The sequence below is a fragment of the Kribbella caucasensis genome (assembly GCF_004361855.1).
GTDB classification, from domain to species: Bacteria; Actinomycetota; Actinomycetes; order Propionibacteriales; family Kribbellaceae; genus Kribbella; species Kribbella caucasensis.
Window position 1 is genome coordinate 228,510 of sequence record NZ_SNWQ01000013.1, and the last position, 46,271, is coordinate 274,780.

Sequence of the window (46,271 nt, forward strand, 5' to 3'; positions counted from 1 at the left end):
GAGGTGAACCAGTTCGGCGCACCGACGCTGATCTCCCGCAGTACCAACGACGTCACCCAGATCCAGATGCTGGTGGTGACCACCTGCACCATGTTGGTCGCAGCTCCGATCACGATGGTCGGCGGCATCTTCATGGCGGTCCGCGAGGACGTCGGACTGTCCTGGCTGGTCGCCGTCGCCGTACCGTTGCTGGCGGCATCGATCGGCCTGATCGCGTCCCGGATGGTGCCCCAGTTCCGCCGGATGCAGGTGAACATCGACGGGGTGAACCGGGTGCTGCGCGAGCAGATCACCGGTATCCGGGTGGTCCGCGCGTTCGTCCGCGAGCCGCACGAGACCCAGCGGTTCGGCGAGGCGAACGCGAACCTCACCGACACCGCCGTCCGGGCCGGCCGGCTGATGGCCCTGGTCTTCCCGGTGGTGATGTTGATCCTCAACGTCTCCAGCATCGCCGTCCTGTGGTTCGGCGCGTCCCGGGTGGAGAACGGCACGATGCAGGTGGGCGCGCTCACCGCGTTCCTCAGCTACCTGATCCAGATCCTGTTCTCGGTGATGATGGCGACCTTCGTGATGATCATGGTTCCGCGGGCCTCGGTCTGCGCCGACCGGATCAGCGAGGTGCTCGGGACCGAGTCCTCGGTCCGCCCGCCAACCAACCCGGTCAGCACCTTCACCGGACGCGGCGACCTGGTCTTCGAGCACGCCGAGTTCCAGTACCCCGGCGCCGCCGAGCCTGTACTGCGGGACGTCAGCTTCGCCGCATCGCCCGGACAGACGACCGCGATCATCGGTAGCACAGGTGCCGGCAAGACGACCCTGATCTCACTGGTTCCGAGATTGTTCGACGCCACCGGCGGCCTAGTACTGGTCAATGGAGTCGACGTCCGGGAGATCGAACCGGATGCGTTGTGGGAGCGGATCGGCCTGGTCCCGCAACGGCCGTACCTCTTCTCCGGCACGGTCGCCAGCAACCTGCGCTACGGCAACCCGGACGCAGGCGACGACGAACTCTGGGAGGCACTGGAGATTGCCCAGGGCAAGGACTTCGTCGCGGCGATGCCGGACGGCCTCGACTCGCCGATCGCCCAAGGCGGCACCAACGTCTCCGGCGGTCAGCGGCAGCGGCTCGCGATCGCGCGAGCGCTGGTCCGCAAACCGGAGATCTACTTGTTCGACGACTCGTTCTCAGCACTGGACTTGGCGACTGACGCCAGGCTCCGTGCGGCTCTCGCGCCGATCACGGCCGACGCGTGTGTGGTGATCGTCGCGCAGCGCGTGTCGACCATCGTGGACGCTGACCAGATCGTCGTACTGGAGGACGGTGCGGTGGTCGGCAAGGGCACTCATGACGAATTGCTCGACACCTGTCCGACGTACGTCGAGATCGTCGAGTCCCAGCGGTCCGCGGAGGAGGCGGCATGACCGACCAGCAGATGGAAGAGCGGTCGGCCGAGGAGCAGCCGGGCACCGTGAAGGCGACCGAGCGGCCCACGACCGGACGGGCCTTCGGGCCACCCGGCGGGATCCCCGGCGACAAGTCGATGAACTTCGGCCCGTCCGCCAAGCGGTTGCTCGCGCGGTTGCGGCCGCACCGGACGCAGGTGTTCGGCGTGATCCTGCTCGCGATCGCCAGCGTCGGCCTGTCCGTACTCGGCCCGAAACTGCTCGGCCGGGCGACCGACATCATCTTCGCCGGCGCGATCGGCAAGACGCTGCCCGCCGGCGCGACCAAAGAACAGGTGATCGGGGGCCTGCGGGCGCGCGGCGACAACCGGATGGCAGATCTGCTCGGCGGGATCGACCTGATCCCCGGCGTCGGTATCGATTTCGATGCCCTGCGCAACGTACTGCTGCTGGTCCTCGGCCTGTACGTCGGCGCGTTCCTGCTGTCCTGGCTGCAGGGCTACATCCTCAACGGCGTGGTGCAGCGGACGATCCTGGACCTGCGCTCCGAGGTCGAGGACAAGCTGAACCGCCTGCCGTTGAAGTACTTCGACGGCGCGCCGCGTGGTGAGCTGCTGAGCCGGGTCACCAACGACATCGACAACATCTCCACCAGCCTGCAGCAGACGCTGAGCCAGTTGCTCACCTCGCTGCTGACGGTGATCGGCGTGGTCACGCTGATGTTCGTGGTGTCGCCGCTGCTGGCGTTGATCGCGCTGATCACCATCCCGATCTCGATGGTCCTGACCGCGGCGATCGCGAAGCGCTCGCAGACCCGGTTCGTCGCCCAGTGGCGGCACACCGGCGCGCTGAACGCCGAGATCGAGGAAGCGTTCACCGGGCACGAGCTGGTCAAGGTGTTCGGCCGGCAGAAGGAGATCGAGGCCAGTTTCGCGAAGAAGAACGAGGACCTGTACCAGGCCGCGTTCGGCGCGCAGTTCATCTCCGGCCTTATCATGCCGTCGATGATGTTCATCGGGAACCTGAACTACGTGGTGATCGCGGTGATCGGCGGTCTGCGGGTGGCGTCCGGCACGATGTCGCTGGGTGACGTGCAGGCGTTCATCCAGTACTCGCGTCAGTTCACCCAGCCGCTCACCCAGGTGGCGTCGATGGCGAACCTGCTGCAGTCCGGCGTCGCCTCGGCCGAGCGGGTGTTCGAAGTACTGGATGCCGAGGAGCAGGTGCCGGACGACGAGACGCCGGCCAAGGTGACGGAGGCCCGGGGCCGGGTCGAGTTCGAGCACGTGTCGTTCTCGTACAACCCGGACAAGCCGCTGATCACCGACCTGAGCCTGGTCGCCGAACCAGGTCAGACGGTCGCGATCGTCGGTCCGACCGGGGCCGGCAAGACCACGCTGGTCAACCTGATCATGCGGTTCTACGAGCTGAACGGCGGCCGGATCACCCTCGACGGGGTGGACATCACCGAACTCACCCGGCACGACCTGCGCTCCCGGATCGGCATGGTGCTGCAGGACACCTGGCTGTTCGGCGGGACCATCCGCGACAACATCATGTACGGCAACCTCACCGCCACCGAAGAGCAGATGCTGGCGGCGGCGAAGGCAACGTACGTCGATCGGTTCGTGCACAGCCTGCCCGACGGGTACGACACCGTCATCGACGAGGAAGGCAGCAACGTGAGCGCTGGTGAGAAGCAGCTCCTCACCATCGCCCGGGCGTTCCTCGCCGATCCGCAGCTCCTGATCCTGGACGAAGCGACCAGTTCGGTCGACACCCGTACCGAGGTACTGGTCCAGCGGGCGATGGCCGCGCTCCGCTCGGACCGGACCAGCTTCGTGATCGCCCACCGCCTGTCCACCATCCGCGACGCGGACCTGATCCTGGTAATGGAGGACGGCTCAATCGTCGAGCAAGGCAACCACCACCAACTACTCACCGCCAACGGCGCCTACGCCCGCCTTTACAACGCCCAATTCTCCGCAGCAGTCGTCGACATCGACGAGGAGGCAGCAGCAATCACGGCTCCGGTCGGCGCTCCGGCAGCCCGCCCCTAGCCCGTACGGCGAGAGGGAGCGCCACCCGCGATGGGCGGCGCCCCCTTTCGTACCTGCACCACTCAGCAAGCCCCGAGAACGCCCGCTTCGGCATGACGTTCAGGCGGGCGCGGAGGTGATGCCGCGCGTTTACTGAGTGGTGGGCGTCCGCCTACAAGCCTGGTCCCGCGGCTGGCCAAGTCACATTTGGTCGGCCGAGCTCCTCTCAGGGTGCGCAAGAGCGGCACTGACGAAGAGGAGAAGCAACATCGTGATCAGAATCGACGATTCGGCGCGGACGGCGAGCGGCCGCCGCGGATTCCTTGCCGGCGCTGCGGCTGTCGCCGGCGGCCTTGCCCTGGCCCCGAACCTCGACACTGCCAGCGCGAGCACCGAAGGGCCGAAGATCGTTCGTACGCCGGCCGAGCGGTTCGCCGGGCTGCCTGACTATCCGTTCAAGCCCAAGTACGCGCGAATCAGGCTGCGCAGCGGCGAGGAGCTGCGGATGCACTACATCGACGTACGTCCGAGCGATCCGGCCAAGGCATCCGGCGAGACCGTCGTCCTCCTGCACGGCAATCCGTCGTGGAGCTACCTGTACCGGCACGTGATTCCGCCGCTCGTCGCGGCCGGGCACCGCTGCATCGCCGTCGACTTGATCGGGTTCGGCAAGTCCGACAAGGTGATCGACCGGTTCGCCTACACCTACCCGAACCACATCGACTGGCTCGAGCAGGCCCTGTTCCGGCGGCTTGGGCTTCGTGAAATTACGCTCGTCTGCCACGACTGGGGTGGCACCCTGGGCCTGCTCCTGGTGGCGCGGAATCCCACCCGGTTCCGTCGGGTGGTTGCCTCGAACACCGGGCTCCGGGCCGGCGGCCCAGATCTCGGTCCTGGTTGGCAGTACGTCGCCAAGTGGCTGCAGTTCACCCAGCGCACCCAGGACCTCCGGCCCAGCGAGATCGTCGACGGCTTCGCGCTCAAGGCGCTGACCCCGAGGGTCCGGGCCGCGTACGACGCGCCGTACCCGGGCGACGAGTTCCTCCATGGGGTCCGCCGGTTCGCCGTCCTCATCCCGATCACGGCCGAGGATGAGGCGAACCCGATGATCGCGGCCGCCTGGACAATGCTGGAGAAACTCCACACGCCGTTCCTGTGCGTGTTCAGCGCCGAGGACCACGTAAGTCACGGCGACCACTCGGCATTGAGCGACCGGATCCCTGGAGCGCAAGGTCAACCGCACGTCTCCATCCCGAACGCCGCGCACTTCGTCCAGGAGGACCGACCGGCCGAGTTCGGCGCGGCGGTCAACGCCTTCATCCGCTCCACCCGCTGACCTAGAGTCCCGTCTCGGAACACTAGCGCCAGGGCGGATCAGCCGCCAGCCAAGCGGAGGTAGGGATGGGTGTCGGCCGGAGCGAAGGGGAGTCCACCAGCGACTGGTTGGCTCTCGTGGGGCTGGGCGAGAGTTATGATCCCGACGACACCGTTGCTCTGGTGGTTGCGGCGCGGAATGTCCTGGCTCGACTCCAGCCTGAGCCGACCGAGCGCAACTCGACGCTGAGTTGGTGAGGGGTGCCATCCACTGGGATGGCACCCCTCACCAAGTCAGTTCTTCGGGATGACGAGCTCGGGGCGCGCTGCGAGCAGTACGCCGAGGGTCGCGTAGCCGATCAGGAGGTGACCTCCGCCGACCCATCGGGACGCGGCGTCGCCGAAGATGATCATCGACGGGATCGTCACGAACACCCAGCTCTCCGCCACCAGCGGCCACCACCGCAGCAGACCCCGCCAGCGGCCGGTGAACGCGATCTTGATCCCGATCACCATCATCCCGATCATCGACAGCGGCCAGCAGATGTCGAGCACCATCAGCCAGGTGGCGTCCTGCAGACTCGCCGGGAACACCCCGTGCAGGAGCGACCAGACGCTGGCAAGCCCGAGAACGACTGCCTCGACCTTGAGCAGCCCGACCGCCGGCCGGGACAACCCGGTTGCCCGGGTCCGGTACTGAACCGCCAGCAGGCAGAACAGCCCGAGCTGGAACGCGAGCCCGGTCAGATCCCCGATCCGCTCCGGAGTCCCTTCGTTGACCGTGGTGAACGCGAAGATACTCGTCGCCCAAGCCAGCGTCCCCGCGGTCAGCCCGAGCCCCAACCGCCTTACCTTCCGCACCTCGAGCCCCACCGCGGCTGCCCCCACCCGCTGGGCGTCGATCGGTTCCGCCACGTCGGTTCTGACCCGTGCTGGTGTTTCGGTCATTGCCGTTCCTTCCTCCCCTGGAGCACCCTCGTACCCCCTTGGCCACCACTGTCCGGGCCGGTCTGACCCGGGCGGCAGGGGCGGCGGTCCCCGGAACCCGCCCGGAAATGTCCCGGCCCGAGACGGGACAGCTGACCCGCGACGGCGGGACGTCGGCTGGGTGACAATGCAACGGTGACCGAGGTGGGGGAGTCGCGATTGCCCGCGCGAACGAGGTCGGCTGCCTGGGCGCCGATGGCGCTGGCGGCCGTCGCTGCGCTGCTTGCCGCCATCACGGTGGTGCTCGACCTCCGGAACGGTGGGGACATCCCAGTTGCCGCCGAGCTGGATGCAGGCTGGACGGCGGTCCTTTCCGGGCTCGCCCAGACGCTGCCGGGTCTCCTCCTGCTCCACCGGTTGCCGCGGCATCCCGTGGCCTGGGTGCTGACCATCTCCGGTCTGGTATGGATCGTGGACGGCTTCGCGTCCAGCTGGGCGGCGTACGCGGTCTACACCTCGCCCGGTCTGCCGGGGGCGTCCGCGGCGTACTGGTTCTACTCGCGGTTCGGCGCGGTGCTGCTGTTGGGACTGCCGCTGCTCATCCTGCTCTTCCCGGACGGCCGGCTGGTGACCGCTCGGCTCTGGCGCTGGCTGTCCATCGTCAGCCTGGCCCTGACAGCGCTGCTGCCGCTGCTGCTGATCGTGGTCCCGCTGTCGGTGATGACCCGGTACCACGACACCGCGCTGCCGGCGGAGATCGCGGGTCTCGCGCTCGATCCCTTCAGCATCGATCTGCCCTACGCGGTCTGGGAGCCGGTACTACGGGTCGCGTACACGGCCGTGCTGGTCAGTCTGGTGGTGCCGTTCGCCGTGACGGTCCACCGGTACCGCGCGGCCTCGCCCGAGCATCGCGCGCAGATCCGCTGGCTGATGTGGGCCGCGTTGATCGACATGTTCGTTCTGCTCGTGCCGCTGGAGAACCCGCCTGCGGTGCCGGCGATCCTGTTCGGACTGGCGATCGCGCTGACGTCGGCCGCGATCGTGGGGGCGGTCACCAAACACCGCCTGTACGCCATCGATCGGTTGCTACCGGCCACCTTCCTGTACGGCGTACTCGGGCTGCTCGTCGTCGGCGTGGACCTGGCCGTATTCGCCATCGCGGGTGGTGTGCTCGGGGAGCGGGACGCAGCGTTGGCCGCGATCGCGGTCGTCGCCGTCGTCTATGCGCCACTCCGGAGTCGCCTGTGGCGCGCGGTACGGCGGTTGGTGCGCGGGTCGCGGGAGGACCCCTACGCGACGGTGTCGACGTTGGCCGAGCGGCTCGAGTCGGCGGCGGATCCGGATGAGCAGTTGCGGGCCGTCGCGCGGACCCTGGCGGAGGCGTTCCGGTTGCCGTACGTGCGGGTGGAGATCGATCGAGGCCCGGGTCGGCGGGCGATCGTTGAGCACGGCAAGGAATCCGGGCCGGCCATCGCGCTCCCGGTCGGCTACCGCGGCGAGCCCGTTGGGCGGCTCGTCCTCTGCCTCGGGGACGGGACGACCCTGTCCGACCGCGACCAGCGGTTGTTGGGCGACCTGGTCCGGCAGGCGGCGGCCGCCGCGCGCGCGACAGACCTGAGCCTCGAACTGCAGAAGGGCCGGAGCCGGTTGGTGGCGACCCGGGAGGAGGAGCGGCGGCGGATCCGCCGGGATCTGCACGACGGCCTCGGACCGACTCTCGGTGCCGTCGCGTTGCGGATCGAGACGGCCCGGAACCTGGCAAGGTCCGCGCCGGAGGAGGCCGACGGGATGCTGGATCAGGCGACCGTGGAGGTGGCCGCGGTGCTCGCGGACGTGCGGCGGCTGGTCCACGATCTGCGACCGCCCGCGCTCGATGAACTCGGTTTGGTCCGCGCGATCGAGCAGCAGGCGGAACGCTTTCGGCTCGGTGGTCTCCAGGTGTCCGTCGACGCGGCCGCTCTGGGTGCGTTGCCCGCCGGCGTCGAGGTGGCGGCGTACCGGATCGCATCCGAGGCGCTAACGAACGTCGCGCGGCACGCGGCTGCCTCGCGCTGCGACATCGTGGTGCGGCTGATCGACGGACCCGCGCTGGAACTGTCGGTCACCGATGACGGCGTAGGCATCGGCGAGGAGGTCATCGCGGGGGTGGGCATGCTGTCGGTCCGGGAACGAGCCGCCGAACTCGGGGGAGTCTGCAGTGTCAGCTGCCCGCCGACCGGGGGAACCGTAGTACGGGTCCAGTTGCCGCTCGACGCGGTACCGGAGGTCGCGCATGCCTGAGGCGGTGCGAGTGATGCTGGTCGACGACCATCCGGTGTACCGCGATGGGCTGGCCGCGTTGCTCGGTTCACTGGATGGCGTAGAGGTGGTCGGTACCGCGGCGAACGGGCTCGAGGCCGTCGATCGGGCGCGCGAGGTGCAGCCGGACGTGGTGGTGATGGACGTCCAGATGCCCGAGCTGGACGGGATCGAGGCCACCCGCCGGATCACCTCCGACAGCCCACACATCGGCGTGGTCGTCCTCACCATGGCCGAGGAGGACCAGACCCTCTTCGCGGCGATGCGGGCCGGCGCTCGCGGCTACCTGCTGAAGGGCGCGAACCAGGCGGAGATCGTCCGGGCCATCACCGCCGTCGCCCAGGGCGAGGCGATCTTCGGGCCCGCGATCGCGCGCCGGGTCGCCGAGTTCTTCGCCGGTGCCCCGGTGTCGACGCCGACCAGTCCGTTCCCACAACTCACCGCGCGCGAGCACGAGATCCTGACCTTGGTCGCGGCCGGCCGGTCCAACCCGCAGATCGCCGCCGAGCTGTACCTGTCGGCCAAGACGGTCCGCAACAACGTCTCCAACATCTTCGCCAAACTCCACGTCGCCGACCGAGCCGAAGCAATAATCCGCGCCCGCGACGCAGGTCTCGGCCGGTGAGCGTACCTGCACCACTCAGTAAGTCCCACGGATGCGCGCTTCGGCGCGAGGTTCAGGCGGGGGTGGAGGTGGTGCCGGGTGCTTGGTGAGTGGTGGCGGTTCACGGACAGCCGAGCCGAGGGGCGGGGTTGGGGTCAGCCGCGGGCTAGGCGGCGTACTGCCAGTTCGGCTAGTAGGGCGGCGCCGTCGGGGAGGACGGAGTCGTCGAAGTTGGCCAAGGGGGAGTGGTTGTCGGCGGCGGCCCCGGGGTCGGGGGCGGCGCAGGCGCTGAGGTTGAGGTAGACACCGGGGACCTCGTTGAGGACGTAGGACATGTCCTCGGCGCCGCAGCGCGGATTGGCGCGCTCGCGGAACCGACCGGGGCCGAAGAGTTCGACGATGGTGTCCCGGGCGAAGCTGTACTCCGCCGGGTCGTTGACCGTCACCGGGTAGCCGAGGCGGTAGTCCACCTCGGCGGTCAGCCCGTGAGCGGCCGCCATCGCCTCGACCAGTTGCGTCGACGTCCGCTGCACCTTCGCCCGGGTCTCCGCGGAGAACGTCCGGACGGTCGCGTCGAAGAACGCGTCGTCCGGGATGATGTTCTCCTTCGTGCCGCCCGCGATCCGCCCGACGGTGAGGACGACCGGATCGAACACGTCGAACTGCCGGGTGATCATCGTCTGCAGGGCAGTCACCAGCTCGCAGGCCACCGGAATCGGGTCCTTGCCACGGTACGGCGTCGCCCCGTGTGTGCCTGCCCCGACGACGCGCACGTGCAACTGGTCGGCCGCGGCCATGAACGAGCCGGGCTTGCTGCTCCACATCCCCAACGGCTGGACGGCGGCCCCGACGTGCAGACCGTACGCCGCGTCCGCCCGCCGCCCGGCCGCGTCGAGCACACCCTCGCGGATCATGATCGGCGCACCGCCGGAGGTCTCCTCACCCGGCTGGAACATGAACACCACGTCGCCGGCCAGCTGGTCCCGCAGCTCGTGCAGGATCTTCGCCGCGCCGACCAGTCCCGCGACATGCAGATCGTGGCCGCAGGCATGCATCATTCCCGGGTGCGTGGACTTGAACGGCACGTCCACTCGTTCCGTGACCGGCAGCGCGTCCATGTCGCCGCGCAGGATGACGACCGGACCCGGCCCGCCACCGCCCCGCAGTACGGCGGTCACTGACGACAGCTCTTTGCCGACGGTGATCTCGAGGTCGAGGCCGTCGAGGGCCTCGAGGACGAGGGCCTGCGTCTTCGGCAGATCGAGGTCGTACTCCGGGACCTGGTGCAGCGCGCGGCGGAGCTCGACGATCTCGGAGCGGAACCGTTCGGCCAGTTCGAGGGTGCTGAGGGTCACGCGATTCCTTCCGGTGAGGTCATGCCATCGGGCTGATGCCGAGCGCGGACATCACGCATCATGCCGTCGGGCTGAGGCTGAGAACCGTCACGCCTTCGGGCCGAGCTTGAGTGCGGACATGACGCGCTGGGCGCTGCTGCCGAGCTCGAGCAGTTCGACCAGGTCGAGCCAGCGCTCCGGGTCCTGCACCTCGGTCGGCATCGTCGCGTCGAACGGCCCGACCGGTGCATCCTTGGCAACGGCAACCACCGTCGGCGCGACGTCCAGGTAGTCGCTCGAGTCGACGATCTTCCGCTTCACCGACGGCGACATCGGCGTCGACGGATCGACCGCGGCCTGCCGGATCTCGGCCAGCCCGCCGTACGCCGTGACGAGTGAGGCGGCCGTCTTCTCGCCGACCCCCTTGACCCCCGGCAGCCCGTCGGACGCGTCGCCGCGGAGGGTGGCGAAATCGGCGTACCGCGAGGCGGGGATCTCGTACTTCGCGAGCAGCGCCTTCTCGTCGTACACCTCGGCGCGACCAACGCCCTTCGCGGCCGTGTAGATCACCCGGATCCCGCGAGCATCGTCGATCAGCTGGAACAGGTCACGGTCGCCGGTCACCACGTCGACCGGCATCGTCGCGCGGTGCGAGAGGGTGCCGATCACGTCGTCGGCCTCGTGGTCGGGTGCGCCCACGATCGCGATGCCGAGGGCGTCCAGGCAGGCCCGGATGTACGGCACCTGGACCTCGAGCCGGTCCGGCACGTCCTCCACCTGGTCCCCGGCCGCGGTGACGAACTCGACCCGCTGCGCCTTGTACGAGGGGATCAGCTCGACTCGCCAAGACGGCCGCCAGTTGTCGTCCCAGCACGCGACCAGGTGGGTCGGCCGGTGGTTCTCGACCAGTCGCGCGATGAAGTCGAGCAGCCCGCGGATCGCGTTGGTCGGCGTCCCGTCGGCCGCCTTCATCGTGTCCGGCACCCCGAAGAACGCGCGGAAGTAAAGCGACGCCGTATCCAGCAGCATCAGCCGCTGCCCACTCTCAGCCATGCCCAGATGCTTTCACAACCGACCGACACTTGCCCGAGCCGTACTCGCGGGCGGAGGCTGCACCGTGATCAGAACGGCGGCCGCGGCCGGCGCCGCACTGCTCCCGGTCGGTCGCCGCCAGGGCGGTGCGTCTCACCCGCGAACAGATGTGCTGTTCTCGGCCGTCGCTCAGAGTAGGGTCTGGAGGATGGAGGACCTGGACCGCAAGATCGTCGCGCTGCTGGCGTCTGACGGGCGGATGAGTTTCACCGACCTGGGCAAGGCGACCGGGTTGTCCACATCGGCTGTGCACCAGCGGGTGAAGCGGCTGGAGCAGCGCGGGGTGATCCAGGGGTATGCGGCAACCATCGACCACACCGCGCTCGACCTGCCGCTGACCGCGCTGATCTCGATCCGGCCGATCGACCCGTCGCAGCCGGACGACTCACCCGAGCGGCTGCGCGAGGTCCGCGAGATCGAGTCCTGCTACTCGGTCGCCGGCGACTCCAGCTACGTCCTGATCGTCCGGGTCGCCACCCCGCTCGCGCTGGAGGAGCTGCTCGCCGTCATCCGCGCCCGCGCCAACGTCTCCACCACGACAACGATCGTCCTCAGCACCCCGTACGAACGCCGCCCACCCGCCCTCTGATCCACCCCCGGCCGAACCCGGCCGAACCCGGCCGAACCCGGCCGAACCCGGCCGAACCCGGCCGAACCCGGCCGAACCCGGCCGAACCCGGCCGAAACCCGGCTGGACCTTGAACAAGAACCGGCGACCTCGGACACGTTATTTTCGTGTTCACGCTCCCCGGTTGTTGTCCGAGGTCCCGATTCCCAGCGGCGCGGGAGTGGGGGAGGGGGAGGAGGGACGGCGGTTAGGTTGGCGTTTGGGCGAAGAAGGCGGCGTAGCCTCGGCCTGGGCGGGAGCCCGGTTCGGTGAGTTGGGCGGTGATGGTGAGGCCGGCCTGTTCGAGGGCTCCGACGAGGAGTTCGGGGCGGTAGAGGTAGGCGGTGTAGCTGACCGCATGGCCGTACGCCTTCTCCGGGCGCAGTACTTCGTCCTGGCCGGTGTGGGTGCCGATCAGCACGCGCCCACCCGGACGTAGTACCCGCTTGAACTCGACGAACAGCGCGGGCAACTCGGGCTGGGGGATGTGGAAGGTGGAGTACCAGGCCAGTACGCCGCCCAGCTCGTCGTCGCGGAATCTCAGCTCCGTCATCGAGCCGACCTCGAACGGGATCCCCGGGTTGTTGCGGCGGGCAAGTTCGACCATCTTGGGGGACAGGTCGATGCCGGAGACGGCACAGCCGGCCGACTTCAGATAGGCGGTGGTCCGGCCGGCTCCGCAGCCCAGGTCGGCGATCGGGTCGCCGGTCAGTTCGGCGAAGGCGTTGAGCATCGCGCGCTCCATCGGATTCCCCGCCATCCGATCCTTCACCAGCTCGTGATACGCGTCCGCGACGTTGTCGTATGACGCCCTCGTGGCGGCAAGGTGATCAGTCACCAGCGGAGAGTATTCCTCCGCCGCCGCGACCGCACACAGACCCCCTGACGTGCCGCACCAGGTCCCTCGCGCGGACAGCACATGTGCTGCCTGACCACCCACTCGCTGGTGCCGATGACCCCTGTGCAGCGGCACCAGCGAGGCAGGGGTCAGGTGATCTGGAGGAGCTTCTGGGATTCCGCGGCGGACCGGGACGCGGCGGCCTTGGCGGTGGCGGCGGCGAGGGTGTCGCCGGCGTGCTGCTTCCACCACTCCTGGCCCTCGGCGGGCAGCGTGTCGATCGGGTCGTAGTACTCGTGGGTGCGGTTCAGCGCCTCCGGGTCGTGCTGCTCGATCCCGGTCCGGTAGTTCTTCTTCCAGTACGAGATCCCGCGCACCTCGTCGTACTCCGACAGCTGGTGCACCCACCGCTTCCCGACGTACGGGACGTCGCACACGATCCGCGGGGTGGCGAAACCGGGCAGGTACCCGAGGATCCCGTGCTGCAGTCCCTGCGCCTCCCGCACCGAGACCCGCCAGTGCTCGGAGAACGGGATCATGTCGCACATGTAGAAGTAGTACGGCGTGATCGTGGCCCCGTCGAGCAACGCGAAGCACAGGTCGAGCAACTGCGGCACCGAGTTGTTCACGCCACGCATCAGCACGCCCTGGTTCCGCACATCGCGCAGGCCGGCCTCGAACATCGCCTTGGTCGCCTCGGCCACCAGCGGCGTCACCGACTGGGCCGCGTTCACGTGGGTGTGCATCGCGATCATCACGCCGCGCTGCCGGCCCAGCTGAGCGACCCGCTCGACGCCGGCCCGTACGTCGTCGGACAGCCAGTGCTGGGGGAGACCCATCAGCGCCTTGGTGGCCAGCCGGATGTCGCGGATGTTCTCGATCTCCAGCAGGCCGTTGAGGAACGCCTCCAGCCGCGGCCAGGGCATGTTCGCCACGTCGCCGCCGGACACCACGACGTCCCGGACTCCCGGGTTCCGGCGCAGGTAGTCGAGCATGTCGTCCAGCCGCTGCTGCGGCTTGATGGTGAACTTCAGCTTGTCGATCACCGGCGTCGAGTTCCCGACGAGGTCCATCCGGGTGCAGTGCCCGCAGTACTGCGGACAGGTGGGCAGCACCTCGGCAAGAACCTTCGTCGGATATCTGTGGGTCAACCCCTCCGTAGCCCACATCTCGTGCTCGTGCAGGGAGTCGCGGGCCGCGTGCGGGTGCGACGGCCAGTCTGTCCGGCGGTCGGTGAACATCGGCAGCATGTACCGGCGGACCGGATCCGCGTAGAACGCCTCGGTGTAATCGTCGGCGCCGTTAGGGACGATCGTGTTCAGCATCTGCGGCGGCAGCAGCATCGACATGGTCGCCCGCTCGGCCTGGTCCCGGGTCAGGTCGTCGTAGACCCGGTCCTCCAGCAGGTCGCCCATCACGCCGCGCAGTTGCTTGACGTTCTTCACGCAATGCGCGCGCTGCCACTGCACCGATCGCCACTCCTCGGCCGTGACGTCCTTCCAGCCGGGCAGCCGGGTCCAGTCGGGTTCGACCAGCTCGGTCCGCCGGTACGCGTACGGCTGGCCGTCGGCCACCACTTCGGGGCTGAGCAGATCAGTCACGTGAGTCCTCCACGGGCTCCACTGGCGATACGGTTCTGTGTGAGGATAGCGATAGAACTTCCCTCACATCCATCAGTATGCCGCAAGATTTCCGTCGAAGCCTGAGATCGATAGTATTTTCGCCCGGCTCGCGCCGAGCCGTGACCCGAAGGAGGACCCGTGCCGACAGCACCGAGCTCGCCCGTCGGACTGCACCGCGTGATCGAGCCCGCCGGCGTGTTGCCGCAGGCCGCGACCCGGCTGGACGCGCGCCCTGAGCTGTGGCCGGACGAGGTGCGGATCTCGGTGGAGCGGCTGAATCTCGACGCCGCCTCCTATCGGCAGCTGGCCGAGGCTCACGATCACGACGGCGAGGCGGTCAAGCAGGCCGTGCTCGGCATAGTCGGCGAGCGCGGCAAGATGCAGAACCCGGTGACGGGATCCGGCGGCATGCTCGTCGGTGTCGTCGACGAGGTCGGCCCGGAATCGCCCCTCGGGGTGAAGCCGGGGGACCGGGTTGCGACATTGGTCTCATTGACCCTCACCCCGCTTCGGATCACCGACGGCCTGGCCTGGTGGGATGGCAAGAGCGAGCAGGTCCCGGCCGAAGGGCATGCAATCCTCTTCGCCCGATCGATCGTCGCGAAGCTGCCGGCCGACCTTGCGCCGGAGTTGTCGCTCGCGGTGATGGACGTCTGTGGTGCGCCCGCGTTGACCGCTCGCGTGGTCCGCCAGTATGTCGACAAAGGCACAAAGCCTGTCGTGTCAGTAATTGGCGGCGCAGGTAAAAGTGGTTCGCTCTCGCTGGCCGCGGCCCGCCACACCGGAGCCTCGCGGACGATCGGCATCGTCCCGGTCCAGGCCGAGCAGGACAAGCTCACGGCCGCAGGGCTCGCAGATGTGGTCGCACTCGCGGACGCGCGCGATCCGGTCGCGCTGGCGAAGGCGGTCGAGCAGGCCGGGGGACCGGCGGACATCACGGTGGTCTGCGTGGATGTGCCCGGCTGCGAGCACGGCGCAGTACTGGCAACGGCCAATGGCGGCACGGTGATCTTCTTCTCGATGGCGACGTCGTTCTCGGCCGCTGCGCTCGGTGCGGAGGGCTTGGCGGCCGACGTGACGATGCTTGTGGGCAACGGATATGTGCCCGGTCACGCGGACTACGCGCTCGAGTTGCTGCGGTCGGTTCCGGGTGTCCGCGAGCTGTTCGAGGGCAGGATCGCGGCTGAGGGGCAGGATTAGCTCTGTGCGCACACTTCTGACGAACGGTTCCGTCTACTCTCCCGCCGACCCGCACGCGACCGCGATCGCGTTCGACGACGGCGTGGTCACCTGGCTCGGCGATGACACCGGCGCGAGTTCCTACGCGAGCGGCGCGGACGAGGTGATCGACCTCCAGGGCAAGCTCGTCACGCCTGCATTCGTCGACGCCCACGTCCACGCCGCGCAGACCGGCGCGCTGCTGACCGGCCTCGACCTTGCCGGCACTCGCAGCCTCACCGAGGCACTCGACCGCCTGGCCGCATTCTCCGCCGACCTTGGATCGGATGCCGTGATCGACGGCGCCGGATGGGACGAGACGAAGTGGCCCGAGGGTCGCCCGCCGACGTCCGAGGAACTCGACCGGGCCGCGGATGGTCGCCGCGTCTACCTGTCGCGGGTCGACGGCCACTCGGGTGTCGTCTCGTCGTCCCTGGCCGCAGCAGTTGACGGCCTGACCACGCAGACGGGCTTCGACGCCGGCGGCAGAGTTGAGCGCGCCGCGAACCACGCCGTACGGGATGCGCTGAGCGCGTTGGTCGGCCCAGAGCAGCGGTTGGCAGATGCTCGGGCAGCGGTCAAGGCGATGGCGAGCAAGGGCATCGGCGCGTTCCACGAGATGGCGGCGCCGCACATCGGGCCGCTATGGGAGCTGCCGCTGGTTCGGCAGGCCGCCGAGGAGCTCGGGCTCGCGGCGACCTTGTACTGGGGTGAGACCGGCGTCTTCGACAACGTGACGGCGTACGGACTCGCGGGCCTCGCCGGCGACCTCAACGCCGATGGCGCGCTCGGGTCGCGGACGGCTGCACTGCGGGAGCCGTACGCCGACCGCGCGGACCACCGTGGGCACGCGTACCTGACGGCTGAGCAGATCGCCGAGCACGTGATCGCGTGCACCGAGAACGGCATCCAGGCCGGCTTCCACTGCATCGGTGACCTTGCCCTGGACAACATCGCTCGCGGATTCGAGCTCGCCGAGGAGAAACTCGGCGTACAGGCTCTGGTCGCCGCGCGGCACCGGCTGGAACACGTCGAGATGCCCGACGAGGCCGTGATCGCCACGCTCGCGCGATGCGGGGTCGTCGCGTCCGTGCAGCCGATGTTCGACGGACTCTGGGGCGGGCCGGACGACATGTACGCCGACCGCGTGGGCGACCGCTGGCAGGGGATGAACCCCTTCGGTTCGCTGACCCGCGCGGGCGTAGTACTGGCCTTCGGGTCGGATGCTCCGGTCACCGAGCTCGGTGGTTGGGAGGCCGTGCGGGCGGCTGCGTTCCACCACAACCCGGCCGAGCGGATCACCGTGCGGGCAGCGTTCCAGGCGCACACCCGGGGCGGTTGGCGGGCTGCCGCGATCGACGACGCCGGAGTGCTCGCGCTCGGCACCGCCGCGACGTACGCGGTGTGGGAGAGCGACGCGGAGCTTGTCGTCCAGACGCCGGACCAGCGGGTCGCCGCGTGGTCGACCGACCCGCGCGCGGGCGTCCCGGTGTTGCCCGACCTGAGTGACCAGGCCCCTGTGCCGACCTGCCTGCGGACAGTCGTTGGTGGGCGGATCGTCTACGACTCCGAAGGATGGCCGTCGTGACCCGTGCTGTGAAGAAGCTCGACCTAGACCCGGTCACCGTGCGGAAGGCGCGAAGCCTGGCCCGCAAGGCCGGGCGGCCGATCGTGAACCTGGCCCGCCAGCACACCACGGTGTCGGTCGAGCGCGCCGTACTACGGCTCGCCGGGCTTAGGGGTGCCGACACAGAAGGCATCCCCTGGGTGAACCGGCTCGCGGACACCGTGCGGGCCGACGTCGGTCTCGAGCACGGCCTCGCGCTGCCGGTGTGGGACGCGTTGATCCGCGGCGAGGCCGAGGACCTGTCCGTGCTCGCGCAGAAGGCGGCGACGGGCTCGGTCACGTTCCGCCTGCCGGAGGGGCGCGACGCAGTACGGGCACGAGCGGCGGCGCGGAAGGCGGCGGCGTACGGGCTGAAGCGGATCGACGCGCGCCGCCGGGAACGAGACCGGCTGATCAAGCGGCACGGTGATCCGGAGCAGCGGCCGTGGATCTACCTGATCGTTGCCACCGGCGACATCTACGAGGACATCCCGCAAGCGCAGACGGCCGCGCGGGAGGGCGCCGACATCATCGCGGTGATCAGGTCGACCGGGCAGTCGTTGCTCGACTACGTGCCGGAAGGTGCGACCCGGGAAGGGTTCGCGGGGACGTATGCGACGCAGGAGAACTTCCGGCTGATGCGGGCCGCGCTGGACGAGTCGTCGCGCGAGCTCGGCCGGTACGTCCGGCTGACGAACTACGCGTCCGGGCTGTGTATGCCGGAGATCGCGACGCTGGCCGGGCTCGAGCGGCTGGACATGATGCTGAACGACTCGATGTACGGGATCCTGTTCCGCGACATCAACCCGATCCGCACCTTCGTCGACCAGCGGTTCAGCCGGCAGATCCACGCCCGCGCCGGGATCATCATCAACACCGGTGAGGACAACTACCTGACCACGGCGGACGCGGTCGAGGCCGCGCACACGGTGACGGTGTCGCAGCTGCTGAACGAGTACTTCGCCAAGGAGGCCGGGCTGGCGGACTGGCAGCTGGGTCTCGGGCACGCGTTCGAGATCAACCCCGACCTGCCGGACTCGTTCCGGCTGGAGTTGGCGCACGCGATGCTGGCCCGGCAGCTGTTCCCGGACGCGCCGCTGAAGTGGATGCCGCCGACCCGGCACATGACCGGTGATGTGTTCCGCGGTTACCTGCTGGACGGATTCTTCAACCTGGTCGGCGCGATGACCGGGCAGGGGATCCTGCTGGTCGGGATGATGACTGAAGCCGTCGTGACGCCGTGGATCTCGGATCGCGATCTGGCGCTGCAGAACGTCCGGTACGTCTTAGGTGCTGCCGGCAACCTTCATGAGGACTTCCGGCCGGAGCCGAATGGGTTCATCGCTACCCGCGCCCGCCAGGTGCTGGCCGAATCGGTCGAGCTGCTCGAGGAGATCGTCGACGACGGCCTGCTGAACGCGATCGGCGACGGGACGTTCGGGTTGATGAAGCGACCGCAGGACGCCGGCCGCGGCCTCGACGGCGTCGCCCGCCGGTCCGACGTGTACTACAACCCAGCGACCGAGTTGCTGGAGGAGGCGCAGTGAGCATCATCAGGCCGTACGGCGACACGACCGGGGACGGGATGGTCCAGCTGTCGTTCACGTTGCCGATTCCGCACGACAAGCTGGCCGAGGGCGCCGCGGTCCAGCTGGCCAACAAGATGGGTATGGAACCTGCGTTGGTCGTGCACTCCAAGGCGATGGGGCCGGACTTCACCTTCTTCGTGGTCTACGGAGCGGTGAACCACTTGGTCGACACCAGCAAGGTCGAGGTGGTCGAACGCGACTACCCGCTGCTGTCGCCGAAGGAGGCGAACCTTGCCATCCGCAAGGGATTGCGCCGCCGGCTGACCGTGGTGGGCGCGTGTATCGGTACCGACGCACACACCGTGGGGATCGACGCGATCATGAACATCAAGGGGTTCGCGGGGGAGAAGGGCCTGGAGTACTACCGCGAGCTGAAGGTGGTCAACCTCGGCGCCCAGGTCGCCGTACCGGAGCTGGTCCGCCTGGCCAAGACGGAGAAGGCGGACGCGATCCTGGTGTCGCAGGTGGTCACCCAGCGCGAGGCGCATGTGCTGAACACCAAGGAGATGTCGGCCGCCTTCCGGGAGGCGTACCCGGAGCACGCCCGGCCCGTACTTGTTGCCGGAGGCCCCCGTTTCACAGAGCAGATGGCGGCCGAGCTCGGGGTCGACCGCGTGTTCGGTCGCGGCACCACTCCGGGGGAGGTGGCCAGCTATCTGGTCGACGCCCTTGTCACCCGCCGGATCCGTACGCCCAACAGGAGAAGCGCATGAGCAAGGCCGAAGTCGGTCTGACCGTCACCCATCGCCGGTACGTCCCGTACAGCCACGCGCACTACGCGGGCAACCTCGTCGACGGGGCTTACGTGCTCGGTCTGTTCGGTGACGTCGCGACCGAGGTGTGCATCCAGGCCGACGGAGATGAGGGGTTGTTCGCGTCGTACTCCGATGTGCAGTTCGTGCAGCCGTTGCGGGCCGGCGACGTTGTGGAGGTGAAGGCAACGATCACCCGGGTCGGCAATCGGAGCAGGGAGATCTCGTTCGCCGCGTCGGTGGTGTGCCGGGGACGGCCGGACGTGTCGGAGTCGGCGGCCGAAGTACTGGCCGAGCCGCTTGTGATCACGCGCGCAACCGGGACGGTCGTCGTACCGGCTGGGTGACGAATAGTTGCCGAGGGTAACGATTACATGGAGTGCCGAGACGGCTCTGTAACGTGACCTGGCGGATCGTGGGCCGTTGATCCAGGTAGGGCGGGCAGTAGTGTTACAACGCCTTGAAGGAGGCTCGGAGAGGTTGACACAACCGCGGCGAACGAGCATCGTTTTGGGGGTCGTCATATCCCGTTTCTTCAACGGTCACGAGAAGTTCTGCCGCCGGATGATCCCGCGACGCTGACCAGGCCAGTGCCAGGCTTGAGTCGACGGGGGCTGAGATCGCCGGTGGTTAGCCCCCCGCGGGGCAGAGGTGGAAGAGGCTCGGTGCCCAGTAGACAACAGCCGGGCGGCTCGCATCCAGTGAGTCCGTCGGTTGGTCCGAAGGGCGGCCGAGCCTCTTTCCTCTCGGTCAGCGCAGCCCTCTCGGTCGCACAGCGCCGCGCTGGTTCGTGCCTGTCCTCGCCCGCGTGACGGATACATTTGAACTCGCGGCGGTCTCGTAACACCCCTCCGGACAGTTCTGCGTCCCTGACCGGATCCATCCTGGTCCGTCGCACGTTGTACCGTCGTGCGACCGGCACCCGCCGGGCGGTGTGAGGCCAGGAGGAATCTGAGTGGAGCGGCTGAAGGCGTTCGGACGACTGATGCCGCGACTGGTGGTGGCTGTCGGCGCGGGGGTGCTGCTCGGCTACTCCTTCGAGCCGCACGACCATCCGTGGTTCATCGTGGTCGCGATCCCGCTGTTCCTGGCGGTGCTGAACGGCGTCTCGGTGAAGGCCGGCATCCTGCTCGGGGCCGGCTTCGGCATCGCGTACTACGCGGTCCTGGTCCCGTGGTTGAGCATCATCGGCGGCGACGCGGCGATCGCCCTCGCGATCCTGGAGGGCCTCTTCTACGCGGTCTTCGGCGCGTTCGCGAGTCAGGCCCTGAAGCACCGGCTGTGGATGCTCTGGATCCCGTGCATGTGGGTGGCGACGGAGTACGCGACGGCCTCGGTGCCGTTCGGCGGTTTCCCCTGGGGGCGGCTCGCCTGGGCGTTTTCCGATTCCCCGATGGGCAAACTCGCCTCGCTGGTGGGCATCCCCGGGTTGAGCTTCGCGATCGCGCTGCTGGGCGTTCTCGCGTACGCCGTACTACGGCGCAAGAGCGCCTTTGGCCAGCGCGCGATCGCGTTGGTCGCCGGAGTCGCGATCGTCGGCGGCAGCGCACTGATCTCGCTGGACAAGGACGGCGACGGCAAGACCGTGACGGCCGCGATGGTCCAGGGCAACGTTCCGGGCAAGGGCCTGGAGTTCCTCGGCCGCGCCCGCACCGTGACCCGCAACCACTTGAACGCGACGCTCGATCTGCAGAAGCGGGTCGCGGCCGGGTCCGAGGTGAGACCGCAGATCGTGATCTGGCCGGAGAACTCGACCGACATCGACCCGTACAAGGACGCCGAGACCCGGGCCGACATCGAGCAGGCGGTGAAGGCGGTCGGCGTACCGATCCTGGTCGGCGCGGTGCTCGAAGGGCCGGGCGAGAACGAACGGCAGACCACCGGCATCGTCTGGGATCCGGTCACCGGGCCGGGCCAGGTCTACGCGAAGCGGCATCCGGTGCCGTTCGGCGAGTACATCCCGTTCCGCGAGCAGCTGCTGCCGTACATCAAGCGGCTGGAGATGGTCGGCCGGCAGACCGCTCCCGGCAAGGTGCCCGGCGTGCTGAAGATCGGCGACGTCACGTACGGCGACGTGATCTGCTTCGAGGTCGCGTACGACGATGTCGTGGCGGACGTGATGAAGGGCGGCGCCCAGGTTCTCGTGGTGCAGACGAACAACGCGACGTACGGCGGTACCGGGCAGCCGGAGCAGCAGTTCGCCATCACCCGGATGCGCGCGATCGAGACCGGGCGGACCGTGCTGATCGCGTCCACGTCCGGGATCTCCGGGGTGGTCCGGCCGGACGGATCGGTGGAGCACAAGTCCGACCAGTTCGTGCCTGACGTGTACGTGGCGCAGGTGCCGGTCCGGGACAGCAAGACGCTGGCGACCACGCTGGGCGGCTGGCCGCAGTGGACCTTGACCGGCCTGGGGATCATGGGAGCAGTGCTGGCGTTGCTGGCCCGGCGCCGGACTCGCTCTGCCGATCCCGGTACTCCGCCGGCGGCGACTCCCAGCCGCGAGAAGGTGCCGGTGTGAGCCGGGCCTCAGGGTGCGAGATGGCAGAGGGTGTGAGATGAAACGGTTGCCTTGGTTCGTCGCGTTGGCGCTGCTGGTCGTGCCGGTCGTGGAGATCTACGTGATCATCCAGATCGGCCAGGTGATCGGCGGCTGGCCGACGGTCGGGCTGCTGCTTGTCGAGAGTGCGCTCGGAGGCTGGCTGATCAAGCGTGAGGGCAGCCGCGCCTGGAACGCCCTCCGCAAGGCCGTCGAGACCGCCAAGATGCCCGGTAAGGAGCTCGCCGACGCGGCCCTGGTCCTGGTCGGCGGCACGCTGCTGCTGACCCCGGGGTTCGTGACGGACGTCTTCGGCTTCTTCTTCGTCCTGCCGTTCACGCGGCCACTGGCCCGCAAGGTACTGGCCGCCTTCCTCGGCCGCCGCATCGTCGCCCAGCTCGGCGGCAACCCCATCACCGGCTTCATGCCCGGCACCTACCGCCCACCCACCGCCGAACAGGCCGACGAAGCCCGCCGCCGCATGTCCCCCGACGTCGTCGAAGGCGAAGTCATCACCCCCGACGACCCCCCACCCACCCAAACCAAGTAGTCCCGCCCGCCCCGCGCACAGCGCCCGCGCCGCCCCCGCGCAGTACGGGGCGCTGGCCGGCGGGCGGCGTACGCGGCGGGGAACCGGCGAGCGGCGTACGGGGCCGGACGGGGGTGGGGAGACGGCGAACGGGCCGTCGCCGCGGGTGCGGGACGGCCCGTTCGGGGGCTTGCGGGTCAGGCGGTGCGCTTGCCGCCGGTGGAGCGGGTGCGGTGGAGATGCGCCGGGCCGATCTCGCCGTTGCGGAGCAGCTGGACGCGCTCGGCGAGGAGCTCCTCGAGTTCGGAGATGCTGCGGCGCTCGCGCAGCATGTCCCAGTGGGTCCGGGCCGGCTTCTCCTGCTTCGGCTCCGGCTTCTCACCGGTGGATCGGGCGGCCTCGTTGCCGCAGTGCGGGCACTCCCAGACGGCGGGCACCTCGGCGTCGTGCGCCATGGTCACCTCGACCACGTGACCGCGGGGGCAGTCGTATGTGATCGTCTGGCGCGGCGCGAACTCGACGCCACGGTCATCCTCGAAGCTGACCCCACCCAGCCCCGAACCACGCAGAACGCGATTAGACATGTCAAACCTCCGAGATTCGTCATCCGTGCCAACGGTCGGCCGACCCGGATCATTCCCATTTTGGCATGCCCGAGCCAGCCGTACGCACCTGACAGGGCGCCGCGCCGCATGTCGTGACTAGCTGTCATCAGCCGTTCACAAATAGACGGGGGCGGTGGGGTGGGGAAGGCATCTGGCACCGTGTGTCGCGCGCCAAAGCACCGGATCAGCAGGTTTTCCACAGCGAGCAGCCGGATTTTCACAGCCAGTTGCCAGGAATCACCGATCGATTCCTCAGCATCTGTCCCTAACGTCTGCGTCCATGGTCCTCCCGCGCCACAAACTCCGTGGCCTCAGTGTGCTCAACGTCGCCCTGGTCGTGATTGTTCTCACCATCGCCGTGACCGCCTACCTCCTGTTCTTCCGGGACGAGTCGGAGGCAGCCAGTACGACGCGCCCGACGGCGACCGTGGCCCGTGGTGAGGTGACCGCCAGCGTGAGCTCGAGCGGGACCCTGGACAGCTCCCAGTCGGCCTCGCCGCAGTTCGAGACGTCCGGCACCGTGACCGCGATCTACGTGAAGGTCGGCCAGGTGGTCGCCAAGGGCGCCGCGATCGCGAAGGTGGACGCGACCGCCGCCGAGCGCCAGGTCCGGATCGCCGAGCAGAACCAGATCGCCGCGGACAACTCGGTCGAGGCCGCCGAGGAGTCACTCACCAACGCCGAAGAGGCCGCCGAGGCTGCCGAGGAAGCCGCGGCCTCCCCAACGCCGACGCCGACCTCCGGGCAGACCCAACAGCAGTCCCAGACGCAGACCCAGGATCCCGAGGTCGCCGTCACCAACGCGAAGGCCAGCCTCGCCCGCGCGAAGGCCGACAAGGAGCAGGCCGACCAGAACATGGAGGCCGCCGAGGCCGCCGTCGACGCGACCACACTGAAGGCGCCGATCGCCGGCACCATCACCGCGGTCAACGGCACCGTGGGATCTGTGGCCGGCTCATCGTCGGGCAGCACCGGAAGCTCCGGCTCAGGTACAGAGACCGGAACCTCATCCTCAACCTCAGGTCAAGCCACCAGCACCGGCGGATTCGTCGACATCGCCGACCTCAAGTCGCTCCAGGTGGTCGCCGCCTTCCCCGAGGCCGACGCGATCAAGATCAAGGCGAAGCAGTCCGCCACCGTCACCCTGAACGCCGACCCCAACACCAACCTGTCCGCCACCCTCGTCTCGGTCTCGCCGACCCCGACCACCACCAACGGCGTCGTCTCGTACTCCGCGACCTTCAGCCTGGCCAAGTTGCCGGCCACCGCCCGGATCGGGCAGACCGCGAACGTGTTGGTCCAGACCGCGAAGGCGACCAACGCGCTCTACGTGCCCAGTACCGCGATCGTGACCAGCGGTACGACGAGCACGGTGACGATGGCCAACGGCGGCGGGAGCCGCGAAGTACAGGTCGGGGTGCGGGGGGACAGCTTCACCCAGGTCACGTCCGGGCTGGCCGAGGGGGAGCAGATCGAGTTGCTCCAGGGCGCGATCGGTACGGCGAACTCGGGTCAAGCGGGTCAGGGCCGGACCGGGCAGTTCCCGGGCGGCGGCCAACTCCCCGGTGGTGGGCAGGGCGGGTTCGGCCAAGGTCAGGGCCAGGGGGCGAACAATGGCCGGTGACGTCCTGATCGACATCCGGGACGTGACCAAGACCTACGGCATCGGCGAGACCGCGGTGCACGCGTTGCGCGGCGTGTCCCTCCAGGTCCAGGCCGGCGAGTATGTCGCGGTGATGGGTTCGTCCGGGTCCGGCAAGTCCACGTTGATGAACATCCTCGGCTGCCTCGACGTACCGAGCCGGGGCGAGTACTGGCTGGACGGGACGAACGTGGCCCGGCTGACCGAGGACCAGCAGGCGCTCGTCCGCGGCCGCAAGATCGGGTTCATCTTCCAGTCGTTCAACCTGATCCCGCGCACCACCGCGATCGCGAACGTCGAACTGCCGCTCACCTACGCACATCTGCGCCGGGCCGAGCGGCGTCAGCGGGCCCGCCGGGCGCTGGAGCTGGTCGGCCTCGCCGATCGCGAGGACCACCGGCCGAACCAGCTGTCCGGCGGTCAGCAGCAACGCGTCGCGATCGCCCGGGCGCTGGCGACCGGTCCGCGGATCCTGCTCGCCGACGAACCGACCGGCAACCTGGACAGGCACTCGACCGACGAGGTGCTCGGCATGTTCGACGAGCTGAACTCCGACGGCCGGACGGTCGTGGTGATCACCCACGAGACCGAGGTGGCCCGCCGCGCGCGCCGGCTGATCCAGGTGTCCGACGGCCGGATCGTCGCCGACGAGGTGACCCGCTGATGTCACCCCGCGACCTGTTCGGGGCCGCCATGCGCGGTCTCGGTGCGAACAAGCTGCGCTCGTTGCTGACCGTGCTCGGTGTTTCCATCGGTGTCGGCGCCGTCATCGTGCTGGTTGCTGTCGGCAATGGTTCCGGCAAGGCGGTGCAGGACCGGCTGGAGGCGATGGGGACCAACCTGCTGACCGTGTCGACGACTGGCGGCGGTGGCGGGTTCATGCGTGGCCAGGCGGGTCCGTCCGCCCAGCAGTACGCGCTGACCATGGACGATGCTCAAGCCCTTGCCGACAAACAGTTGGCACCGGACGTCGCTTCGGTGGCGCCGGTGATGACGAGCACCGGTACGGCGACCAACGGGGACACCAGTTACACCGTCAACCAGGTGATCGGCACGACCCCGGAGTACCTGCCGGCGACGAATACCCCGATCGAGTCGGGCCAGACGTTCACCCAGCAGGACGTGGACACCTCGCAGCGAGTAGTTCTCCTCGGACAGACGGCGGCCACCGAGCTCTTCGGCCGACCGGGGTCCGCGGTCGGTCAGACGATCAAGCTGGGGTCGGTCGACTTCGCCGTACTGGGTGTGCTCGCGAGCAAGGACAGCACCGGGTTCTCCGATCCGAACGCGGCGGTCGTCGTGCCGATCAGCACGTTGCGGGCGACCCAGGCCGGGTACGGCGCGCTCAACCAGATCGTGGTCCAGGCGGCCGGCAAGGATCGGGTGGACGTGGCGCAGGCCGAGGTGACCCAGTTGCTCACGGCCCGGCACGAGGTGCCCGCGGATCAGACCTCGCCGTTCCGGATCACGAACTCCGCGCAGATCCTGCAGACCAGCCAGGACACCGCCGCGACCTTCACCGCGTTGCTGGCGACGGTGGCCGCGATCAGCCTGATCGTCGGCGGGATCGGCGTCACCAACATCATGCTCGTCACGGTCACCGAACGGACCCGCGAGATCGGCATCCGCAAGGCGCTCGGCGCGCGGCGGCAGGCGATCCTCGGCCAGTTCCTGATCGAGGCGACGCTGCTCAGCCTGATCGGCGGTGCGGTCGGGGTGGGTGCCGCGCTGATCGTCAGCCGGTTCGAGCTGGCCGGGGTACAGCCCGTGCTGGTGCCGTCGTCGATCGCGCTTGCCTTCGGCGTGTCCGCGGCCGTCGGCCTGTTCTTCGGCAGCATGCCCGCGCACCGGGCCGCCGGCCTCCGCCCCATCGATGCCCTACGCCACGAATGAGAGAGGTCCACTGATGAGCCAGACACCGAGCAACCAATCACCGGGCAACCAAACACCGGGCAACCAGACACCGGGCAGTCAGGCACCCGACGACTTCACCCAGATCGGGTCGGATGCGGAGGTCGACGCGGCGCTGCAGCCGAAGAAGACGCTGAACTTGCCGATGGCAACGGCCATCCTGACCGGCATCGTCGTGCTCGCGGTCGGCCTGGCCGGCGGCGCCGGGCTGCACGCGGCCTTCGCCTCGGACAGTACGTCGAACCAGCAGCAGGCGGGTCGCGGCGTAGGCGGCGCCGGGTACGGCGGCTTCCGCGGCCAGGGGCAGGGTCCTGGTGGTCAAGCAGGACAGGGGAACGCCGCGGTCGGGACCGTGGTGTCGGCGAACGACCAACAGTTGGTCGTCAAGACCCAGACCGGCGACGTCACGGTCAAGCTCACCGGCGAAACCACGTTCGAGATCACCAGCACCGGTACCGCCGCCGACCTCAAGACCGGCCAGCAGGTCGTCATCACCGGCGAAACCACCGACGGCACCCTAACCGCCCGCTCCATCCGCCAAGGCGAATTCCCCACCACCTTCGGCCGAACCCCCAGCGCAACCCCCTCCACCCGCTGACACCCAACATCCCGACCACCCAACCACCCGCTGTGGCTGGCGTGCATTTGGACAGGAGGTGGTCGACTTATCGCGCGCCGGCCGAGCCGCCCTGAGCGTGAAGCTACTGGGTCCTAGACGACTACGTCCTGTCGACCGGTACAGACAACCAGCCGTCGCGACCGGCGCTGGGCCTAGCGGGGTTGGAGTTGGCCGATCAGGTGGGTCAGGTCGTGGGTTTCGTCGTAGATGGCGAAGTCGACCACGCCGTCGGTACTGCGATGCCCGAACTGGACGCGGGACGGCAGGAGCAACGGCTTCCGGAAGTCGACCCGGACGGTGAACGCATCCGGCAGCCCCTCGGCCCGCTGGATCGAGGCGAGCGCCGCCGCCTTGGCCCACATCCCATGCGCGATCTGACGCGGAAACCCGAACGCCTGCGCCGACAACTTGAACAAATGGATCGGATTCCGGTCACCCGACGCCGCGGCGTACCGGCGACCGAGGTTGCCACGCAGATCCCACCAGGCCGACGGCTCGAGCGAAGGGTCGGACAGCAGATCGGCGTGCGCGGACGACGTCCCCGAAGAGCGACTGAGCAGCGTGGTCGTGTCCGTCCAGACGACCTCGTTGAAGACCCGCACCTCGCTCTCGATGTCGAACACCGTGCCCTTCGGATGCGCCCGCTCTGGCCCGCTGTGCACGCGAATGTCGAGCTCGGCATGCATCGGGATCGGCCGCAGTTGGGTGATCGTGTTGGACAGATGCACGATCCCCATCGGCCGGTACGGGAACGACGGGTCCGACATCAGATCGAGGTGCAGTGGAAACGCCAGTACATGCGGATACGTCACCGGCAACGCCGGCCCCGGGCTGAATCCCGTCACCTCCCGGTACGCCGCCAGGTGGTCCTGGTCGACGGCCGCCTGCGGGAGTTCCAGGGTCAGCCCGTCCTCGTCAGGCTCGTACTCCGCCTTGCGTAGCGTCGCCTTGACGGTCCGGGCGTAGAGCGAGCCGAATCCGGGCGTGTCGTCGTACCGGCGGGTCGGCATCTCAGGCGCCCAGCATGCTCTGGCCGCAGACCCGAACCACGTTGCCGGTGACGCCCGCGGACGCTGGATCGGCGTACCAGGCGATCGTTTCGGCCACGTCGACCGGCAGACCGCCTTGCTGCAGGGAGTTGATCCGCCGTCCCACTTCGCGGATCGCGAACGGGACCTTCGCCGTCATCTCGGTCTCGATGAACCCTGGCGCGACCGCGTTGATCCGGATCTGCCGCTCAGCCAGGGTCGGCGCGAGCGCCTGGACCAGGCCGATCACGCCGGCCTTGGAGGTCGCGTAGTTGGTCTGCCCGTTGTTGCCGGCGATCCCCGCGATCGAAGCGACCCCGATGATCGAGCCGCCGTCGCGCAACGCGCCTGATTCCAGTAGGTGCGCGGTGATCCGCTCCGGCGCGCGGAGGTTGACGTCGAGTACGGCGTCCCACGCGTCGGTGCGCATGTTGGCGAGGCGCTTGTCCCGGGTGATTCCCGCGTTGTGTACGACGATGTCGAGGCCGCCGTGGTCTTCCTCGGCATGGGCTGCGATCCGCTGCGGCGCGTCGATCGAGGTGACGTCGAGCAGGAGTTCGCTGCCGCCGATCGCCGACATCACCTTGCGCAGGTCGTTCGCGTTCTGCGGTACGTCGACGCCCATCACGGTCGCGCCGTCGCGGGCGAGCACGTTGGCGATCGCGGCGCCGATACCGCGCGCGGCCCCGGTGACCAGGGCGACCTTGCCGGTGAGCGGTGCGGCCGGATCGTTCGCGACCAGGTGGCCGGGCCCGATCCGGACCACCTGACCATCGACGTACGCCGACTTGGGGGACAGGAAGAACCGCAGTGTCGAGTCGACCTGGTCGTGCGCGTCGGGGGCGACGTACACGAGGTTGACTGTGGCGCCGCGCTTCACCTCCTTGCCGAGCGATCGGGTGAAGCCCTCCAACGCGCGCTGGGCGATCTGCTGCTCCGGGGTCGCCGACAACTCGGGCGTCCGGCCGACCACGATCACCCGGCCGGCGGAACCGAGTTGACGGATCATGGGGGAGAAGAAGCGCTGCAGCGATGTGAGGTCCGCCGTACTGGTGGCGCCGGTCGCGTCGAACACCAGGGCCTTGGGCCGCAACTCGGACGACGCGACGCCCTCGGCCGCAGTACTGAAGGTCGCGCCGATGTCGCGGAGCAAGGCCTGGATCGCCTTGCCGGTGTCGGTGTCGCCGATCGCGCCGAACACCACCGGCCCGTCGATCCACGCCGATCCGTCGGTCCAGCGCGGCAGCGGGATCGGGTCGGGCAGGCCGAGGTTCTTCACCAGGACCCGGCCGACCGATGTCCGGGTGAAGGTCTGGTAGCGATCCGTCATGGTCACGTACTCCTACTTCTCCAGGATGGCGACGACGCCCTGACCACCGGCGGCGCAGATCGAGATCAGCCCCCGGCCGCCGCCGTTCTCGTCCAGCTGCTTGGCCAGCGCGGCCACGATCCGGCCACCGGTCGCCGCGAACGGGTGCCCGGCGGCGAGCGAACTGCCGTTGACGTTCAGCTTGTCCCGGTCGATCTCGCCCAGCGGCGCGTCGAGTCCGAGCCGTTCCTTGCAGAAGATCGGATCCTCCCACGCTTTGAGCGTCGCCAGCACCTGGGACGCGAACGCCTCGTGAATCTCGTAGTAGTCGAAATCCTGCAGAGTCAGACCGGCTCGCGCGAGCATCCGCGGTACGGCGTACGCGGGGGCCATCAACAGTCCCTCGGCACCCTTCACGTAATCCACGGCCGCGGTCTGCGAGTGGGTCAGGTACGCGAGCGGCCGCAGTCCGCGCTCGGCGGCCCACTCGTCGGTCGACAGCAGCACGGTCGACGCGCCGTCGGTCAGGGGAGTGGAGTTGCCGGCCGTCATGGTCGCGGTCTCGCCCTTGCCGAACACGGGCTTCAGCTTGGCCAGCTTCTCGATCGTGGTGTCGGGGCGGAGGTTCTGGTCCCGCTCGAGACCGAGGTACGGCGTGAGCAGGTCGTCCTGGAAGCCGCGATCGTACGCCGCGGCGAGGTTGACGTGGGATCGGTAGGCGAGCTCGTCCTGCGCTTCGCGGGTGATACCCCATTCGAGCGCGGTCAGGGCGGCGTGATCGCCCATCGACTTGCGGGTCCTGGGTTCGGCGTTGCGCGGGATCTCCGGGACGATGTCCTTCGGGCGGATCCGGGCCAGCACCCGGAGCCGGTCGGGCACGGTCTTCGCGCGGTTGAGCTCGAGCAGAATGTTGCGCAGCTCGTCGTTGACCGCGATCGGCGCGTCGGAGGCGGTGTCGACGCCACCCGCGATGCCCGCGTCGATCTGGCCGAGGGCGACCTTGTTCGCGACCAGGACCGCGGCTTCGAGGCCCGTACCGCAGGCTTGCTGGAGGTCGTACGCGGGGGTGGTGGGGGCGAGTTTGGAGCCGAGGACGACCTCGCGGACCATGTTCCAGTCGCGGGCGTGCTTGAGGACGGCGCCGGCGACGACTTCGCCGAGCTCCTGGCCGCCGAGGCCGGTGCGGTCGACGAGACCGTTGAGGGCGGCGGTGAGCATGTCGGAGTTGGAGGCGTGCCGGTAGGTCTTGTCCTGCCGGGCGAACGGGATTCGGTTGCCGGCGACAACGGCCACCTTGCGGGTCTCGGTCACGGTTTCTCTCCTGCTTCGCGTGCTGTGGAGCGCCGGGTGGGTTGGAAGGCCTTGCGGCCCACGGCGGTGGCGAGGGTGGCGGTGATCGCGGTCGACCGGACGGTCGAGATGTCGGCATGGTGCACCACCGGATGCCCCGGCCCGTCACCGGCCTGGCTGCCGGAGACGATCAGGCCGACGCGGGCCATGTGCAGTGAGCCGAGGGTCTGGGTGTAGAGGTGGTTGGCCAGGTAGGCGGTGTCGGCCTCGTCGAACACCCCGGACTTCTGCCCGGCCTTGAGGATCGCCGAGATCCGCTCCAGCGCGGCCGCCATCGCCGAGCCCAGCTTCGTCATCACCGGCTCGGTGATCTCGCCGAACAACTCGTCCCCGGTACGCCGCAGCAGGCTCATCGCGCAGTCCGCGAAGGCCGGATATTCCAGGCAGAAGTCGACGAACACCTCGCTGAGCGCTCGTAGCCGGTTGAGCGGCGCCCGCCGTACCGAGTCGACGCCTTCCAGCCGCTCGTCCAGCTCGCCGAGATAGTCGACCAGGGTGAGCGCGAACAGCTCTTCCTTGCCGGCGAAGTGCCGGTAGATCAGGGCCTTGTTGATGCCGACCCGCTTGGCGATGTCGTCGATCTGCGCGTCGATCGTGCCGCGCTCGTCGAACAGTTCGCGGGTGGCCCGGATGATGTCCCGCTCCCGGTCGCGACGACGCTCCGCCGTGGTACGGCGGCGTCCGATCGCGAGCAGCGCGGAGCTCATTCCCCGATCATAGTCAGAGCGGCGCCCCCTGGTGCAAACGACGGTTACACTCGTGGGTAACATCGTTGTCGCGTCAGTTGTTGACCCTTGCACCTCTGTTGACCCTTGCAGCCTCGCCGGAGGACCTTGATGACTATGACCGACCCGAAGCCGATCGCGTCCGCGGACGTTATGGCACTGGCTGGTGAGCTCGGCGCCGAGCGGGCCAAGCCGGGCTGGAGCACCTTCTCGCTGGCTCTGAATGAGGATCAGAAAGAGATCCGCGACTGGGCCCATGTGTTTGCCGCGGACGTGATGCGCCCGGCCGCATCTGAGTGGGACGAGCGTGAAGAGACTCCGTGGCCGGTGATCCAGGAGGCCGCCAAGATCGGTCTCTACGGCCTGGACTCGAGCATCAACCTGTTCATCGACCCATCCGGCCTGCTGATGCCGCTCGTGCACGAGGAACTCTTCTGGGGTGACGCGGGGATCGGTATGTCGCTGGCCGGCACCGGGCTGGCGAGTTCGGCGATCTTCTCCAACGGGACGCCGGAGCAGTGGAGCCAGTGGATGCCGCGCTGCTACGGCACCCCGGACGACGTGCGGGTGGCCGCGTTCTGTTCGTCCGAGCCGGGTGCCGGTTCGGACGTGTCCGCGATCCGCACTCGGGCGACGTACGACGAGAAGTCGGACGAGTGGGTGATCAACGGGCAGAAGGCGTGGGCCACGAACGGCGGGATCGCCGACATCCACGTCGTCGTCGCCACTGTGGACCCGTCGCTCGGGACGAAGGGGCAGGCCGCGTTCGTCGTACCGAAGTCTGAGGTGAAGGGGCTCGAACGGGGGACCAAGCTGAGGAAGCATGGTCTCCGGGCGTCGCATACCGCGGACGTTTTCTTTGACAACGTGCGGATCCCTGGCGCGAATGTGCTTGGTGGTAAGGAGAAATTGGACGCCCGCTTGGCCAAGGCACGTGAGCCTAAGGAGGGCAACAACGGGCGCAACGCTTCGATGGCGACGTTTGAGATGACTCGCCATATTGTTGCCGCGCAGGCGGTGGGGATCGCGCGGGCGGCGTACGAGTTTGCCCTCGACTATGCCAAGGGGCGCGAGCAGTTCGGCCGGCCGATCATCGACAACCAGGGCATTGCGTTCAAGCTCGCCGACATGGCCCTGGAGATCGACGCGGCCCGGCTGCTGGTTTGGCGCGCGGGCAATATGTCTGCTGCCCTGATGCGTGGTGAGACGCCGGACTACCGCAACGGCGAAGGTTCGATGGCCAAACTCAAGGCCGGCGAGGTCGCCGTCAAGGTCACCGAAGAAGCCATCCAGATCCTGGGCGGAAATGGCTACACCCGCGAGTACCCGGTAGAACGCATGCACCGAGACGCCAAGATCTACACCATCTTCGAAGGCACCAGCGAGATCCAGCGCCTGGTCATCGCCCGCGCGATCTCCGGCATGCGCATCCGGTAGACGTTTCCGCAGGTCAGAGGCTGATCTGAGGCTGGTCAGGGTACAGGCCGCCGTCCGGCTCCCAGGAGGCAGTGGGGGAGCGGACGACGGCCTGCTCCGTGACTGCTCCGTGAGATTTCAGAGAGAACAGTCTCGTGAGCCTGGAGTCCACAGCCTTCCGCGCTCGCTCGTGCGACGACGGCAGCATGTGGGTGTACAGCCTGAGTGTGAACCCGGGATCGCCATGCCCGAGGTACTCCGCCAACTCCTTGATGTTGACGCCGTCAGCCAGCGTGATGCTCGCGTAGTAGTGCCGCAACGCATGCATCCCGTTCTCCCGACTGGAGATGTACTGCCGCCGCCCGCGCCGGTCCGTCTTCGGCTCCGCGATCACGCCCGCGTAAAACAACGCCGGCTTCCACACCAACTCGTCGTACGTCCGTGCCCGGATGTGCTTGTCATCCGTCCACCGGAACATGAGCTTGACGGTCCGCGGCTCCCCGTCAGTCTTCTCCCAAGGCAACGTGTACGGGCGTGGCGCGTGAGCCTCGATGTGCTCCTTCAGGATCAGCGCCGTCCCGTCCGACATCGGCACGGTCCGCTCAGTGTCGTTCTTGGGCAAAGCAAACACGAACTCGCTCCCGAGCTTCTTCACCTGCCGCCGAACGTGGATGACCATCCCATCGAAGTCGACGTCCTCCTCCGCCAGCCCGAACAACTCACCCTGCCGCAGCCCACACGCCGCTCCGAGGGACGCGATCGGCCTGTACACCGGCGGATGCCCCTCAACTATCCGCAGTACGACGTCATCACCCCAAGCGACAACCTTCCCGCCCTTCGACGTCGGCACCTTGACCACCCGCGCCTTGGCCGGATTCCTCTTGGGGCTCTCGTCATCCACCGCCAGATCGAGCGTCCCATGCAAGACCAGGTACGCCGTACGCGCCGTAGACGCCCCGAACCGCGCATCCAAATCCGCAACCCACGCCGCGATCTCCGACGGCTTGATCGTCCTGAGCTGCCGCCGCCCAAACACTGGACTCACATGCAACCGAAGCGCCGACTCGTACTTAATGGCAGTAGAGGGATCCACCACCCGCGAACCCAACCACCGCCCCGCAACCTCCTCAAACCGAACCTTCCCAGCCTCCGGATCGATGTACTCCCCACGCTCCCGATCCGTCTCCATAGCATTCGCATGCCGCTCAGCTGGCGCCTTGGTGGTGAACGCCTTCGTCCGCTCACGCCCCTCGGGATCAATCCATCCCGCCAGCCACCGCTTCCCGTGTCCCCACCTGGCAGTCCGGACCCGTACCGTCGACCCATCCGCCTGCTTCACGCCCCGAGTCCACTGATCCTTCACATACGCCATTGCCGCGCCTCCGCCCGTAGTTGATGTGCGGCAGCTCAACGTCTGAAGCAGGACGGGAATCGAGGATCAAGGTCGGCCTAGTGACAGCGGCCGCGGACTCGAACGCGTGTGGACGTGCTGACGATCGGGACTCGTGGGTCGTGCCGCAGCAGGCTCGGGCTAGGCAGCTCTCGCAGAAGCGGTCGCTTGAAGGGTGGATTTGGTCACGGATTGCAACTATGGTGCACGGTGCACAGGAGGCTCATGGGGTGTGGGCCTTGGGGATGGGCGCGTCGATCCGACGCGTGTGTTTATGGGGTGGAAATGGGTAGAAGGCGTGGTTTCTTCGCTGAGATGCAGCACCAGGCTGCGGTCGCGCAGCGCGAGCGTGAGCGGGCGCAAGCTGCGGCTGTGAGGGAGCAGCTGCGGGCGCAGCGGGAGGCCGAACGTGCCTTCAACGCTGCTCAGAGGGCGAGAGCGGCGGCGGCCAAGGCTGACGTGAGGGCTGCTGCGGAGGCCGAGCGGGAGGCGAAACAGCTTCACATCGCCGCACAGGAGTCGAAGGTAGCGGCGATGAACGCGCAGCTGGAGATGCAGTTGGCGGAGATCGACAGCATCCTCGAGGCGACGCTGAAGGTCGACGACTACGTCGACCTGGAGAAGTTGCGGAAGTCCGCCTCGCATCCGCCGTTCGAATCGAAGTATCAGGCTCCGGTTCCTCCGCCGGCTCCGATTCAGGTGCCTCCGGAGCCGGTGTTCGTGCAGCCGGAGGCACCGAAGGGACTTTCCGCACTCACCGGCAAGAAGAAGCACGCTGGCGCGGTTGCTGCGGCGCGGGCAGCATTCGAGGAGCAGCACCGGCAATGGCAGGCGTACTCGGCATCGATCCCGATGCGACAGTTGGAGCAATTGACGGCGCACACCGCCGCCGAGGAACAGCGACTTCAGAGCCTGGCCTTGGATCGGGCACGCTATGACAAGGAGTGCCAGACTCGCGAGGCCGAGGTTGATGCCGCAAACGCTGAGCTGGACGTCCTGATCCATAACTTCCAGGCGGGCAAGCAGGACGCGGTGACTGAGTACGTCGGGATCGTGTTCGGCAACTCGGTGTACCCCGACAGCATTACCTGGGCGGTCGACTACGAATACGACCAGGAGTCGCGCGAGCTGCGCGTCAGCCTGACCTTCCCGCAACCGGAAGACCTCCCCACGGTCCGCCAGTACAAATATGTGAAGGCAAAGGACGAAATTGCCGAGTCTCCGCAGACGCTGAAGGAGCAACGCGACCGGTATTCGTCGGTGGTCGAGAACATGGTTCTGAGGACGTTGCACGAAGTCTGGGAGTCGGACCGGGAGGGAAAGATCGACAGCATCTCCCTCGCTGGTGGCGTTGCGCACATCGACCCTGCCACCGGGCAAGAGACGTTCACGCCGCTGATCGCGGTTGCTGTCGATCGTGCGACGTTCGGCGCGATTGATCTGGCCCGGGTCACGCCCGCCGAGACATTGAAGTACCTCAAGGCGGTGCTCTCGAAGAATCCGCATGCCCTCGCACGCATCGACACGTCGGCCGGCGTACGCGGGCACTGAACGGAGGATGAGACATGCAGGGCTTCAGATTCAACACCCCTCCGGGCTGGCCGACCCCTCCAGAAGGTTGGGTGCCGCCGGACGGTTGGTTGCCGGACCCGTCCTGGCCACCAGCGCCTGTCAATTGGGCGTTCTGGATTCCTGACGACGGCGGACAGACCGGATCGCCGAGACCGAAACACCGTGCTACTGAACCCGCGGTCGAGGCTGCCGAGGTCGCCTTGCCGGATGCTGGTTCGGCTCCCAAGCAGGACATTGGGTCGGAGCCGACCCTGCCGCTGTCCGACGATGAGGCACCGGCTGGTGAGCGCCAGCGGTTGGCTGCACTGCGAGATGAGATCGCTGCAGAGACGAAGAAGCTTGCCGATCTCCGTGCTTCGGTTGAGAGTCTGCGGCGCCAAGGTTCGTCGGATGGCGGCGACGACCTGGAGCAGTCGGCAGCGGACCTCCGCGCGCAACTGGTGGAACTCAACGATGCGCTGTTGCTGCAGCAGGTGGGGATCTACGAATACCACCACCCACTGGAGAATGCCGACGCCTACAGGGAACGGCTCGCCGACCTACGAGAGCGCACCAAGACGCGCGTACGCTCCAAAGAAGCTGTGCTCGCCTCGGACATGTTCTCGTACAACAACTCCTTGGCGAAGGGACGGAAGATGACATCCGACTTCGCCAAACTGATGCTCCGGGCCTACAACGCCGAGGCCGATAACTGCGTCCGATCTCTGCGGGTCGGCGCTGTGGCAACGGCGAAGAAGCGGCTTGAAGCCTCGGTTGAGACCATCGCGCGGCTGGGCAGCATGATGGAGATGCGGATCTCCCCGGACTATCACGCTCTCAGACTTGAGGAGATCGAACTCACCGCGGACTACCTGATGAAGGTGCAGGAGGAGCGCGAGCAAGCGCGCGAGGAACGCGAACGACTCCGCGAAGAACGCAAAGCAGAACAGGAACTTGCGGCCGAGCGCGAACGCCTCGATAAGGAGCGAACGCACTACTTGAACGCCCTGCAGGCATTGAAGGACCAGGGCAAACTCGAGGAGGCCGCCGAACTCGAAGCACATCTTGGTGAGATCGATAAGGCTATCGAGTTGAACGACTTCCGGGCTGCCAACATCCGAGCCGGATATGTGTATGTCATCAGCAACATCGGTGCCTTCGGCAAGGACGTCGTGAAGATCGGGCTCACGCGCAGACTCGAGCCGCTCGACCGGATCCGGGAGCTGGGCGATGCCTCAGTTCCCTTTCCGTTCGACGTTCATGCACTGTACTTCTCTGATGACGCAGTGACATTGGAGAACGAACTCCATGCAGCGTTCGCGGATCGGCGGCTGAACCAGGTCAATCTCCGGCGAGAGTTCTTCTTCGCGACGCCGACTGAAGTCCGGGGGATCCTGGCCGCCAAGGTCGGCAGCTTGCTCGAGTTCTCGGAGGCACCGGAAGCCACACAGTACTTTCAGAGCCACGCTGGCTGGCCAGCTCGGGCGTAGCAAGGTTGGGTGTGGCCTCGTCGTCATTCGCCGGCGGGTGTGTGATGTGTTGCCTGCTGCTGGCCGAGTGTTCGGGTGAGGATGGCTCGGGCGTCGTCGCCGTAGGCGGCTGCATTGGCGAGGTGGCCGAAGACTCGTTCGTAGGCTGCGAGTTCGTCTGACTGGCTGATGTTGAGTACGGCGGTGAAGAGTTCGACGATGGCGAGTTTATTGTCGTAGAGGTAGAAGCCGTGGAGTGGGCCGACGCTGAGTGGTACGCCGAACGGGATGATGCCGACGCGGATGGTCGGGAGTGTGGTCATGGAGATGAGGTGGCCGATCTGGCCGGTCATGACGTCGGGTGGGCAGACCTGGTAGCGGAGCACGGCTTCGGTCATGACGAAGTGGAATCGCTTGTCGCCGCGGTGCAGGACTCGTTGCCGGTCCATGCGGGCCGCGATGGCTTCTTCGAGTTCGGCTTCGCTCTTCGGTACGCCGCGTTCGGACTCGTCGGGGTCGCCTTCTGCGAATCGGTACCTGGCGTACTCGGCTGTCTGGAGCAGGCCCGGGACGAAACACGGCTCGAAGTTGCGGGTGAGTTCGGTCTTCGACTCGATCTCGGCGATCGATCGTTGCCGGGAGGGGAGTCCGGTACGGAACATGCGCCGGAACTCGACGTACTGCTGCTCCAGTGACCGCAGGGTCGCGACGAGTTCGGGGACGAGTTGCTCGCGATCGCAGATCCGGGCCCAGGTGGTGACGTCGGTGTCGGACGGTGTCTGCCGGCCGGCCTCGATCTTGGAAATCTTGGAGGGTGGCCAGCCGGCCTCGCTGGCGAGGCGGCGGCCGGTGAGGTGGGCGTCCAGCCTCATCTCCCGAAGCCGGTTGCCGAGCGCCTCGCGCGCTCGCTGGAAACTGGACACCCACGCTCGCTTACTTGTTGATGTTGTTCTTGCGGAGGAACTCGTCGTCGAAGGTGCCAAGATAGTCGGCCCTGGGCAACGCGAACCGCCGTGCGATGTCGCGGTAGTGCGCGTGTTCGACGACCACCGCGGGGTCATGGATCACGTCGGCGCCGAGTAGGACGTCCTGATCGTCGTGGCGCAAGATGCACATCTTGTGCGAGTCGAGCAGCCAGTAGTCGTACGTCGGTAGGCCCAGCTCGTCGGCGCGGTCGCGTGCGATGTAGCGGATGTCTTCGCCCGCTGCGGTGTTGAGCCGGGACAGGTTGAGTCCGAAGCGGGTGTAGTCCGACCAGGGTTCGGTGACGACACGAACGCGCTCGACGCGCTGGCCCTCCAGCGTGCGCCGGAGGATCAGGCCCATCCAGTCTTCCATCCAGGAGTCGTCGCTGGGCTGTCCTGTGAGGAACTTCTGCACGTGTTCGGCTTCGCCGGGGTCGGCGTAGTTGTCCCGCACCTCCAGCCGATACGCCGTGTGCTGGTAGCTGCGGGCGAACTGGACGAACTCCGGTCCGGCACTGACGAAGGTTGAGTCGGTCACGCTGTCGTACCGGTGTGGTGCGCAACGATCAGGTCCGCGAGGCCCTTCGTGATGATGACCGCGTCCTCGCCGTCGGGGAAGTTCACGAGCTGGCCGCGGGCGTGGTCGCTGGTGAGCTTGTAGCCCTGCACGATGAATCGACCGTCGTCGGTCGCGTAGTACGACGGGCAGCCGTCCTTCCCGGTGTTCGGGTCGGTAGCGATGTGTTCGAGCTGTTCGGGCTGCTTGTGGTCCATGTGCGTCTCCTGGGTGAGGCGGTCGGTAACTCCGGCTGTTCACTCAGCGTGCGGGAATGCTCGCGCAACAGTCAACACCTTCGCGAGAAATTGCAAGCAACTTTCTTCAGCGCGCGCAGACCGCTCCCTAAGGTGTAGTCACCGGCCAGGGCGGCGGTTGAGCGCGTTCTCCTGCCCTGTCGCCCTGGCCGCTCCAAGCAATGGCTCTGTCGGAGGAAGAGTGAACGCAACCGAGCAGCAAACGCGGGACTGGCCAGTGCTCCGTTCAGCCCAGGAGTTGGACTGCGACGGCAGGAATCCTCGTACCGACGAACCCTGCCTCCTCGGTTATCACCGCGGACCACATCGGGACGAGACTGGTGACGAGTGGCTCGACGACTGACCCCACACCTCCAGCGGTCCGCATAGCGCGGACATCGTTGATCAGGCCGCGGCTCACCGCCTTTTTGATGGACACGCGTTTGCTGGCGGAGAACGCGGACGAACTCTCGCTGCCGGGTCAATCGGGCACGGACTGGGCCAACCCCTTCGCCTGTGTCGAATGAACCAGCCCCGTCAGAGTGTCATCGCGACCTCCGCGCCGCCGCAGCTTACGGAGGCTCAAGCGCATCGACAGGCCGGCGTCATGTCCAAGATCCGTACGGCCGCCGAGGCCACGGCAACTCTGTGATCAGGCGTCTCTGTGCCAGGGAAAGCTGCTCCCGGAGCGTGGCGTTGGCCTGCTGAAGTTGGGTGACTTGGCGCTGCAGACGGTCGACTTCCGCCACGAGGACGGCGATGTGTTCAGCCTGGATTGCTTCTGCTGAGCGGACTCGTTTTCGGCTCCGCCAGTTGCGGAGGCGGCAGCGATCTGAGCAGAAGCGTTGGTCGGATCTGGCCGCTGTATAGGTGTCGCCGCAGTACTCACAGACGTGTTGGCGCGCGGTCGGATTGTGCCCAAATGGGGGTGGAAGGTCGTCCATAAAGGCTCAACGTCCGGTCCGCGAACATGCCGAAATACGCGTTGCACATCGCTGACACGCCTCGAATGCCAGATGTGTAACGGCTTGCGACTTCGTCGCTGCGGCGGCGGGATGAGAATCGTGGGTGCCGTTCGGCGACGTCGAGTCACACTGGTGCGGGTGAGCCCGTAGATGCGTAAGGCGCGGGGTCTTCGGGTGCCGGTGGATTGTTGCTGCGAGCACGTGGGTCTGTGTCCTGGCAGAGGGCCCTCCGGACGGTGCGCAGCCGCGGGTGTCGCGGGTCGGAGTCGAGGCCGGAGGGAGTTCTCGATGGAGGTGTTGTTCGAGCGGGTGGCGGGCTTGGATGTCGGCAAGGCGTCGGTCACCGTTTGCGTGCGCATTCCGGGCAAGAGGCAGGGGAGCCGTTCGTCGCAGACGCGGACGTTCAAGACCACGATCGGGTCGCTGCGGGTGATGCGCGATTGGCTGGTCGAGAACGGCGTGACGGTCGCGGCGATGGAGTCGACGTCGACGTATTGGAAGCCGCCGTTCTACTGCCTGGAGGAGGTGATGGAGGTCTGGCTGCTGAACGCCGCGCACATGAAGGCGGTGCCGGGCCGCAAGACCGATGTGCGGGATGCGGAGTGGATCCGCCCAGTTGCTTGAGCACGGGCTGTTGTCGCCGTCGTTTGCCGGTGACGAGGACACGATTTGTCGTGCCGTGGACACTGCGTGGTCGGCGATGGGTTCGTAATAGCGAGCGATCAAGGCGAGGTTGACCGCTGCCTCGACGCCGTAGGGATCACAGGCCGGGGGTACTGGAAACGCACGGTCTTGGCGAGGTGTCGACGTCCACCAAGGTGTCGGACGTGATGACGGCTTCGGCTTGGGCGAGGTTGGTGCTCAGGACGGCCGCTGTCGACTGTCCGACCGCGGCGCCGACGGCCACCCCCAACAGCATTCGGCCAGAGCCGAGATTTTCCGGTGGAGGGAAGGAGAACACTGTGAGCACGCGCGATGGAAACCGCGAGAGGAGTATTGACTTGGGCGCCGCCCTGGTTACGGTGGCGGCCATGGCCAACCACGCCCGCGGCCGTTCGGTCCCGGTCCACCAGACCGCAGATCCGGACGACATCCACGCTGTCGGGTACGGTCCCCTCGAGGTGCCACACGTACCCCGAGGGCTACGCCGGAATGCCAATGCACAAGGAGACTTCGGTGCGGGACGGGCGCTGGAACTATCATCTGATGCTCCCCTGTCCAACGTCGGTGTACGTGACTGGTACCGCCGGACGATGGAGTGACGGGAGCAACCGGCGGGCTCGCCGACGTTCCACTGGTGAGCTGCAGATCGGTAGGGAGGTGTCACGGGGCCTACCGCAGGGCTCTCGTAAGCACTGTAATGACATAACGTCACGTCAGTTTAGTGTCGCCCTTTACTTGACGTCTGTTTGACGTTACTGTTCGAGCTCGTGGGCCGCTCTGACCCGCCGGCGCCTGGTCAGGCGTCGGCCAGGGCTGTCGCCGAGTCGCGGACGACAAGCTCGGGCTCGGGATTGGCGATGATGCCGCCGGCGCAGGGGCGTCCCGCCATCAGCTCGTACAGCCCGTGGACGCCGGCCCGGCCGAGCTCGTACATGGGCATCCGGACCGCGGTCACGGCGGGGCGCAGGTGTTCCATCAGGCCGACGTCGTGGATCCCGACGACAGACAGCTGGTCGGGTACGGCGATGCCGAGGTCCCGGGCGGCGGCCAGTACCCCGACGGCGCTCATGATGTTGTTCACCACGACCGCGGTCGGCGCGGCCGGCAGCTGCAGAGCCTGTCGCAGCCCGTCGGCACCGGCCTGCTCACCGAACCCGGTGGCCAGGTGCGGCGCCGGTTCCAGCCCGGCCTGCTGCATCTCCTGCTGATACCCGAGGTAGCGCTGCCGGAACGCGTGTCCGGTCGCCCCACCGATGAAGACGATCCGGCGATGGCGCAGGTTGAGCAGGAATCGGGTCGCGATCTCGCCCGCGCGGCAGTCGTCGATGCTGACCCAAGGGTGGTCCTGGGCGTAGTCCAGGCTGAGGATCGGCTTGGGATGGGAGCGAAGCTCGGCCATCACGTCGTCGTCGTACAGCCGGTCATCCCGGATCAGGATGCCGTCGACGGTGCCGTGGCTGAGCAGCCGGGTGACGAACTGGCTGCCGGAGCGCATCGTCTCGGCGTCGCCAAGCAGGACTGTCCCGCCGCGCTCGGCCGCGGCCGCGTAGACGCCGCGCAGCAGGTGGGTGTAGACGGGATTGTCGAGCTTGTGGAGGATCAGCGCGATCATGCCGGTGCGGTTGAGCCGCAGGGACCGGGCCGCTTGGTTGGGCTGGTAGTCGAGGTTCTCCATGGCCTGGATGACCCGCGCACGGGTGGCCTCGCTCATCCGGGTGTGGGTCGTGCCGTTGAGCACGGCCGACACGACCGCGACCGATACCCCCGCTGTGCGGGCGATGTCCCGTTGCGTTGCCACGCTTGCAAGCCCCCTCGAACCGTTGACGTAACGTCTCAACCAAGCCTACGGTGAATTAACGATACGTCACCTAAGGGGCCTCGGCCCGGAACCAGGCCAGTCTCGCGCGCGCGCCCCTGGACCGACCGCGCGAACCGTGGGGGTGCTTGGGCGCTGGTGGGTGCAGTCGAAGGACTCAACGAACACTCTCACGTGTCAGAAGGAGATGGGATGCAACGGAGACTTCTTCGGCGGAGCACTCGCCGCCGTGCCCATGCGTGGGCTGCGACGACAGTCGCGCTGGCTCTGATGGTGACGGGTCTGTCGCCGGCCCGGGCCGCCACGACCGACATGTCGGATCTCGGTGAGCTGCTCGACATGACGCGTCCGGGGCTCGCCCGCGTGGCGGCGGAGCTTGCCGCCGGCGATGAGGCGGGCGCCGCGGCCGAGCTCAAGGTCTACTACGCGGGCCGCACAGGCATCGAGTACCCGGGTGTGGGCGGGGGAGGAGGCGGCGACGCGACCGCCGACGAATTGGCGGCGGGGACCTTCCGGTTCGGCACCGTGACCCGTGACTTCTACGACGATGCCGCGCAGCGGATCGACGTGGACTGGGCGGATGCCTGGGGCGGGACGGAGACCGCCCCAGGTAGCGCACAGGTTCTGATGAGTGACTTCGCGTTCATGTCGACGCTGACGAGCGCTTATCTGAAGGAGAGCGACCCGCAGAAGCGTGCGGCGTACGCGTCGGCGTGGATGGACATCTCACTGGACTTCTTCGCCGACAATCCGAGCTGGCCGCAGAACCGCAACCTATCGGGCGGCAAGCGGCTGACCCAGCTCGTCAGCGCGTTCTCCGTGTTCCGCACGGAGCCGAGCATCGACGCGAATGACCTCGTGGCGTACCTGTCCGGCGTGCACGCGACGACGGATCTCCTCGCGACTGTGCTGCAGATCCATGTCGGAAACAACTGGTATGTCTCGATGGCCCGCGCGATCTACGTCACGGCGGTCTATCTGCCCGAGTTCACGGCGTCCTTCGTCTGGGAGCCGTTCGTGGTGCGCTCTGTCGAGCGGTTCCTGCGCGCCTGGGTGAAGGGTGACGGCGTGTACCGCGAGCCGACGTTCAACTATCAGGCCTACGTGGCGGATCTGATCAACACGATGATCGAAGTAGCGGATGCCAACGGGCGAACCCTTCCCGACGGGATTGTTCAGTCAGCGGATTGGATCGCGGATGCGCTGTTCGCGACCCGTCAGCCGAATCTCGAGACCGCGCTCGTCGGTGATTCTCCGAACACGGACGCGGGCGAGAGCGCGATTCGGAGGACCGGTGAGCGTAATTCCTGGTCCGACTTCACCTGGGTCGCCTCCGGGCGCACCGAGGGCACCGTCCCGACGCTGTCGTCCACGGTGTTTCCGATCAGCTATGCGGTCCAGCGGTCCGGGTGGGACGCCGACGCGCGGTACATGCTGATCAACAACCAGAACTCCAGCTATACGGCCTCCCATCGGCATCCCGACGACCTCAGCCTGGTGATGGCGGCGTACGGGCGTCCGCTGATCGTCGACCCCGGAGCGGGGGACTACAGCGCGACCCCGACGAACGACTGGATGCGCCGCACGACCGAGGCGCACAACACCGTCGAGGTCGACGGACAACCGCAGCCCGCCGGCCTGCCCCGCTCGACGTCGCTGTGGCGCTCGAACGCGGGCCTCGATATCTACCGCGGTAAGACGCAGGCCTACCGGCCGATCGCGCACGATCGCGTCGTCTACTTCGTCAAGCCCGGCTTCTGGGTCGTCTCCGACGACCTCACGGGTGCCACCGGCGCGCACGACTACCGGCAGCTCTGGCACTTCCCTGGCGATCCGGTCACCGTCGACCCGAACACGAACGTCGCCACGGTCGGGTTCGACACGGTGCCCGGCGCCGCACCGGTTGCCGGCGTGCAGCTCGTCCCCGTGGCCCCGGCCGGCGCCGATCTCACGTCGAAAGTCCACGAGAACGGCGCCGTGCGCGTGGGCGAGCAGGTTCTCACGGACGTCGACTACCTGTCGTACGACTGGTCCACTACTGGCGCCACAGGACTGGACACGGTCGTTGTTCCCGGCAAGGCCGGCGCCGCGCCCTCGGTCACGGCGTCGCGCATCGAACTGCCCCAGGTGGATCACTCCGTGGCCAGCGCGATGGAGATCGACCTGCCGAAAGCGACCGGCCGCTTCTACCTGTCGCGCGAGGCGATTCCCTCGTCGAGGCAGTTCGGGGCTGCCGCGACCGACGCCGAGACCGCCTACCTCGAGCGTGCCAAGAGCGGCGGGCTGACGCGGTACGCGCTGACCCAGGGATCGTCGCTGGCCGACGACGGGGACACCGTCATCGAAGCCTCCGGAGTTGTGTCCGATGTCAGTGTGGAACTGCAGGGTGCTACCGCCCAGATCTCGCTGGGGGACCCCTTCACCGGCACCCTTTCGATCAACGCGCCGAAGGCACGCGCGGTGAAGATCAACGGCACCCCGACCGCGTTCACCCGCACCGGCAACCTCGTCACCGTCTCGGCCAAGGCGGCCTTCGCCCCGAAGCCGTTGCTCAACGAGGAGTTCACCGACGCGAGCCTGGACAGCACCGTCTATGACTTCAATGGCTCCCTTGACGGCTGGACGCCAGTGCAGGGCACCTGGACGCTGGGCGGCGCGCAGCCTGACACGCAGCTGGTGCAGACCTCGAGTACGGACACGCAGTCGTTGGCGGTGCAGCAGGACGTACCGGACGACGTGGTCGTGACTGCCGACATCGTTCCGGGGACACGAAACCAGACGACGGCAACGACCGGTCTCGCGTTCCGCTACCACGATTCCCGCAACTACTACCGGGCCGATGTTGTCAATACATCGGGCGGCGCGAAGCTGCAGCTCGTGAAGGTTTACAACGCGACGTCTACGCTTCTCGCGGAGACGGAGCTGCCCATCAACGCAGACAGCGCGCACACGCTGACCGTCTCCGCAGTCGGGAAGCATCTGATCGCCACAGTGGGCAACACGTCGATCTCCGCAGACGACACGCAATTGCCGACGGGTGGTGCCGCCGCCTCCACGAATGGCCGGGCCGCGGCCTTTGACAACATCACGATCAAGGAAGGGCTCGACCAGGCCAATTGGCGGGGCATCGCAGGAAAGGCGTCTGTCAACTCGGGTCAGTTGAAGCTCACGCCTACCGATGGCAGGGCGCACGTACTGGCCGACTCGACACTGCCGTCACGCTTCTCCGAGACGTGCGACTATGTCGCGCAGGCCACGGTCACGATCAATGGATCCGTCGGCACCGCAGGCATCTCGCTGCGAGACACCTCGGACTCCTATGGGTACCGGATCCACCTCGGCAAGACGAGCAGTAGAACTCAGTACGCGAGTATCATCCGGGAGGCTCACGCGTCGGGTCCGGTCGCGGTGGGCACGGTATCCCTCAGCAACCCGTTGACAGGTCCCGTCGAATTTGGTGCAGCGATCCACGGTGACCGTATCACCGTCACGTTGAACGGCGTTCAGATCCTGGAGGGTCGCGACACCGTTGTCCGGAGCGGCGGCTTTGGGCTCTACGCATCCACGGAGAGCACGTTTGAGAACGTCACTGTCGCACGCTCCTGCGAGCGAAAGCGCGTCCGTCCAAGTGTTCCCGGCGCAGGCCAGCGGAATTTGTCAAGGCGGATGAGGCCAGCGTGAGTTAGGCGGCTAGTTTTGTGTCGGTTTCCTTCTGGGGTGTCGGTGCTGGTCTGTTGATCCAT

The 46,271-nt window shown here is 67.5% G+C and carries 38 protein-coding genes (1 of these 38 only partly in view); 22 read left to right on the plus strand and 16 right to left on the minus strand.

Going from position 1 to position 46,271, the window contains the following annotated elements; genetic code table 11:
- From EV643_RS26065 to EV643_RS26075, 3 genes are all read left to right on the plus strand, one after another.
- Positions 1-1,422, plus strand: partial view of an ABC transporter ATP-binding protein gene (locus tag EV643_RS26065; RefSeq protein WP_133802763.1) — the 3' portion only. The gene continues 312 nt to the left of window position 1, outside the view; 1,422 of the gene's 1,734 nt are visible here — the last part of the coding sequence; its start codon lies off the left edge, out of view; it ends in the stop codon at positions 1,420-1,422.
- Between the two features lie 11 nt (positions 1,423-1,433).
- Positions 1,434-3,464 (plus strand): ABC transporter ATP-binding protein, encoded by a 2,031-nt coding sequence (locus EV643_RS26070; protein WP_370452368.1) that lies wholly within the window; start codon positions 1,434-1,436, stop codon positions 3,462-3,464.
- Positions 3,465-3,714: 250 nt separating this feature from the next.
- Entirely contained in the window at positions 3,715-4,779 is a 1,065-nt protein-coding gene (locus tag EV643_RS26075) for a haloalkane dehalogenase (RefSeq protein ID WP_202869757.1), read from the plus strand.
- A 272-nt stretch (positions 4,780-5,051) separates the two neighbouring features.
- Here the strand turns inward: EV643_RS26075 and EV643_RS26080 are convergent, their stop codons facing one another.
- Positions 5,052-5,705, minus strand: coding sequence for a hypothetical protein (locus tag EV643_RS26080; RefSeq protein WP_133802765.1), 654 nt, complete (start codon positions 5,703-5,705; stop codon positions 5,052-5,054).
- Between the two features lie 174 nt (positions 5,706-5,879).
- On the opposite strand from EV643_RS26080, the gene EV643_RS26085 reads away from it, so the two are divergent.
- A complete protein-coding gene (locus tag EV643_RS26085) occupies positions 5,880-7,964 on the plus strand; it encodes a sensor histidine kinase (RefSeq protein ID WP_133802766.1) in 2,085 nt (694 codons plus the stop codon).
- Positions 7,957-8,607, plus strand: coding sequence for a response regulator transcription factor (locus EV643_RS26090; protein WP_133802767.1), 651 nt, complete (start codon positions 7,957-7,959; stop codon positions 8,605-8,607). Before EV643_RS26085 ends, EV643_RS26090 begins: the two co-directional genes overlap by 8 nt.
- A 134-nt stretch (positions 8,608-8,741) precedes the next feature.
- Here EV643_RS26090 and EV643_RS26095 read toward each other — a convergent pair whose 3' ends face one another.
- Together EV643_RS26095 and EV643_RS26100 are read right to left on the minus strand one after the other, a co-directional pair.
- Positions 8,742-9,941, minus strand: a complete 1,200-nt coding sequence (locus EV643_RS26095) for a M20 metallopeptidase family protein (protein ID WP_133802768.1) — start codon at positions 9,939-9,941, stop codon at positions 8,742-8,744.
- 87 nt (positions 9,942-10,028) lie between these two features.
- Positions 10,029-10,949 carry a 5'-3' exonuclease gene (locus tag EV643_RS26100; RefSeq protein ID WP_133802820.1) on the minus strand — a complete coding sequence of 307 codons (921 nt, stop codon included), beginning with the start codon at positions 10,947-10,949 and terminating at the stop codon, positions 10,029-10,031.
- Between the two features lie 211 nt (positions 10,950-11,160).
- Here EV643_RS26100 and EV643_RS26105 point away from each other — a divergent pair, with 211 nt between their 5' ends.
- Positions 11,161-11,601: an Lrp/AsnC family transcriptional regulator gene (locus EV643_RS26105; protein WP_133802769.1), complete on the plus strand. Its 441-nt coding sequence runs from the start codon at positions 11,161-11,163 to the stop codon at positions 11,599-11,601.
- Between the two features lie 226 nt (positions 11,602-11,827).
- On the opposite strand, the gene EV643_RS26110 is transcribed toward EV643_RS26105, so the two are convergent.
- Together EV643_RS26110 and EV643_RS26115 are read right to left on the minus strand one after the other, a co-directional pair.
- Complete coding sequence (locus tag EV643_RS26110; RefSeq protein WP_133802770.1) at positions 11,828-12,457, minus strand: class I SAM-dependent methyltransferase; 630 nt, start codon at positions 12,455-12,457, stop codon at positions 11,828-11,830.
- 149 nt (positions 12,458-12,606) lie between these two features.
- Positions 12,607-14,058: a KamA family radical SAM protein gene (locus EV643_RS26115; RefSeq protein ID WP_133802771.1), complete on the minus strand. Its 1,452-nt coding sequence runs from the start codon at positions 14,056-14,058 to the stop codon at positions 12,607-12,609.
- A 159-nt stretch (positions 14,059-14,217) separates the two neighbouring features.
- Between EV643_RS26115 and kdd the strand changes: the two genes are divergently transcribed.
- The 7 genes from kdd to EV643_RS26150 all read left to right on the plus strand — a co-directional run bounded on the left by kdd (position 14,218) and on the right by EV643_RS26150 (position 22,333).
- Positions 14,218-15,279 (plus strand): L-erythro-3,5-diaminohexanoate dehydrogenase, encoded by a 1,062-nt coding sequence (gene kdd / locus EV643_RS26120; RefSeq protein ID WP_133802772.1) that lies wholly within the window; start codon positions 14,218-14,220, stop codon positions 15,277-15,279.
- Positions 15,280-15,283: 4 nt separating this feature from the next.
- A complete protein-coding gene (locus EV643_RS26125; RefSeq protein WP_202869758.1) occupies positions 15,284-16,885 on the plus strand; it encodes an amidohydrolase in 1,602 nt (533 codons plus the stop codon).
- Positions 16,873-18,450: a lysine 5,6-aminomutase subunit alpha gene (gene kamD / locus EV643_RS26130; protein ID WP_238165806.1), complete on the plus strand. Its 1,578-nt coding sequence runs from the start codon at positions 16,873-16,875 to the stop codon at positions 18,448-18,450. The genes EV643_RS26125 and kamD overlap by 13 nt, the downstream gene beginning before the upstream one ends.
- Entirely contained in the window at positions 18,447-19,205 is a 759-nt protein-coding gene (kamE, locus tag EV643_RS26135; RefSeq protein WP_133802775.1) for a lysine 5,6-aminomutase subunit beta, read from the plus strand. Before kamD ends, kamE begins: the two co-directional genes overlap by 4 nt.
- On the plus strand, positions 19,202-19,591 hold the full coding sequence (kal, locus tag EV643_RS26140; protein WP_133802776.1) for a 3-aminobutyryl-CoA ammonia lyase: 390 nt from the start codon (positions 19,202-19,204) through the stop codon (positions 19,589-19,591). Before kamE ends, kal begins: the two co-directional genes overlap by 4 nt.
- A 608-nt stretch (positions 19,592-20,199) precedes the next feature.
- Entirely contained in the window at positions 20,200-21,765 is a 1,566-nt protein-coding gene (lnt, locus tag EV643_RS26145) for an apolipoprotein N-acyltransferase (protein WP_133802777.1), read from the plus strand.
- A gap of 37 nt (positions 21,766-21,802) precedes the next feature.
- Positions 21,803-22,333, plus strand: coding sequence for an FxsA family protein (locus EV643_RS26150; RefSeq protein ID WP_133802778.1), 531 nt, complete (start codon positions 21,803-21,805; stop codon positions 22,331-22,333).
- Positions 22,334-22,509: 176 nt separating this feature from the next.
- On the opposite strand, the gene EV643_RS26155 is transcribed toward EV643_RS26150, so the two are convergent.
- On the minus strand, positions 22,510-22,896 hold the full coding sequence (locus EV643_RS26155; protein WP_133802779.1) for an RNA polymerase-binding protein RbpA: 387 nt from the start codon (positions 22,894-22,896) through the stop codon (positions 22,510-22,512).
- Between the two features lie 301 nt (positions 22,897-23,197).
- On the opposite strand from EV643_RS26155, the gene EV643_RS26160 reads away from it, so the two are divergent.
- Genes EV643_RS26160 through EV643_RS26175 form a run of 4 tightly spaced genes read left to right on the plus strand, consistent with a single transcriptional unit; the run spans position 23,198 to position 27,068 of the window.
- Positions 23,198-24,541 (plus strand): efflux RND transporter periplasmic adaptor subunit, encoded by a 1,344-nt coding sequence (locus tag EV643_RS26160; protein WP_133802780.1) that lies wholly within the window; start codon positions 23,198-23,200, stop codon positions 24,539-24,541.
- Positions 24,531-25,223 (plus strand): ABC transporter ATP-binding protein, encoded by a 693-nt coding sequence (locus EV643_RS26165; protein ID WP_133802781.1) that lies wholly within the window; start codon positions 24,531-24,533, stop codon positions 25,221-25,223. Before EV643_RS26160 ends, EV643_RS26165 begins: the two co-directional genes overlap by 11 nt.
- Positions 25,223-26,452: an ABC transporter permease gene (locus EV643_RS26170; protein WP_133802782.1), complete on the plus strand. Its 1,230-nt coding sequence runs from the start codon at positions 25,223-25,225 to the stop codon at positions 26,450-26,452. Before EV643_RS26165 ends, EV643_RS26170 begins: the two co-directional genes overlap by 1 nt.
- Positions 26,453-26,465: 13 nt before the next feature.
- The gene (locus EV643_RS26175; RefSeq protein WP_133802783.1) at positions 26,466-27,068 is read left to right on the plus strand and encodes a hypothetical protein; all 603 of its coding nucleotides are present in this window, start codon (positions 26,466-26,468) and stop codon (positions 27,066-27,068) included.
- 173 nt (positions 27,069-27,241) lie between these two features.
- On the opposite strand, the gene EV643_RS26180 is transcribed toward EV643_RS26175, so the two are convergent.
- Genes EV643_RS26180 through EV643_RS26195 form a run of 4 tightly spaced genes read right to left on the minus strand, consistent with a single transcriptional unit; the run spans position 27,242 to position 31,483 of the window.
- Entirely contained in the window at positions 27,242-28,099 is an 858-nt protein-coding gene (locus tag EV643_RS26180; protein ID WP_133802784.1) for a MaoC family dehydratase, read from the minus strand.
- A 1-nt stretch (position 28,100) separates the two neighbouring features.
- On the minus strand, positions 28,101-29,447 hold the full coding sequence (locus EV643_RS26185) for a 3-oxoacyl-ACP reductase (protein WP_133802785.1): 1,347 nt from the start codon (positions 29,445-29,447) through the stop codon (positions 28,101-28,103).
- Between the two features lie 12 nt (positions 29,448-29,459).
- Positions 29,460-30,737 (minus strand): acetyl-CoA C-acetyltransferase, encoded by a 1,278-nt coding sequence (locus tag EV643_RS26190; protein ID WP_133802786.1) that lies wholly within the window; start codon positions 30,735-30,737, stop codon positions 29,460-29,462.
- A complete protein-coding gene (locus EV643_RS26195; protein WP_133802787.1) occupies positions 30,734-31,483 on the minus strand; it encodes a TetR/AcrR family transcriptional regulator in 750 nt (249 codons plus the stop codon). The genes EV643_RS26190 and EV643_RS26195 overlap by 4 nt, the downstream gene beginning before the upstream one ends.
- A 135-nt stretch (positions 31,484-31,618) precedes the next feature.
- Here EV643_RS26195 and EV643_RS26200 point away from each other — a divergent pair, with 135 nt between their 5' ends.
- Positions 31,619-32,938, plus strand: coding sequence for an acyl-CoA dehydrogenase family protein (locus EV643_RS26200; protein ID WP_238165807.1), 1,320 nt, complete (start codon positions 31,619-31,621; stop codon positions 32,936-32,938).
- A gap of 13 nt (positions 32,939-32,951) precedes the next feature.
- Here the strand turns inward: EV643_RS26200 and EV643_RS26205 are convergent, their stop codons facing one another.
- Positions 32,952-34,289, minus strand: a complete 1,338-nt coding sequence (locus EV643_RS26205) for a tyrosine-type recombinase/integrase (protein WP_133802788.1) — start codon at positions 34,287-34,289, stop codon at positions 32,952-32,954.
- A gap of 333 nt (positions 34,290-34,622) precedes the next feature.
- Here EV643_RS26205 and EV643_RS26210 point away from each other — a divergent pair, with 333 nt between their 5' ends.
- The gene (locus EV643_RS26210) at positions 34,623-35,858 is read left to right on the plus strand and encodes a hypothetical protein (protein WP_133802789.1); all 1,236 of its coding nucleotides are present in this window, start codon (positions 34,623-34,625) and stop codon (positions 35,856-35,858) included.
- 14 nt (positions 35,859-35,872) lie between these two features.
- Positions 35,873-37,348, plus strand: coding sequence for an SNIPE associated domain-containing protein (locus tag EV643_RS26215; RefSeq protein ID WP_133802790.1), 1,476 nt, complete (start codon positions 35,873-35,875; stop codon positions 37,346-37,348).
- Between the two features lie 23 nt (positions 37,349-37,371).
- On the opposite strand, the gene EV643_RS26220 is transcribed toward EV643_RS26215, so the two are convergent.
- From EV643_RS26220 to EV643_RS26225, 3 genes are read right to left on the minus strand one after another with little or no spacing between them, the layout of a single operon-like run.
- A complete protein-coding gene (locus tag EV643_RS26220; RefSeq protein ID WP_166665577.1) occupies positions 37,372-38,250 on the minus strand; it encodes a helix-turn-helix domain-containing protein in 879 nt (292 codons plus the stop codon).
- Positions 38,251-38,260: 10 nt separating this feature from the next.
- Entirely contained in the window at positions 38,261-38,830 is a 570-nt protein-coding gene (locus EV643_RS44280; RefSeq protein WP_166665578.1) for a DUF6879 family protein, read from the minus strand.
- Positions 38,827-39,066: a hypothetical protein gene (locus EV643_RS26225; RefSeq protein ID WP_133802792.1), complete on the minus strand. Its 240-nt coding sequence runs from the start codon at positions 39,064-39,066 to the stop codon at positions 38,827-38,829. Before EV643_RS26225 ends, EV643_RS44280 begins: the two co-directional genes overlap by 4 nt.
- 1,271 nt (positions 39,067-40,337) lie before the next feature.
- On the opposite strand from EV643_RS26225, the gene EV643_RS26235 reads away from it, so the two are divergent.
- A complete protein-coding gene (locus EV643_RS26235) occupies positions 40,338-40,673 on the plus strand; it encodes an IS110 family transposase (protein ID WP_202869759.1) in 336 nt (111 codons plus the stop codon).
- A gap of 136 nt (positions 40,674-40,809) precedes the next feature.
- Here the strand turns inward: EV643_RS26235 and EV643_RS44285 are convergent, their stop codons facing one another.
- The gene (locus EV643_RS44285; RefSeq protein ID WP_166665579.1) at positions 40,810-40,968 is read right to left on the minus strand and encodes a hypothetical protein; all 159 of its coding nucleotides are present in this window, start codon (positions 40,966-40,968) and stop codon (positions 40,810-40,812) included.
- Positions 40,969-41,508: 540 nt separating this feature from the next.
- Positions 41,509-42,510, minus strand: coding sequence for a LacI family DNA-binding transcriptional regulator (locus EV643_RS26245; protein ID WP_166665580.1), 1,002 nt, complete (start codon positions 42,508-42,510; stop codon positions 41,509-41,511).
- Between the two features lie 210 nt (positions 42,511-42,720).
- Here EV643_RS26245 and EV643_RS26250 point away from each other — a divergent pair, with 210 nt between their 5' ends.
- Positions 42,721-46,209: an alginate lyase family protein gene (locus EV643_RS26250; protein ID WP_133802795.1), complete on the plus strand. Its 3,489-nt coding sequence runs from the start codon at positions 42,721-42,723 to the stop codon at positions 46,207-46,209.
- Positions 46,210-46,271 lie beyond the last annotated feature (62 nt).

Excerpts from the sequence above, each read along its gene's own strand:
- EV643_RS26070 (WP_370452368.1), top strand. The coding sequence starts at position 1,434 with ATGGAAGAGCGGTCGGCCGAGGAGCAGCCGGGCACCGTGAAGGCGACC.
- EV643_RS26080 (WP_133802765.1), bottom strand. The coding sequence starts at position 5,705 with ATGACCGAAACACCAGCACGGGTCAGAACCGACGTGGCGGAACCGATC.
- EV643_RS26090 (WP_133802767.1), top strand. The coding sequence starts at position 7,957 with ATGCCTGAGGCGGTGCGAGTGATGCTGGTCGACGACCATCCGGTGTAC.
- EV643_RS26100 (WP_133802820.1), bottom strand. The coding sequence starts at position 10,949 with ATGCTGCTGGATACGGCGTCGCTTTACTTCCGCGCGTTCTTCGGGGTG.
- EV643_RS26105 (WP_133802769.1), top strand. The coding sequence starts at position 11,161 with ATGGAGGACCTGGACCGCAAGATCGTCGCGCTGCTGGCGTCTGACGGG.
- kamD (WP_238165806.1), top strand. The coding sequence starts at position 16,873 with ATGGCCGTCGTGACCCGTGCTGTGAAGAAGCTCGACCTAGACCCGGTC.
- kal (WP_133802776.1), top strand. The coding sequence starts at position 19,202 with ATGAGCAAGGCCGAAGTCGGTCTGACCGTCACCCATCGCCGGTACGTC.
- EV643_RS26150 (WP_133802778.1), top strand. The coding sequence starts at position 21,803 with ATGAAACGGTTGCCTTGGTTCGTCGCGTTGGCGCTGCTGGTCGTGCCG.
- EV643_RS26155 (WP_133802779.1), bottom strand. The coding sequence starts at position 22,896 with ATGTCTAATCGCGTTCTGCGTGGTTCGGGGCTGGGTGGGGTCAGCTTC.
- EV643_RS26160 (WP_133802780.1), top strand. The coding sequence starts at position 23,198 with ATGGTCCTCCCGCGCCACAAACTCCGTGGCCTCAGTGTGCTCAACGTC.
- EV643_RS26165 (WP_133802781.1), top strand. The coding sequence starts at position 24,531 with ATGGCCGGTGACGTCCTGATCGACATCCGGGACGTGACCAAGACCTAC.
- EV643_RS26170 (WP_133802782.1), top strand. The coding sequence starts at position 25,223 with ATGTCACCCCGCGACCTGTTCGGGGCCGCCATGCGCGGTCTCGGTGCG.
- EV643_RS26175 (WP_133802783.1), top strand. The coding sequence starts at position 26,466 with ATGAGCCAGACACCGAGCAACCAATCACCGGGCAACCAAACACCGGGC.
- EV643_RS26180 (WP_133802784.1), bottom strand. The coding sequence starts at position 28,099 with ATGCCGACCCGCCGGTACGACGACACGCCCGGATTCGGCTCGCTCTAC.
- EV643_RS26185 (WP_133802785.1), bottom strand. The coding sequence starts at position 29,447 with ATGACGGATCGCTACCAGACCTTCACCCGGACATCGGTCGGCCGGGTC.
- EV643_RS26195 (WP_133802787.1), bottom strand. The coding sequence starts at position 31,483 with ATGAGCTCCGCGCTGCTCGCGATCGGACGCCGCCGTACCACGGCGGAG.
- EV643_RS26200 (WP_238165807.1), top strand. The coding sequence starts at position 31,619 with ATGACCGACCCGAAGCCGATCGCGTCCGCGGACGTTATGGCACTGGCT.
- EV643_RS26205 (WP_133802788.1), bottom strand. The coding sequence starts at position 34,289 with ATGGCGTATGTGAAGGATCAGTGGACTCGGGGCGTGAAGCAGGCGGAT.
- EV643_RS26210 (WP_133802789.1), top strand. The coding sequence starts at position 34,623 with ATGCAGCACCAGGCTGCGGTCGCGCAGCGCGAGCGTGAGCGGGCGCAA.
- EV643_RS26215 (WP_133802790.1), top strand. The coding sequence starts at position 35,873 with ATGCAGGGCTTCAGATTCAACACCCCTCCGGGCTGGCCGACCCCTCCA.
- EV643_RS26225 (WP_133802792.1), bottom strand. The coding sequence starts at position 39,066 with ATGGACCACAAGCAGCCCGAACAGCTCGAACACATCGCTACCGACCCG.
- EV643_RS26235 (WP_202869759.1), top strand. The coding sequence starts at position 40,338 with ATGGAGGTGTTGTTCGAGCGGGTGGCGGGCTTGGATGTCGGCAAGGCG.
- EV643_RS44285 (WP_166665579.1), bottom strand. The coding sequence starts at position 40,968 with ATGCTGTTGGGGGTGGCCGTCGGCGCCGCGGTCGGACAGTCGACAGCG.
- EV643_RS26250 (WP_133802795.1), top strand. The coding sequence starts at position 42,721 with ATGCAACGGAGACTTCTTCGGCGGAGCACTCGCCGCCGTGCCCATGCG.